The sequence below is a fragment of the Pseudomonas flavocrustae genome, from assembly GCF_029872515.1.
GTDB lineage: Bacteria > Pseudomonadota > Gammaproteobacteria > Pseudomonadales > Pseudomonadaceae > Chryseomonas > Chryseomonas aestiva.
This window is the reverse complement of record NZ_JAPDIQ010000003.1, coordinates 503,389-554,155: the sequence shown is the minus strand read 5'-3', so window position 1 is coordinate 554,155 and position 50,767 is coordinate 503,389. Positions and strand designations below refer to the sequence as shown.

General features: G+C 67.8%; 44 protein-coding genes and 1 pseudogene (1 of these 45 cut by a window edge). 26 read left to right on the top strand and 19 right to left on the bottom strand.

Annotated elements, in window-relative coordinates:
• Positions 1–19: 19 nt before the first annotated feature.
• From OMP44_RS10475 to OMP44_RS10445, 7 genes are all read right to left on the bottom strand, one after another.
• Complete coding sequence (locus tag OMP44_RS10475) at positions 20–706, bottom strand: GntR family transcriptional regulator (protein WP_158896871.1); 687 nt, start codon at positions 704–706, stop codon at positions 20–22.
• Between the two features lie 179 nt (positions 707–885).
• Complete coding sequence (locus OMP44_RS10470; RefSeq protein ID WP_280307702.1) at positions 886–1,713, bottom strand: phosphodiesterase; 828 nt, start codon at positions 1,711–1,713, stop codon at positions 886–888.
• Positions 1,714–1,722: 9 nt separating this feature from the next.
• Entirely contained in the window at positions 1,723–2,754 is a 1,032-nt protein-coding gene (locus OMP44_RS10465; protein ID WP_273862099.1) for an ABC transporter ATP-binding protein, read from the bottom strand.
• Positions 2,751–3,545, bottom strand: coding sequence for an ABC transporter permease (locus tag OMP44_RS10460; RefSeq protein ID WP_280307700.1), 795 nt, complete (start codon positions 3,543–3,545; stop codon positions 2,751–2,753). Before OMP44_RS10460 ends, OMP44_RS10465 begins: the two co-directional genes overlap by 4 nt.
• Positions 3,542–4,399 (bottom strand): ABC transporter permease, encoded by an 858-nt coding sequence (locus OMP44_RS10455; protein WP_273862097.1) that lies wholly within the window; start codon positions 4,397–4,399, stop codon positions 3,542–3,544. The genes OMP44_RS10460 and OMP44_RS10455 overlap by 4 nt, the downstream gene beginning before the upstream one ends.
• Before the next feature lies 1 nt (position 4,400).
• Positions 4,401–5,414, bottom strand: a complete 1,014-nt coding sequence (locus tag OMP44_RS10450) for an ABC transporter substrate-binding protein (RefSeq protein ID WP_252977136.1) — start codon at positions 5,412–5,414, stop codon at positions 4,401–4,403.
• Complete coding sequence (locus tag OMP44_RS10445) at positions 5,411–6,412, bottom strand: substrate-binding domain-containing protein (RefSeq protein WP_187979479.1); 1,002 nt, start codon at positions 6,410–6,412, stop codon at positions 5,411–5,413. Before OMP44_RS10445 ends, OMP44_RS10450 begins: the two co-directional genes overlap by 4 nt.
• Positions 6,413–6,687: 275 nt before the next feature.
• On the opposite strand from OMP44_RS10445, the gene OMP44_RS10440 reads away from it, so the two are divergent.
• The 7 genes and pseudogenes from OMP44_RS10440 (at position 6,688) to OMP44_RS10415 (ending at position 14,665) form a co-directional block, all read left to right on the top strand.
• Positions 6,688–8,442 carry an ABC transporter permease gene (locus OMP44_RS10440; protein WP_187979478.1) on the top strand — a complete coding sequence of 585 codons (1,755 nt, stop codon included), beginning with the start codon at positions 6,688–6,690 and terminating at the stop codon, positions 8,440–8,442.
• A gap of 13 nt (positions 8,443–8,455) precedes the next feature.
• A complete protein-coding gene (locus OMP44_RS10435) occupies positions 8,456–9,763 on the top strand; it encodes an ABC transporter ATP-binding protein (protein ID WP_273862095.1) in 1,308 nt (435 codons plus the stop codon).
• A 26-nt stretch (positions 9,764–9,789) separates the two neighbouring features.
• Positions 9,790–10,848: a sensor histidine kinase gene (locus OMP44_RS10430; RefSeq protein ID WP_273862094.1), complete on the top strand. Its 1,059-nt coding sequence runs from the start codon at positions 9,790–9,792 to the stop codon at positions 10,846–10,848.
• Positions 10,845–11,486, top strand: coding sequence for a response regulator transcription factor (locus tag OMP44_RS10425; RefSeq protein ID WP_280307695.1), 642 nt, complete (start codon positions 10,845–10,847; stop codon positions 11,484–11,486). The genes OMP44_RS10430 and OMP44_RS10425 overlap by 4 nt, the downstream gene beginning before the upstream one ends.
• Positions 11,487–11,626: 140 nt before the next feature.
• A pseudogene (locus OMP44_RS24965) lies at positions 11,627–12,397 on the top strand (MCP four helix bundle domain-containing protein); the annotation flags it as partial.
• Positions 12,371–13,255, top strand: coding sequence for a methyl-accepting chemotaxis protein (locus OMP44_RS24960; protein WP_431312633.1), 885 nt, complete (start codon positions 12,371–12,373; stop codon positions 13,253–13,255). The pseudogene OMP44_RS24965 and the gene OMP44_RS24960, both read left to right, overlap by 27 nt.
• A gap of 183 nt (positions 13,256–13,438) precedes the next feature.
• On the top strand, positions 13,439–14,665 hold the full coding sequence (locus OMP44_RS10415; RefSeq protein WP_280307692.1) for an HD-GYP domain-containing protein: 1,227 nt from the start codon (positions 13,439–13,441) through the stop codon (positions 14,663–14,665).
• Between the two features lie 34 nt (positions 14,666–14,699).
• On the opposite strand, the gene OMP44_RS10410 is transcribed toward OMP44_RS10415, so the two are convergent.
• Complete coding sequence (locus OMP44_RS10410; RefSeq protein ID WP_280307689.1) at positions 14,700–15,323, bottom strand: VOC family protein; 624 nt, start codon at positions 15,321–15,323, stop codon at positions 14,700–14,702.
• A 129-nt stretch (positions 15,324–15,452) separates the two neighbouring features.
• A complete protein-coding gene (locus OMP44_RS10405) occupies positions 15,453–15,920 on the bottom strand; it encodes a winged helix-turn-helix transcriptional regulator (RefSeq protein WP_280307685.1) in 468 nt (155 codons plus the stop codon).
• A gap of 92 nt (positions 15,921–16,012) precedes the next feature.
• Between OMP44_RS10405 and OMP44_RS10400 the strand changes: the two genes are divergently transcribed.
• On the top strand, positions 16,013–16,975 hold the full coding sequence (locus tag OMP44_RS10400) for an aromatic alcohol reductase (protein ID WP_280307683.1): 963 nt from the start codon (positions 16,013–16,015) through the stop codon (positions 16,973–16,975).
• 144 nt (positions 16,976–17,119) lie between these two features.
• On the opposite strand, the gene OMP44_RS10395 is transcribed toward OMP44_RS10400, so the two are convergent.
• Complete coding sequence (locus OMP44_RS10395; RefSeq protein ID WP_280307680.1) at positions 17,120–17,962, bottom strand: IclR family transcriptional regulator; 843 nt, start codon at positions 17,960–17,962, stop codon at positions 17,120–17,122.
• A gap of 82 nt (positions 17,963–18,044) precedes the next feature.
• Between OMP44_RS10395 and OMP44_RS10390 the strand changes: the two genes are divergently transcribed.
• From OMP44_RS10390 to OMP44_RS10355, 8 genes are all read left to right on the top strand, one after another.
• Positions 18,045–18,857: an enoyl-CoA hydratase/isomerase family protein gene (locus tag OMP44_RS10390; RefSeq protein ID WP_280307678.1), complete on the top strand. Its 813-nt coding sequence runs from the start codon at positions 18,045–18,047 to the stop codon at positions 18,855–18,857.
• A complete protein-coding gene (locus tag OMP44_RS10385) occupies positions 18,854–20,941 on the top strand; it encodes an acetate--CoA ligase family protein (protein ID WP_280307675.1) in 2,088 nt (695 codons plus the stop codon). The genes OMP44_RS10390 and OMP44_RS10385 overlap by 4 nt, the downstream gene beginning before the upstream one ends.
• Before the next feature lie 217 nt (positions 20,942–21,158).
• Positions 21,159–21,986, top strand: coding sequence for an ABC transporter ATP-binding protein (locus OMP44_RS10380; protein ID WP_280307673.1), 828 nt, complete (start codon positions 21,159–21,161; stop codon positions 21,984–21,986).
• 26 nt (positions 21,987–22,012) lie between these two features.
• Positions 22,013–22,780 carry an ABC transporter permease gene (locus OMP44_RS10375; RefSeq protein WP_017641233.1) on the top strand — a complete coding sequence of 256 codons (768 nt, stop codon included), beginning with the start codon at positions 22,013–22,015 and terminating at the stop codon, positions 22,778–22,780.
• 42 nt (positions 22,781–22,822) lie between these two features.
• Positions 22,823–23,821 carry an ABC transporter substrate-binding protein gene (locus tag OMP44_RS10370; protein WP_187979467.1) on the top strand — a complete coding sequence of 333 codons (999 nt, stop codon included), beginning with the start codon at positions 22,823–22,825 and terminating at the stop codon, positions 23,819–23,821.
• Between the two features lie 65 nt (positions 23,822–23,886).
• Positions 23,887–25,137, top strand: coding sequence for an OprD family porin (locus OMP44_RS10365; protein WP_280307665.1), 1,251 nt, complete (start codon positions 23,887–23,889; stop codon positions 25,135–25,137).
• Positions 25,138–25,155: 18 nt separating this feature from the next.
• Positions 25,156–27,237 (top strand): 3-hydroxyacyl-CoA dehydrogenase NAD-binding domain-containing protein, encoded by a 2,082-nt coding sequence (locus tag OMP44_RS10360; protein WP_280307662.1) that lies wholly within the window; start codon positions 25,156–25,158, stop codon positions 27,235–27,237.
• Positions 27,238–27,385: 148 nt separating this feature from the next.
• Complete coding sequence (locus tag OMP44_RS10355) at positions 27,386–28,711, top strand: M20/M25/M40 family metallo-hydrolase (RefSeq protein ID WP_280307659.1); 1,326 nt, start codon at positions 27,386–27,388, stop codon at positions 28,709–28,711.
• 47 nt (positions 28,712–28,758) lie between these two features.
• Here OMP44_RS10355 and OMP44_RS10350 read toward each other — a convergent pair whose 3' ends face one another.
• Positions 28,759–29,883: an MFS transporter gene (locus OMP44_RS10350; RefSeq protein WP_280307657.1), complete on the bottom strand. Its 1,125-nt coding sequence runs from the start codon at positions 29,881–29,883 to the stop codon at positions 28,759–28,761.
• Between the two features lie 264 nt (positions 29,884–30,147).
• On the opposite strand from OMP44_RS10350, the gene OMP44_RS10345 reads away from it, so the two are divergent.
• Positions 30,148–30,576: a DUF2231 domain-containing protein gene (locus OMP44_RS10345; RefSeq protein WP_158894380.1), complete on the top strand. Its 429-nt coding sequence runs from the start codon at positions 30,148–30,150 to the stop codon at positions 30,574–30,576.
• Positions 30,573–31,868, top strand: coding sequence for a PQQ-dependent sugar dehydrogenase (locus OMP44_RS10340; RefSeq protein WP_280307653.1), 1,296 nt, complete (start codon positions 30,573–30,575; stop codon positions 31,866–31,868). Before OMP44_RS10345 ends, OMP44_RS10340 begins: the two co-directional genes overlap by 4 nt.
• A gap of 45 nt (positions 31,869–31,913) precedes the next feature.
• On the opposite strand, the gene OMP44_RS10335 is transcribed toward OMP44_RS10340, so the two are convergent.
• The 5 genes from OMP44_RS10335 to OMP44_RS10315 all read right to left on the bottom strand — a co-directional run bounded on the left by OMP44_RS10335 (position 31,914) and on the right by OMP44_RS10315 (position 36,862).
• A complete protein-coding gene (locus OMP44_RS10335; protein ID WP_280307650.1) occupies positions 31,914–32,222 on the bottom strand; it encodes a cytochrome o ubiquinol oxidase subunit IV in 309 nt (102 codons plus the stop codon).
• Complete coding sequence (locus OMP44_RS10330; protein ID WP_187979461.1) at positions 32,219–32,848, bottom strand: cytochrome c oxidase subunit 3; 630 nt, start codon at positions 32,846–32,848, stop codon at positions 32,219–32,221. Before OMP44_RS10330 ends, OMP44_RS10335 begins: the two co-directional genes overlap by 4 nt.
• Positions 32,845–34,908 (bottom strand): cbb3-type cytochrome c oxidase subunit I, encoded by a 2,064-nt coding sequence (locus tag OMP44_RS10325; RefSeq protein ID WP_280307645.1) that lies wholly within the window; start codon positions 34,906–34,908, stop codon positions 32,845–32,847. Before OMP44_RS10325 ends, OMP44_RS10330 begins: the two co-directional genes overlap by 4 nt.
• On the bottom strand, positions 34,901–35,752 hold the full coding sequence (locus OMP44_RS10320; protein WP_252977132.1) for a cytochrome ubiquinol oxidase subunit II: 852 nt from the start codon (positions 35,750–35,752) through the stop codon (positions 34,901–34,903). The genes OMP44_RS10325 and OMP44_RS10320 overlap by 8 nt, the downstream gene beginning before the upstream one ends.
• A 210-nt stretch (positions 35,753–35,962) precedes the next feature.
• Positions 35,963–36,862, bottom strand: a complete 900-nt coding sequence (locus OMP44_RS10315) for a LysR family transcriptional regulator (protein WP_133860758.1) — start codon at positions 36,860–36,862, stop codon at positions 35,963–35,965.
• A 146-nt stretch (positions 36,863–37,008) separates the two neighbouring features.
• On the opposite strand from OMP44_RS10315, the gene OMP44_RS10310 reads away from it, so the two are divergent.
• The 3 genes from OMP44_RS10310 (at position 37,009) to OMP44_RS10300 (ending at position 40,888) form a co-directional block, all read left to right on the top strand.
• Positions 37,009–38,088: a 4-oxalomesaconate tautomerase gene (locus tag OMP44_RS10310; protein ID WP_280307642.1), complete on the top strand. Its 1,080-nt coding sequence runs from the start codon at positions 37,009–37,011 to the stop codon at positions 38,086–38,088.
• A gap of 58 nt (positions 38,089–38,146) precedes the next feature.
• Entirely contained in the window at positions 38,147–39,460 is a 1,314-nt protein-coding gene (gene dctA / locus OMP44_RS10305; protein WP_280307641.1) for a C4-dicarboxylate transporter DctA, read from the top strand.
• A 114-nt stretch (positions 39,461–39,574) separates the two neighbouring features.
• Entirely contained in the window at positions 39,575–40,888 is a 1,314-nt protein-coding gene (locus OMP44_RS10300; RefSeq protein ID WP_133860755.1) for a CitMHS family transporter, read from the top strand.
• A gap of 17 nt (positions 40,889–40,905) precedes the next feature.
• On the opposite strand, the gene OMP44_RS10295 is transcribed toward OMP44_RS10300, so the two are convergent.
• Positions 40,906–41,694 carry a substrate-binding domain-containing protein gene (locus OMP44_RS10295; protein WP_133860754.1) on the bottom strand — a complete coding sequence of 263 codons (789 nt, stop codon included), beginning with the start codon at positions 41,692–41,694 and terminating at the stop codon, positions 40,906–40,908.
• A gap of 151 nt (positions 41,695–41,845) precedes the next feature.
• Here OMP44_RS10295 and OMP44_RS10290 point away from each other — a divergent pair, with 151 nt between their 5' ends.
• From OMP44_RS10290 to OMP44_RS10280, 3 genes are all read left to right on the top strand, one after another.
• Positions 41,846–42,523 carry a response regulator transcription factor gene (locus OMP44_RS10290; RefSeq protein ID WP_187979457.1) on the top strand — a complete coding sequence of 226 codons (678 nt, stop codon included), beginning with the start codon at positions 41,846–41,848 and terminating at the stop codon, positions 42,521–42,523.
• Positions 42,501–43,874, top strand: coding sequence for a sensor histidine kinase (locus tag OMP44_RS10285; protein ID WP_280307639.1), 1,374 nt, complete (start codon positions 42,501–42,503; stop codon positions 43,872–43,874). The genes OMP44_RS10290 and OMP44_RS10285 overlap by 23 nt, the downstream gene beginning before the upstream one ends.
• 112 nt (positions 43,875–43,986) lie before the next feature.
• Positions 43,987–45,156: a D-alanyl-D-alanine carboxypeptidase family protein gene (locus OMP44_RS10280; protein WP_280307746.1), complete on the top strand. Its 1,170-nt coding sequence runs from the start codon at positions 43,987–43,989 to the stop codon at positions 45,154–45,156.
• Between the two features lie 15 nt (positions 45,157–45,171).
• Here the strand turns inward: OMP44_RS10280 and OMP44_RS10275 are convergent, their stop codons facing one another.
• A complete protein-coding gene (locus OMP44_RS10275; RefSeq protein WP_280307637.1) occupies positions 45,172–46,137 on the bottom strand; it encodes an alpha/beta hydrolase in 966 nt (321 codons plus the stop codon).
• Between the two features lie 275 nt (positions 46,138–46,412).
• On the opposite strand from OMP44_RS10275, the gene OMP44_RS10270 reads away from it, so the two are divergent.
• Positions 46,413–47,405, top strand: a complete 993-nt coding sequence (locus OMP44_RS10270; RefSeq protein ID WP_280307636.1) for a helix-turn-helix transcriptional regulator — start codon at positions 46,413–46,415, stop codon at positions 47,403–47,405.
• 107 nt (positions 47,406–47,512) lie between these two features.
• Positions 47,513–48,427, top strand: a complete 915-nt coding sequence (locus tag OMP44_RS10265; protein WP_187981364.1) for a SphA family protein — start codon at positions 47,513–47,515, stop codon at positions 48,425–48,427.
• 9 nt (positions 48,428–48,436) lie between these two features.
• Here OMP44_RS10265 and OMP44_RS10260 read toward each other — a convergent pair whose 3' ends face one another.
• Positions 48,437–50,767: the 3' portion of a PAS domain-containing hybrid sensor histidine kinase/response regulator gene (locus OMP44_RS10260; protein ID WP_280307635.1), read on the bottom strand. Its footprint extends 591 nt past the window's final position; only the last 2,331 of its 2,922 coding nucleotides appear in the window; the start codon falls outside the window, past its right edge; the stop codon is at positions 48,437–48,439.

Below are 50,767 nucleotides of genomic sequence, written 5' to 3'. Positions count from 1 at the left end.
GGTGGGCAGGGCGGATGGCTCAGCGCGGGGGCGTACTTCGGGTCTGGTCGCCCGATCGTTCGATGAAGGTCAGCAGGTCGGGCACCGTGCCCTCGATGTGCTCGCGCAACACCCGCTCGGCTTCGGCGGCATCGCCGGCGCGCAGGGCGGCGAGGATGGGCGCGTGCTCGTCGCGGGCCGACTGGGGGCGATCGACGTGCAGCCAGAGCTGCATGTGCGGCTCGATCAGGGCATAGAGGCCATTGATCTGGCGCAGCAGCCGCGGCCGACCGGCCAGGCTGCACAGGTATTCGTGGAAGGCGCGGTGCTGGGCGACCCAGGCGCCGGGTTCCTGCTCGTCGTCCAGGTCTTCCAGCAGGCGTTCCAGGCGCGTCATCTCGCGGGGGCCGACATGGGGCGTGGCCAGGCGGATGGCCAGGCCTTCGAGGGCGCTGCGCATCTCGAACACCTCGCGCATGTCCTCTAGGTCCAGACCGCTGACCACCGCGCCGCGATGCGGCCGGAGGATCACCAGGCCTTCGGCGGCGAGGCGCTGGAAGGCGCTGCGCACCGGCATGCGACTCATGCCCAGGGTGGTGGCGATGTCCTCGGCGATCAGCCGCTCGCCATTGCGATAGTGCCCGGCGCAGATGGCCTGCAGCAGATGGCGATAGGCCTCTTCTTCGGCGCTCAGGGCAGTGGAGCGGGACAGGGCGGAGAGCGGCATGGACTGGCTTCCTGGATTTTTGTATCCAATCTGCCAAGGCAAGGCTCATGCCAGGGAGTCCAGTGCTTGCCAGCGCTGGGCCGCAGGACAGCGCCGTCAGGCGCCGGCGTTACCTTTTGCACCACCCTGGGTCGCAGCAGCGGCCGCTCTGCTACCTCAGGACCCGAAACGGGGCGGTGTCAGTCCAGCAACTGGCCATCGGCGGCGAAGAAGGGGTAGGGCCCCGGATAGTTGCCCAGCGGCAGATGGTGGGTCACCAGGGCCGCGTCCGCCCAGCGATGCAGCAGCAGGCCCGGCGGCTCCAGGCGGAAGCGCGACGGCGCCGCTTCGCGCAGGTCCAGGTCGACCTGGTGCGACACGCCGGGACAGACGCAGGCCAGGGTGCCGCCGAAGCGGCGCTGGATCAGCCGGTGCAGATGACCGCAAAGCAGCCGCTCCACCTGAGGATGGCGGCGGATCACGGCTTCCAGTTCAGCGCCGCCGTCCAGGCCGATGCGATCCATATGGCCGATGCCGACCGGGAACGGCGGATGGTGCAGGAGCACCAGGGTCGGCTGGTCGGGTGCCTGGCTGAGCTGGTCGTCGAGCCAGGCCAGTTGCGCGGCGTCGAGACGCCCCCCGTGCTCGCCGGGGATATGGGTATCCAGCCCGATCAGCCGTAGCGGGCCGCAGTCCTGCTGCCAGTCCAGGGTGCCCCGGGCCGGCAGATAGGGGTGATCGGCGAAGGCCGTGCGCAAGGCGGCGCGGTCGTCGTGATTGCCGGGGATGACGAAGAAGGGCATGGTCAGTTCGGCCAAGACCTCGCGCAGGGTGGCGTATTCCTCGGGGGTGCCGAAGTCCACCAGGTCGCCGGTGATGACCAGCGCATCCGGGCGCGGTTGCAGGGCGTTGAGGCGGTCCACCGCCAGGCGCAGGGCGCCGAGGGTATCGACCACCCCGTAGGACAGCCGGCCGCCGGCCTTGATGTGCAGGTCGCTGAGCTGGGCCAGCAGGAAGGGCGCGGACATGAGGATCTCCTAGGAAGCGAGGGTGAAGAGCGCGTCGGGACGCACGTTCAGGTGCAGCAGGTCGCCTGGTTGCGCCTGCAGGGGCTGGGCGGTGTCCACCAGCAGCGGCTGGCCGGTGCCCACTTCCACCAGCAGCCGCGAATGGGCGCCCTGGAAGAATTGCCCGACCAGGATGCCGGTGAGGTGCGCGGGCGTCGTGCTCGGCTCCAGGTGTTCCGGGCGACAGAACAGGGTGCTGGCAGCGCCGGTCCAGGGCAGCCGTCCGCCGGCGACCGCCACCTCGGCGCCGCTCTGGCCGCGCACCTCGAAGCGGTTGAGCTGGCCGACGAAACCGGCGACGAAGCGACTGGCCGGGCGCTGGTAGATCTGCGTCGGGGTGCCGATCTGGGCGATGCGGCCTTCGCCCATCACCACGATGCGATCGCCCAGGGCCAGGGCCTCCTGCTGGTCATGGGTGACATAGACCGCGGTGGTGCCGAGTTCGCGCAGCAGGGCGCCGATGTCGGCCCGCAACTGCTCGCGCAGCTGGGCGTCCAGCGCCGCCAGGGGTTCGTCGAACAGGAGCACCCGGGGGCGCGGTGCCAGCGCCCGGGCCAGGGCCACGCGCTGGCGCTGGCCACCGGACAGCTGCTGGATGCGCCGCTCGGCCAGGGCCTCCAGCTGCATCATGGCCAGCAATTCGGCGACCCGGGCATCGCGCTCGGCGCGCGGCAGGCCGCGGATCTTCAGGCCGTAGGCGATGTTGCCGGCCACGTCCAGGTTGGGAAACAGGGCGTAGTTCTGGAACACCATGCCGACGTCGCGCCGCTCGATGGGCAGGTCGGTGACGTCACGCTCGTCGAACAACACCTGGCCGCCGGCATCGGGCTGCTCCAGGCCGGCGATCAGCCGCAGGGTGGTGGTCTTGCCACAGCCGGACGGGCCAAGGAACACCAGGGTCTCGCCCGGGTGGATGTCGAGGTCCAGGGGCTGCAGCACCTGGCGGCCTCCGGCAAAGGTCTTGGCGCAGTGGCGCAGGCGGACGGCGGTACCTTGGGTCATCGCAGGGCTCCACGGGAGAGACGGGCGCTGAGGGCCTGGAGGGCGACCAGCAGCGGCACGATCAGCAAGAGGAAGATCAGGGTGTAGGCGGAGCCCACCTCCAGCCGCGCCGAGGCGTAGCTGTCGGCCAGGCCCACCGGCAGGGTCTTGGTCAGGGGCGTGTGCAGCATCCAGGTGAGGTTGAATTCCCCCAGCGAGAGGGTGATCACCATGAGGCTGCCGGCGAGGATGCCGGCGCGGGCATTGGGCACCACCACGCCGAAGAAGCGCCGCCAGGGACCGGCGCCCAGGCTGGCTGCGGCTTCCTCCAGCTGCGGCAGCTGGCTGCGCCTGAGCACCGCCATCACCGGGCGGATCAGGAAGGGCAGGGTGAACAGCAGATGGCCCACCAGGATGATCGCCGGGCTGCGGCGAAAGCCGCCGAGATGGCCGTAGGTCAGCAGCAGCGCCAGGGCCGAGGCGAAGCCGGGCAGGGCCACGGGCAGCACCAGCAATTCCTCGAAGGCGCGAGCGAAACGGTTGTCCAGCCGGACCAGGGCATAGGCCGCCGGGACGCCGAGCACGACCGCGAGGACCGCCGTCCCCAGCGCCAGTTGCAGCGACAGCCAGACGGTGGGGGCATAGGCCTGCCAGACCTGCAGCACCCAGTCCAGGGTGAGGCCGCTGGCGAGGCCCTGGAAGTAGTTGCGGGTGAGGCCGGCCAGTACCGAGAGCAGCACCGGCACCAGCAGGAAGGCGGCCACCAGCAGGGTGAACAGCAGTTGCAGCCAGAAGCGCAGGGGGCGATTCATCGCAAATCTCCCTGGACACCGCCGAGGCGCCGGGCCAGCAGCAGGACCAGCCAGGTGACGAGGCCAAGCACCACCGAGAGCGCCGCGGCGACGCCGAAGTTGGCGAAGTTGGTGAAGGTGTCGTAGATGGCGATGGGCGTTACCGCCAGGCGCGTGCCGAGGGTGAAGGCGGTGCCGAAGGCGCCCATGGCGGTGGCGAAGCACAGCGCGCCGCTGGACAGCAGCGCCGGGGTCAGGCCGGGGATCAGCACATCGCGCACCACGGCGAAGAGCCCGGCACCCAGGGAGCGGGCGGCTTCTTCCAGACTGGTATCGAGGGTCTCGCAGGCCGCCATCACCGTGAGGATCACCCGCGGAATGGAGAAATAGAGATAGCCGAGAAACAGCCCGAACAGCGAATAGGCGAACACCCAGGGCTCACCGAACAGGCCGCGGCCAAGGCTGGCGAACAGACCCTGGCGACCGCCCAGCAGGATGATCAGGAAGCCCACCACCACGCCGGGAAAGGCCAGCGGAAAGGTCAGCAGCGCCACCAGCAGGCTGCGCCCAGGGAAGGCATGGCGCGCCAGGAAGCAGCCGGCGAGGCCGGCCACCAGCAGGGTGGCCAGGGTGGTGACGGCGGCCAGGGCCACCGTCTGGGCCAGTCCGGACAGATAGCCGGCGCTGGTCAGCACCTGCCAGTAGCCGGAGCTGCCGGCGGCGTCCGGGCGGGCGCCGAGCACCAGCAGGTGGGTCAATGGCAACAGCCAGAAGGCCAGCAGGAAGGCGCTCGCCGGTGCCAGGGCGACCAGCACCGGCCAGGGCAGCCGGCGCGGCACCCGGCGGCGCCCGAAGGAAACGGCGAGGCCCTGCATCTCAGCGCACCTCGGCCTGGTAACGCTTGGCGAAGGCTTCCTGGACCGCGGCCATGTGACCGTAGTCGACGGTGCCGGCGCGGGCATAGTCGGCGGCGGGCAGGAAGCGCGCCTTCACCTCGGCCGGCAGCGGCACGTCCCGCACCGGCCGCAGATAGGCCTGGGCCCAGAGCGCCTGGCCCTTGTCCGACAGCACATAGTCCAGCACCTTCTCGCCATTGGCGCGGTGCGGCGCGCCCTTCACCAGGCTCATGGTGTAGGGCACGGTCAGGCTGCCTTCCTGGGGAATGACGAAGGCCACCGGGGCGTTGTCCTTGTAGCGGGCGCGGTAGGCGTTGAAGTCGTAGTCCACCAGGATCGGGATCTCGCCGGAGAGCAGGCGGGCATAGGCGGTCTGCTTGGGCACGATGGGATCGTTGGCCGCCAGTTTCTTGAAGAAGGCCATGGCCGGACCGAAGTCGTCGAGGTTGCCACCCAGGGCCTGGTTGAGCGCTACCGCGGTGACGTAGCCGACGAAGGCGCTGGACGGATCCAGGTAGCCCACCAGGCCGCGGTACTCGGGCTTGAGCAGGTCGGCCCAGCGCTGTGGCACCGGCTTGCCGCCCAGGGCCTGGGTATTGACCATGAAGCCGAGGGTGCCGGAATGGATGGCGGTCCATTCACCCTGGGGGTCCTTGAGGCCGGTCGGAACCTGGTCCCAGTGCTTGGGCTGGTAGGGCTGCAGCACCCCGGCCTTGTCGGCCTGGATGCCGAAGGTCACCCCGTAGTAGACGACGTCGGCCACCGGGGCTTCGCGTTCGGCCACCAGCTGGGCCAGCGACTGGCCGGAATTCTTGTTGTCCTGGGGGACCTCGATACCGGTGTCGGCGGCGATGGCCTTGAGCTGGGCACCCCAGTCGGCCCACTCCAGCGGGCAGTTGTAGCAGATGGCGGTTTCGGCGGCCTGGGCGCTGGCCAGGCCACAGGCCAGGGCGACGCCGGCCAGGAGACGACGCAAGGGGAAGGGTGATTTCATCGGTAGGGCTCCTTCAAGGGGCCGGCACTGGTGCCGGGACGGACGAGGCAGGGCAGACACTGCTGGTGGGTGGCACTGCCGGCGATCAGCGCCAGCAATTCGGTGACGAGCACGGCGCCCAGGCTCTGCAAGGGCTGCATGACGCTGCACAGGCTGGGTTCGAGACGGGCGCCCATGGCGATGCCATCGAAACCCACTACCGAGAGTTGATCAGGCACGGGCACCCCGTGGCGCTGCAGTTCGGCGATGACGCTGATGGCCAGCAGGTCGTTGGTGCAGAGCAGGGCGGTCGGGGCGTGACGCTCCAGCAGCGGCGCCAGCTCCGCCCAGTCGGCGTCGGTGTGGCTGGCCAGCTCCAGGCGCGGCAGCGTCGGCAGGCCGGCGGCGGCCATCGCCTGGCAATAGCCGGCGAAGCGGCGCTCGCTGCGATCCGACTGCTGGGCCGGCCCCGAGACCAGGGCGATGCGGCGGTGCCCCAGGCCAAGCAGGTGCTCGGTGGCCATGGCCATGCCCTGGCGGTTGTCCACCGCCACCGCCGCATAGGGACGCTGGGGTTCGTGATAGGCCAGGATGAAGGGCGTCCGCTCCTGGCTCAGCTCGGCCAGCACCTCGCTGCGGTCGGCGTCGGCCACCGTCAGTACCAGGCCGGCGACGCGCTGGCGCAGCAGTTCCTCCACCACCGCCGCTTCGCGCTCGGGCTGGTAGTCGGTGGTGGCGATCACCAGCGAATAGCCCTGGCTGCGCGCGGTGCGCTCCATGGCGTGCAGCTGTTCGGCGAACACCGGGTTGAGCAGGCTGGGCACCACCACGCCGATCAGCCGGGTGCTCTGCTGACGCAGCTGGCGGCCCAGCAGATTGGGACGGAAATTGAGACTGCGCGCGGCGTCCAGCACCCGCTGACGGGTGCTCTCGCGCACCTGCTCGGGCGTGGCGAAGGCGCGCGCCGCCGTGGCCCGGGAGACCCCCGCCTGTTGCGCTACCTGTTTCAGATCGGTCATGCCGGCCTCGTTTGAGATCGATCTCATTGGCGGTAGACAATGCCGGCGGCAGATGTCGGGAGGATGACAGCGAGATGAAGCTTCTGCTCTGGCGCCGGGCCCGGGCGCGGATGGCAGCAGGCGAGGGCGGGCCTGGGCGGGATATACCTTGGTATAGCCAGGCGTCCTTCGTTTCGATGGCTGGGACGGGATGGCGAGCCTAGATTAGCCCGGTGTCCGGACCCTGCGCGGCAGGGCCGGACACTCTCCCAAGGCCCCCTGCAAAGAGGTACGCCATGAAGACCCTTCCTGGCCTCTACACCCCCGCCGTGGCGCCGCGCTCGCTGCGGCAACGTCCCGCTTCCCTGTGGGCCGATGCCCTCTGCCTGGCCCTCGGGCTGATCGCCCTGGCGCTGATCTGGCATGGCGTCGCCGAGATGCGCGCGCCCCTGGCCGTGCTCGACGCCGATCCCATGACCCTGGACCTGGCGCGGCTGCCCGAGTACGCCCTGCGCACCACCCTGCGCATGTTCATCGCCCTGGGCGCCTCGCTGCTGTTCACCTTCGTCTTCGCCACCCTGGCGGCCAAGAGTCGCAAGGCGGAGCTGCTGATCCTGCCGGCCATCGACATCCTGCAGTCGGTGCCCATCCTCGGCTTCCTGACCTTTACCGTCAGCTTCTTCCTGGGCCTGTTCCCGGGGCGGCAACTGGGCGCCGAGTGCGCCGCCATCTTCGCCATCTTCACCAGCCAGGCCTGGAACATGGCGTTCGGCTTCTACCAGTCGCTGCGTACCGTGCCCGAGGACCTGCAGCAGGTGAGTCGCCAGTTCGGGCTGTCGCCCTGGCGGCGGTTCTTTCGCCTGGAGCTGCCGTTCGCCATCCCCGGTCTGGTATGGAACACCATGATGTCCATGTCCGGCGGCTGGTTCTTCGTGGTGGCCTCGGAAGCCATCACCGTGGGCGACAACACCATCAACCTGCCGGGCATAGGCTCCTGGCTGGCGCTGGCCATCGCCCGGCAGGACATTGCCGCCATCGGCTGGGCGGTGCTGGCCATGGGACTGGTGATCCTGGTCTACGACCAGCTATTCTTCCGCCCGGTGGTAGCCTGGGCCGATCGCTTCCGCGTCGAGCAGACCGCCAGCCAGCAGGTACCGCGCTCCTGGGTCTACGACCTGGTCCGCCGCGCGCGCCTGGGCCGCATGCTGGGTGGCTTCGGCAGCTTCTGCATCCAGCTCGCCACCCCGCGGATCCGCCGCCCCTGGCCGCACTGGCACCTGGCGCCGCAAAGCCGCGCCTGGCTGCAACGCGGGCTGGACGTGCTCTGGTACGGCGCGCTGCTGCTGGTGCTGCCCTATGGCATCTATGCGCTGTATCGCTTCATCGCCGCCGACGTCTACTGGGTGGAAGCGGTCTCGGTCCTGGGCCTGGGTCTGCTGACCATGGCCCGGGTGCTGTTGCTGATCGCCGTCGCCAGCCTGATCTGGGTGCCCATCGGCGTCTGGATCGGCCTGCGCCCGGGCTGGTCGCAGCGTTTGCAGGCGGTGGCCCAGTTCCTCGCCGCCTTTCCGGCCAACGTGCTGTTCCCGGTGGCGGTGGTGGGCATCGTCAGCTTCCACCTCAATCCGGACATCTGGCTGTCGCCGCTGATGGTGCTGGGCACCCAGTGGTACATCCTGTTCAACGTCATCGCCGGCGCCAGCGTGCTGCCCAACGACCTGCGCGAAGCGGCCCGGCTGTTCGGCCTCAGGCGCTGGCAGTGGTGGCGGCAGCTGGCCCTGCCGGCGATCTTTCCCTACTACGTCACCGGCGCCCTGACCGCCGCGGGCGGTTCCTGGAACGCCAGCATCGTCGCCGAGGTGGTGAGCTGGGGCAACGAGCGCCTGCAGGCCCATGGCCTGGGTGCCTACATCGCGCAGATGACCACCGCCGGCGACTTCCCCCGGGTCGCCTTGGGCATCGTGGTGATGTCGATCTTTGTCCTCGGTTTCAACCGGCTGCTCTGGCGGCCCCTGTATGCCTACGCCGAACGGCGTCTGCGGCTCGATTGAGAGGAGAACCGCCATGAACCTGACCACCCTGAACCCGCGTCCGCTCATCGACGTGCAGAAGGTCCGCCAGCTGTACGGCAACGCCGGTGGCCCGGCCCGGGTCGTGCTGGACGAAGTGTCCCTGACCCTGCACGAAAACGAGATCGTCGGCCTGCTGGGGCGCTCCGGCTCGGGCAAGTCGACCCTGCTCAGATCCATCGCCGGGCTGCTCACCCCCAGCGGCGGCAGCGTCGCTTTCCCGCCCAAGGACGACGGCCAGCGCGCCCGGGTCAGCATGGTGTTCCAGAGCTTCGCGCTGTTTCCCTGGCTCACGGTGCTGCAGAACGTCGAGATCGGCCTGGAAGCCCTGCACGTGCCGCTGGACGAGCGCCGTCGCCGCGCCCTGGCCGCCATCGACCTGATCGGCCTGGACGGCTTCGAGAGCGCCTATCCCAAGGAGCTCTCCGGCGGCATGCGCCAGCGTGTCGGCCTGGCCCGTGCCCTGGTGGTGCACCCGGACGTGCTGCTGATGGACGAACCCTTCTCGGCGCTGGACGTGCTCACCGCCGAGACCCTGCGCACCGACCTGCTCGACCTTTGGGTCGAAGGGCGCATGCCGATCCGCTCGATCCTCATGGTCACCCACAATATCGCCGAGGCGGTGCTGCTCTGCGATCGGGTGCTGATCTTTTCCAGCAATCCCGGCCGCGTCGCCAGCGAGATCCGTATCGACTTGCCGCAGCCGCGCAATCGCCATGATCCGGCTTTCCGCGAACTGGTGGAGGAAATCTATGTGCGCATGACCGGCGAGACCACGCCGGCACCCCACGAAGGGGGCGTTCCCGGCAACGGCCTGGGCATGCGGCTGCCGACCGTGTCCACCAATGCCCTGGCCGGTCTGCTGGAGGCGGTCCAGGCCGCGCCCTACGACGGTCGCGCCGACCTGCCGGAACTGGCCGGCGGGCTGGGCTATGCACTGGACGAGCTCTTTCCCCTGGCCGAGGTGCTGCAACTGCTGCGCCTGGCGGTCCTCGAAGGTGGTGATCTGCGTCTGCTGCCGGCCGGGCGCGCCTATGTCGAGGCGGGGGTGGACGTGCGCAAGCAGCTGTTCGCCCGCCAGTTGCTCAACTTCGTGCCCCTGGTGGCCCATATTCGCCGGGTGCTGGACGATCGCCAGGGTCACACGGCGCCGGCGCGGCGTTTCCGCGACGAGCTGGAGGACTTCATGGACGAAGCCGACGCCGCCCGCACCCTAGGCAGCGCCATCCAGTGGGGGCGCTACGGTGAACTCTTCGCCTATGATCAGGCGGCCGATATGTTCAGCCTGGAAAACCCGGGCTAGGCACGCCTTCGAACGAGAGACTGGCCATGGATCGACGACCCTTCGCCACCACCACCCACTGGCTGCGGCTAGGGGGCCTCTGCGCCCTGGCGCTGGGCATCGCCCTGCTGGACACCTTCACCGACCGGGAGATCGCCATCGGCGTCTTCCAGGTGGTGGTGGTGCTCCTGGCGGCCGGCTTTCTGTCGGCGCGCGGGGTCACGATCACCGCGCTGGGCTGCACGCTGCTGGTGCTCTGCAGTTATATCGCCACCCGGAGCGGGGATCAGGAGGCTGGGCTGGTCAACTGCATCATCAGCCTCCTGGCCATCGTCGCGGTCGCCGCCCTGTCCCTGCGCCTGGAGGCCGCCAAGCGCGCCGCTGACGCGGCCCGGACACGCCTGGCCCAGGCCGGGCGCCTGAGCCAGCTGGGTGAACTGGCCGCATCCATCGCCCATGAGGTGAACCAGCCGCTCACCGCCATCGCCGCCAGTGGCAACGCCTGCCAGCGCTGGCTGAGCAATCAGCCGCCGCAGGTGGAGCGCGCCGTGCAGGCGGCGCAGCGGGTCATCGACGACGCCCACCGCGCCAGCGCGGTGATCGCCCGGGTGCGCAGCCTGGTGCGCCAGGCGCAGGTGGCCAAGGATTGGCTGAACGTCGCCGATACCGTGGAGCAGGTGCTGGATTTCGTCCGCGCCGAATTGAGCCAGCGTCAGGTCGCCGTGGAGGTCCGCCTGCAGGAGGGTCTGCCGCCGCTGCTGGCCGACGAAAGCCAGCTGCAGCAGGTCATCCTCAATCTGCTGCTCAACGCCCTAGACGCCCTCGAAGGGATGCCGCCCGAGCAGCGGCGGGTGGTCATCCAGGTGGGACAGGACACCGCCGGCGCCATCCGCCTGGGCGTGGAAGACAGCGGTCGCGGCTTGACGCCCATGGCGCGCGAGCAGATGTTCGAGGCCTTCTACACCACCAAGGCGCAGGGCATGGGCCTGGGACTGGCGCTCAGTCGCTCCATCGTCGAAGCCCATGGCGGGCGGATCTGGGCCACCTCGCTGCCGGAAGGCGGCACTGGGGTCTACTGCAGCCTGCCCAAGGATCCACAACCATGACCTCTCAAAGCCTGACCGACCAGACCCAGTCCGCGCGGGTCCACCTGGTGGACGACGACGCCTCGGTGCGCGCCGCCGTGGAAGACCTGCTGGCGTCCGTGGGGCTCAGCACCCGCAGCTATGTCTCGGCCGCCGATTTTCTCCACCGGGCGCGGCTGGACGAACCGGGCTGCCTGGTGCTGGACGTGCGCATGCCCGGCATGAACGGCCTGGACCTGCAGCAGGAATTGCAGCGGCGTGGCCTGGCCCTGCCGATTATCTTCATCACCGGCCATGGCGACATCCCCATGTCGGTCCGGGCGATGAAGCAGGGCGCCCTGGAGTTCCTCACCAAGCCGTTTCGTGACCAGGACCTGCTCGATGCCATCGACCAGGCGCTGCGCAAGGCGCAGGACGCCCATGCCCAGCGCCGGCAGTTGCAGGCCCTGCAGACCCGCCTCGACACGCTTAACGAGGGCGAACGGGCGGTGCTGGCGCGGGTGGTGACCGGCCTGCTCAACAAGCAGATCGCCGCCCAGCTGGGGGTCAGCGAGATCACCGTGAAGGTGCGCCGCGCGGCCCTCATGCGCAAGCTGCAGGCCGGCTCCCTGGCGGAACTGGTCAAGATGGTGGAGCGGCTGGAGGCGTCACGCGGCTAGGTCATTGCGACGCGCCATGCAGCCGCTGGACAGCCTCCGCAGCTTTCTTGTCGCGCCAATCGCTGACGCGCTAAAGAAAGGCATTAGTCAGTCGATACGGGCTTTAGAGGATCGCCTTCCGCCGATCCAAGGAGCCCGTCTTGAATCTTCGTCAGCTACGCATCGCCCCCCGCGCCACCCTCTGCTTCGGTGCGGTCACCCTGTTCGTGATGCTGCTCGGCGCCTTCGCCCTGGTCCAGCTCAAGGCCCTGCGCGCCACCGAGCAGGCGATGGAAGCCGAATGGCTGGCGAGCGTCCAGACCACCGATGACATTCAGGTCGCGCTGCTGCACACCCGCCTCGAAAGCATCCGGCTGCTGGCCAGCGAGGACAGCGCGGCCATGGCCCTCGCCACCCGGCAGATCCAGGTGAATCGCGATCTGATGAACGCCCGGACGGCCTATTACCGCGACCACCTGATTTCCACCGCCGAGGAACGCAGCAACTTCGACCAGGCCGCCCTGCAGATGAAAGGCTATCTGGACGGACTGGATCGGGTGGTGACCCTGGCCGCCAGCGATCGCGCTGAAGCCCTCAAACTGGCCAATGGCGAGCAGCGCCAGCGCGCCGAAGGCTATCAGGAGCAATTGACCCGGCTGCGCGAATTCAACGGCGAAGGCGCCCGCCATGCCGGGGAAGCGGCGACGGGCATCTATGACCAGAGTGTCAGGATCGTGGTCGGCATCATGCTGCTGGCGGTGCTGGTCACCCTGCTGCTGGCCTGGCGGCTGACCCGTAGCCTGGCCCAGCCGATCGGCGCTTCCCTGGCCGTGGCCAATGCCATCGCCCAGGGCGAGCTGACCGGCAAGATCGATCCCACCGGCAAGGACGAAGCCGCCGGGCTGATGCGCGCCCTGGCGCAGATGCAGGACAACCTCAAGGACACCCTGCACGGCATATCCAGTTCTTCCAGCCGCCTGAGCGACACCGCGCGCACCATGCACGCTGTCACCGACCAGGCCAGTCGCGCTCTGGCGAGTCAGAACGCCGAGATCGACCAGGCCGCTACCGCGGTCACCGAGATGAGCGCCGCGGTGGAAGAGGTGGCCCGCAACGCCTCGTCCACCTCCCAGGCCGCGCGGGACTCCAGCGCCGCCGCGGAAAGCGGTAATGCCAAGGTTGGCCAGGCCCTCGATGCCATGCAGCGCCTCACCCAGCAGGTGCAGTCCACCTCGGTGCAGGTCGAAGGCCTGGCCGGACAGGCCCAGGACATCAGCCAGGTGCTCAGCGTGATCGGCGCCATCGCCGAGCAGACCAATCTGCTGGCGCTCAACGCGGCCATCGAGGCCGCCCGGGCGGGCGAACAGGGTCGCGGTTTCGCCGTGGTCGCCGACGAGGTCCGCGCCCTGGCGCATCGTACCCAGACCTCGACCCGCGAGATCGAGCAGATGATCCAGGCGATCCAGAAGGGCTCGGCCGAAGCCGTGGATTCCATGCAGCTCAGCTCCACCCAGGCCCAGGCCACCTATGCGGTGGCCCAGGAAGCCGGGGCGGCGCTGAGCGACATCCTCCAGGCCGTGCGCCTGATCGACGAGCGCAACCTGCAGATCGCCACCGCCTCCGAAGAGCAGGCCCACGTCTCTCGCGAGGTGGACCGCAACCTCATCAGCATTCGCGATCTGTCGGTGCAGACCAGCGACGGCAACCGCGAAACCGTGGGTGCCAGCGAGCAACTGTCGGAACTGGCCGGCGAACTGCAGACGCTGGTGCGACGCTTCAAGCTGGCGTGAGGGGAGGGCGCGCCGTCTGGTATCGCGCGCCCCGAAGTTACAGACAGTTACCTCTGACCACTGTTTTTTGCCAGCTCATCGGCGCGGGCAGGCTGGATGCTTCCCTGGATGATGGCATTTTGGTATCAATGGTTATTGTAATACCTATTAAATCCCGCCCACCGACGTGCTTGCCGAGAAGCCATGGCGCTGCCCCAATACAGCATCAGAGTGCCCGTGTCCCAGTTGCAGCTGGGCATGTACGTCTGCGAACTGGATCGGCCCTGGGAAGGCACGCCCTTCCTGTTCCAGGGATTCCCCATCCAGAGCGTGCAGGATCTCCGCACCCTGCAGGACACCTGCGAGTTCGTCTGGGTGGACCGGCGCCAGAGTCCTGCCGTGACGCCGCTATCGGCTAACCTGTCCGCCAACCTGGCGGCCAGCGCTCAGGCCAAGACCTATGCCATCGACTACCGGGGTGAGGTCAAGACCACCGAACCGGTGTGGCGCGAGGCCCGCGCCGTATCGATGCGGATGCTCGACGCCGTCAAATTCGGCAAGGAACTCAACGTCAGCGAAGTCCGGCGGGCGGTCGGCGAGTGCGTCGAGAGCGTGCTCAAGCACCCCGCGGCCAGCCTCTGGCTGGCGCGCATCAAGCAGCGTGACCACTACACCGCGGAACACTGCCTGCGCGTCTCGCTCTATGCCATCGCCCTGGGCAAGGCGCTGGGCATGCTGCCCCTCGAACTGGAAGAACTCGGGGTGTGCGGCATGCTGCACGACGTCGGCAAGATCAAGGTGCCCGACGAGATCCTCAACAAGCCAGGCCGCCTGACCGAGGAAGAATTCCGCATCATGCAGGCCCATACCACCTACGGCTATCAGTTGCTGATGGCCAACAGCGAGGTGCCGCCCGCCGCCGTCGACGTCGCCCATACCCACCACGAACGCATGGATGGCAAGGGCTACCCCCGCCAGTTGCCAGCGCAGCGCATCCCCTTCAAGGCCAAGATCATCGCCGTGGTGGATGCCTACGACGCCATCACCAGCGATCGCCCCTACAGCGAGGGCCGTTCCAGCCTGGAAGCCTTGCGCGTCCTCTTCGAAGCGCGGGGCACGCAATTCGACGAAGTCGTCGTCCTGGCCTTCATCCAGCTGATCGGCGTCTATCCGCCGGGCGAGATCGTCGAGCTGAGCACCGGCGAGGTGGGCATCATCATCGGCTTCGACGCCGGCAGCAAATTGAAGCCGCGGGTGCTGATCGTGCTGGACACCAGCAAGCAGCCGCGACCGGAGCAGGTACTCGACCTGGCGCGCAATCCGCTCGATGAGCAGGGGCGCCTCATCAGCGTCCGCGCGGTAAAACCCTCGGGTGCCTATGGCATCGATATCGACGCCTACCGCGCCAAGGGGTTGGTGGTGCCGGGCTGAGTGGGCGTGCGGGTCGGCCGCCAGCGGTTGGCCATCAGAGGGTCTTCAGACCCGTTGGCGTCTCCAGATAGGCCAGCAGGTCGGGTCTCTCGCCAGGCATCACCGCGACGGGCCCGGAAAAACCGATCGCCTCCAGCTGCTGCCCGAGCACTGCGGCAGCGGGATGCATGAGTTCCAGACGCTGCAAGCAGCAGCCCTGGTCGATCAGCCCTGACGCGGGGTGCCGGGCATCGCCCCAGTCGATCAGGCTGGGCAGGACACCACCCAGCCGCAGCTGTCCATCGGCGTGGATCGATATCTGCCAGGCCAGCGTGCCGCGGCTCATCGACTCGATGCGGCCGAAGGTCTGCGTGAGGCGCGCATCCGCCTCAGCCAATCCCCGGGTCCTGGCCACCCAGTGCGCCAGGCGGGGCTCGGCATCGGGGCCCAGCTCATCCAGCCCGAACCAGCGCGGTCTGGTCGGCGGTGGAGCGTCGGGGTCCGGGGCTATGACTTCCAGGTAGCAGTCACCCAGGCGCAGCAGGAGGTTGTGGGTGCCCATGCGCGCGTGTTTGCCGCCGGGCTGCAGCGCCACGCCCAGGCGCTGCTCGACATGCAGAGCGCCCGCGGCGAGGGTCGGGGCCACGATGACCAGATGATCCAGGCTGGAACGTCTCATGGGTGCGACTCCTGAGTGGGTGAGGTGCGAGCACGAAAGGGGCGGCAGGGTCCGTTTGGCGTTCACCAGCCAGGCCTGGGTCACGATGGCAGCCACCGCGGAACGCAGTGGCTGCCCTGGCGGTTCCATTCAGGGCCGTGGGTCTTCGTCAATTGGCTCGTCCGGCATGGGCCTTGGCGATTGCCACGCCGGCTTCTCGTGAACTCGCTCATCGAAGGCACGGCGCGCGGCGCGGAAGTCTTCGACATTCTCGATGACCCAGGTCCAGATGGGCGTCATCCGGATCAGCAGACTCAGGCCCAGCGGCGTCAATTCGTATTCGACCCGGGGCGGGACTTCGTCGAAGTCGTGGCGCAGCAGCAGGCCGTCACGTTCGAGGGCGCGCAGGGTCTTGGTCAGCATCCGCTGGGTGATGCCCGAGAGTTGCCGCGCCAGCTCGGCATGCCGCATGACGCCATAGACCCCAAGCGCATGCAGGACCCCCAGGGACCAGCGACTGCCCGCATGGGTCAGCACCTCCCGGCGTACGCCGTCTTCGTCCCGCCTGAGCGTCTGGCAGATGGCTTCGGACTTTCGGAGGATCTCCAGATCGGTCATCTCGTCCCCTGGTATCACGCGTGTGCCTTCTTCTGAGCGCCGCTGGCGTCTGCCAGCATTCGCTCATCTTACACCTGACGTCTGGAGGCATGATGACTGCCCAATTCCCTACCGCTACCCAATCCATTCTCGTACTCGGCGCCGGCGAACTCGGTCTGCCGGTGCTGCGCAATCTCGCCCGGCTCTCCGGGCAAAAGCCGGGCTCGCGGATCAGCGTGCTGCTGCGCCAGGCCACGCTCGACAGCCAGGAGCCTGGCAAGAAAAGGGAGATAGACGAGCTGCGCGCGCTCGGCGTCGAGCTGGTTGCTGCCGACCTGGTCAGGGATTCCATCGAGCAGCTGGCGGCGGTCTTCGCCCAATTCGATACCGTCGTCGGTTGTGCCGGCATGGTGGCAGGACGGGAAACCCCCATGAAACTGGCGCGTGCAGCACTCGCCTCCGGCGTGAAACGCTACTTTCCCTGGCAATTCGGGGTGGACTACGACGTCATCGGTCGGGGCAGTCCCCAGGACCTGTTCGATGCGCAACTCGATGTGCGTGAACTCCTGCGGGCCCAGCACCAGACCGAGTGGGTGATCATCTCCACCGGGATGTTCACCAGCTTCCTGTTCGAACCCGTGTTCGGGGTGGTCGACCTCGTAACGGCTACCGTGAATGCACTGGGCAGCCTGGATAACTGCGTGACCCTGACCACCCCTGACGACATCGGCAGGCTGACCGCCGAGATCGTCTTCCTCGAGCCACGTTTCTGCAATGAAATCGTCTATCTCGCGGGTGATACCCTGGCCTATGGCGAGCTGGCCGAGCTGCTGGAGCGGGTATTGAAGCGTCCCTTCAAAACCAATGTCTGGTCGGTTCCCTACCTGGTGGACGCCATGGAGCAGGAGTCCGACGAGGATGCCAAGCACATCAAGAAGTACCGTGCCGTCTTCGCCCAGGGCCGCGGCGTCGCCTGGCCGATGGAAACCACCTTCAATGCCCGGCACGGTTTCGCGGTGACCAGCGCAGAGCAGTGGGCGCTGGAGCACCTGGGCGAGGCCGGGCGTGCCGAGTGAGCCTGGCCGGGCCGGGACGTAGCCCGGTCAGGTAGGGCGGTGCCCCCGCTGTACTACCGGGCTCAACCAGTCTTCAGTAATAGGCAGGAGTGACACCACGGAGCGGAAGGATGGCCTCTCGGGCGGAGATGTTGCCCCGAGACATCACGTCAGTCCGCCAGGATCACTCCCACACGCCGCCCTGATCTCCCTGGCCAATTCCAGCAGCACCTCGGCATAGCGCTCCTCGATCTCCGCCTCCGACAGCGGGGTGGCCAGGCTGATGTTGAGGGCATGGGTGCGATAGCCGGGGAGGCCGAGGGGGGTGGCGATGGCGACCACTTCGGGTTGCCAGGCAGCCAGGCAGTAGCCCTTGCTGCGGACGCTGGCGAGGGCGGCGCGGATCTCCTGTTCCAGTGGCGCCCGGCGTGCCTCGCAGCGGCGGGCGCAGAAGGTGGCGATCAGCGTTTCGCGCTGGGCTTCGCCCAGGCCGGCGAGGCAGGCGCGGCCCAGGGAGGTGATGTCCATCGGCAGGCGCTGGCCGACCAGGACGTTGCGCGGGGTCTTGCGTTGACTCAGGCGAATCGACTCCAGGTAGATCATCTCGTCGCGGTCCGCCGCCGCCAGACTGACGTTGACCTGGTGCTCCCGCGCCACCTTGATCATCAGCGGCGAGGCGGCCTGCAGGAGGCTGCTGCCCTGGTGCATGGCATGGGCCAGGCCGAGAAAGGTCGGCGCCAGGCGATAGGCGCTGCGGCCGCTGTCGTAGTCCAGAAAGCCGGTACGCACCAGGGTCTGGGTCAGGCGGCTGACGGTGGACTTGGCCAGGCCGAGGAGGTCGCTGAGGTCGCCATTGGTGAGGTATTCGGTGCCCGGACGAAAGGCGCGCAGGACATCCAGGCCACGCTCCAGCGAGCGGTTGGCCGGTGCCTTGCCCTGGCCAGGCATGTCGGCGGCGTGCGGCTCGGCGACGGCGTGTTCCACCTGGTGGAATGGCTGCGTTGTCATGACAGGTCTCCTCGCGCAGATTGATTTCAAGCCTGGCGCAGATCCGGGCAGCCAATCAACCCAAGAATAAGAGAGGCCTCCCATGACGACAGCTCCCGAATCCTCGACCCCCATCGAGCTGACGGTGACCCAGGGCATCGCCACCCTGACACTCAACCGCCCCGAAGCGCGCAATGCCATCAGTGACGACATGCGCACCCTGCTGATCGAGCACCTGGAGCGCATCGCCGCCGACAGCGCGATCAAGGCGCTGATCCTGACCGGTACCGGCAAGGGCTTTTGCGCCGGCGGCGACATCAAGGGCATGCAGGCGCGCATGAGTGCGCCGGCCGGTTCGGTGGCCTTCAACGGCTGGAAGCGCCAGCAACGGGTTCACCATGCCGTTTCGCTGCTGCACAACCTGCCCAAACCGACCATCGCCGCGGTCAACGGCGCCGCCACCGGGCTGGGCTGCGACATGGCGCTGAGCTGCGACTTCATCATCGCGTCCGAGCAGGCGTCCTTCGCCATGAGCTACATCGCCCGCGGCCTCATCCCCGACGGTGGTGGCCTCTACTTCCTGCCACGGCGGGTCGGCCTGAGCCGGGCCAAGGAGCTGATCTTCACCGGTCGCACCGTCGCGCCGGGCGAAGCCGAGCGCATCAACATGATCGACCGGGTGGTGCCCCACGATGCTCTGCTGCCAGCGGCCCAGGACTGGGCGCTGCAACTGTCCGCCGGTTCCGCCACGGCGCTGGGGCTGAGCAAGTCGATCCTCAACAATACCTTCGAACTGACCCAGGGCCAGATCTCGGCCATGGGCAGCCAGGCCCAGGGCATCTGCTACACCTCCAGCGAACACCAGGAGTCGGTCGCCGCCTTCCTGGAGCGCAAGAGCAATGGTGGCCAACGATGAGCGCCCTCGACCGTCTGCTCAGTCCGGCCAGCGTCGCCGTCATCGGCGCCTCGGGCGACGCCCGCAAGACCTCCGGCCGGCCCATCGCCTTCCTGCGCAAGCATGGCTTCCAGGGACGCCTCTATCCGGTCAATCCGCGCTACGAGGAGATCGACGGCCAGCGCTGCTATCCCTCTATCGCCGAGTTGCCCGAGGTGCCGGACGTGGCGGTCATCCTGCTGGGTGCCGAACGTGCCAATCAGGCGGTGGCCGAACTGGCGGCGCTGGGCTGTGCGGCGGCCATCGTGCTGGCCGGCGGCTATGGCGAAACCGGGGAGAGCGGCATCCGCCGCCAGGCGGAACTCCAGGCCGCGCGCGGCGGCATGCGTATCCTCGGCCCCAATACCATCGGCCTGGTCAACGTCAGCGAGCGCATCACCCTGTCCGCCAGTGGCGCCCTGGACATGGACGCCCTGCTGCCGGGCAGGGTGGCCCTGGTCTCCCAGAGCGGCGGCATCCTCGGTGCCTTGCTCTCTCGCGGCGTGGCGGCCGGCATCGGCTTTTCCAAGCTGATCTCCACCAGCAACGAGGTGGATCTGGACGTCGCCGACTTCGTCGACCATCTGGCCGGCGATCCGGCCACCGCGGTGATCGCCCTCTACCTCGAAGGGCTGCGCGACACCGCCAGGTTCACCCGCGCCGTGGGCCGGGCCCGCGCCGCCGGCAAGCCGGTGGTAGTGTTCAAGGTCGGCCGTTCGGAAGCCGGCGCCAGCGCCGCGGCCTCCCATACCGGCGCCCTGGCTGGCTCCGACGATCTCTATTCGGCCTATTTCCGCCAGCTCGGGGTGATCCGCGCCGAGACCTTCGCCGACCTGCTGGACATTCCCTTCGCCCTGGCCAGTGGCCGGGTCATGCAGGGCACCCGGGTAGCCATCCTGACCTCCACCGGTGGCGCCGGTACCCTGATCGCCGACAACCTGGGCGTCAACGGCTTCCAGACCCCGCCGCCCGGCGCGGAGACAGCGGCGCGACTGCGCGCCCTGGACGTCGGCGACCAGGCGGTGCTCGACCGCAATCCCATCGACCTGACCCTGGCGGGTCTGCAACCGGAGGTGATGCGTGGCGCCATCAGCATCCTGCTGGACAGCCCCGACTATGACGCGGTGATCAGCGTGGTGGGTTCCTCCGGGGTGGCCCAGCCGCACCTGATGGCCGATGCCATCCGCGACAGCCTGGCCCATTCGACTAAGCCGGTGCTGGCCTATATCAGCCCCCATGCGCCGGCGGCGGCGCAGCGCATCAACGGTTCGGGCGGGGTGGCCTTCAGCGCCCCCGAAAGTTGTGCCGGAGCGCTCAAGGCGCTGGCCTTGCAAGGCAGCTATGCAAGGCAGCGGCCGGGGCAGCTCGGCGCCGCTCCCTTGGCCGAGTCGGTGGCTCTGGCGGACCTGCAACCCGGCCCGCTGGACGAGGCGCGCAGCAAGCAGCTCTACGAAACCTTCGGCATTCCGGTGACCCGCGAGCGGGTAGTGGGCGATGCGCGTCAGGCCGAGGCGGCGGCCCGCGAACTGGGCGGCGAGGTGGTACTCAAGGTGCTCTCGGCGCGCATCCCGCACAAGAGCGAGGTGGGCGGCGTGGCCCTGCGGCAGCGACCCGAGGGGATCGGTGCACGTCTGGAGCGGATGCGCGACGAGGTGACCACCCAGGTCGGCTTCGATCCCGAGGCCTTCCTGGTGCAGGAAATGGTCAGCGGCGGCGAGGAGCTGATCCTCGGCTTCACCCGTGATCCGCAACTGGGCCCGGCGCTGCTGCTAGGCATGGGTGGCGTGACCGCCGAACTGTTCCAGGACACCACGCTGCGCCTGCTGCCGGTGACCCTGGAGGATGCCCGGGAAATGCTCGCTGAATTGCGTACCTATCCCTTGCTGGACGGCTATCGCGGCCGACCCAGGGCCGACGTCGAGGCGGCGGCGCACTGCATCGTGGCGTTCTCCGACATGGCCCTGCGCCTGGGCGAGCGCCTGCAGGAAGCCGAGATCAATCCGCTGCTGGTCAGGCCACACGGGCAGGGCGTGGTCGCCCTCGATGGGCTCACCGTGCTGAGCTGAAGCGGTGCTGTTCCACAGGGTGGAATAGCACCATTGCCGCTCAGGTTCACCCTTGCATAATCCAAGAACGCTTCATTTCTGACTCATAACAATAAGTAGGTCACTATGAACAGCTTCCAGATCAATCGCCCATGGTGTGCATCCCTACCGTCAGACGCCGTCGCGTCGTTCATGAGTCCTGAACCCGACGCCACGTCCTCGAACCGGGAGTAACGCCATGTCCGCCGTACTGAAGAACGCCAGCCCTCGCGAGCCGATCGGCAGCATCGCCCCGGCGCCCACCGTGATTTCCTTTCGCAACGTCGCCAAGGCCTTTACCGTCAAGGGCGTGGCGAAACAGGCTTCCCACAGCATCAACGTCGACATCCAGCAGGGCCAGGTGGTGACCATCGTCGGTCCTTCCGGTTGCGGCAAGTCGACCCTGCTCAACATGGTGGCCGGCCTGTTCGCCCCCACCGAAGGCCAGGTGCTCTACAGCGGCCAGCCAGTCAAGGGCATCAACGGCCGCACCGGCTACATGACCCAGAGCGATCACCTGCTGCCCTGGCGCGACGTAGTCGGCAACATCGCCGTGCCCTTGGAGATCCGCGGCGTGGGCAAGGCCGAACGCCAGGCACGCATCCGCGAGCTGGTGGCCCTGGTCGGCCTGGAAGGCCACGAAAAGGCCTACCCGAGCCAGCTTTCCGGGGGCATGCGCAAGCGCGCCGCGCTGGCCCGGCTGCTGGCCTACGATCCCGAGACCCTGCTGATGGACGAGCCCTTCGCGGCGCTCGATGCCCAGCTGCGCATGCGCATGCAGACCGAGCTGTTCAAGCTCAGTCGCCAACTCAAGAAGACCGTGCTGTTCGTTACCCATGACCTGGACGAGGCGGTGGCCCTGGGCGATCGCTGCCTGATCTTCTCCGGCCGTCCCGGCACCATCGTGCGCGACGTGACCATCCCCCTGGGCGACGAGCGCAACATCCTGCAGCTGCGCAAGGACCCGCGTTACCACCAGCTCTGCGGTGACCTCTGGGAATTCATCACCCCGAGCCAAGACGCCTGAGCGGCCCACCCCTGGAGAATCCTGCTATGAACATCTTTCTCGGCCGCGTCGCCATCTTTGCCGTCATCCTGCTGTCCTGGCAGTTCGCCTCGGGACCGCTGGTGGATCCCTTCTTCGTCAGCTCGCCCAGCGAGATCGGCGGCCGCTTCGTCGAGCTGGTCGCCAGCGGTCGGCTGTTCGCCCATGGCTGGATCACCGTCGTCGAGACCCTGGCCGGCTTCTTCTGCGGCGCCTGCGCCGGGATCAGCGTCGGCCTGCTGCTGGGTCGCAACGAGACCCTGGCCAAGCTGCTCGATCCCATCCTGATCTCCATCTACAGCCTGCCCAAGGTGGCCCTGGCGCCGCTGTTCATCATGTGGTTCGGCATCGGCATCGAGATGAAGATCATCCTGACCGCCACCATCGTGTTCTTCCTGGTGTTCCTCAACACCTACAGCGGCGTGCGTGCGGTGGAGCGCGAGCAGTTGGAGATCCTGCGGCTGATGGGCGCCAAGGAACATCACCTGATCGGCAAGGTGGTGCTGCCCTCGGCCATCCAGTGGGTGTTCACCGGGCTCAAGCTGTCGGTGCCCTATGCGCTGATCGGCGCCATCGTCGGCGAGATCATGGCGGCCAACCGCGGCCTGGGCTACCTGCTGCAGGACGCCGCCGGCCAGCTGGACACCGCCGGGGTCTTCGCCGCGCTGCTGGCGATCATCTTCCTGGCGCTGCTGCTGCAGGCAGCGGTGCGCAAGCTGGAAACCGCGCTGATGCCCTGGAAGAAGGAACAGGACGCCCGCGAACTCTCGATCTGATCGCCCCCACTACCCATTACAAGAAGAAGAGAGGTCTTTGCCATGTCGTTCAAGCGTCTGTTTTCCGCCCTCGGCCTGAGCGCCGCGCTGCTTACCGCCACCCCCGCCGTGCAGGCCGATGAAGCGGTCAAGGTGGCCATAGGTACCGAAGGTTTCGTGCACATGCCGCTGTTCGTGGCGCTGGATGCCGGGCTGTTCAAGAAGCACGGGCTGGACGTCAGCCTGGTCAAGTTCAAGGGTGGCGGCGCCGCCGCCTCCGGGCTGGTCAGCCGCTCGGTGGAGTTCTGTTCCTGCGCCATCCAGAACGCCATCAACGCCAAGGTGAAGGGCGCCGACGTGACCCTGCTGGGGCGCATGGTCGGCCAGTATGCGAGCAACGTGGTGATCCGCCAGGAGGTGGCCGACCGCCTGGGGCTGAACGCCAACTCCACCGTCGAGCAGCGCCTGGCCGCCTTCAAGGGGCTGCGCCTGGCGGTCAGCGGTACTGGCGGCAGCGCCGACTTCCTGGTGCGCTTCCTCGGCCAGGAAGCCAAGCTGCAGTCGGAGAAGGATTTCACCCTGCTGTACCTGAACAATGGCGGCGCCATGCTGGCCGCCTTCGCCCAGGGCCGCATCGACGGCTTCGCGCTGTCGTCGCCAGCGTCGGACAGCGCGGTGATCGAGCAGAAGGGCTTCACCCTGCTGGACATGTCCGAGGGCCAGGTAAAGGCCCTGGACGGCTATCCTTCCATCGCCCTGAGCGCTCGCCGCGAGTGGTCGCAGGAGCATCCGGACACGGTCAAGGCCTTTCTTGCCGCGCTCAACGACGCCACCCAGCTGATCAGCCAGCATCCGGACGAGGCCGCCAAGGCCGTACGTACCCGCTTCGAGGGCGTCAACGACCAGGTCTATGCCGCCGCCTGGAAGAACAACCGCAAGTCCTTCCCCGCGACGCCCTATCTCACCGATGAGGACGTCCAGCGCGCCATTACCTTCCTGGGTCAGATCCAGAACACCCAGATCCCCGGTACCGCCGCCGACTACCTGACGCAGGTGCGCTGAACCGCACGCTTCCTTCCATCCCCCCTGGTACGCCGCGGGCGGCTAGGGTTCGGTAGAGACCTCCTATGCACAGGCATCATGACAAGCCGATCCTGGCGGCAGGGCTGGGTATTGCCCTGCTGTCGCCCCTCACCTATGCCGACGGCTTCCTCGAAGACAGCAAGGCCACCCTGGAGCTGCGCAACTTCTACATGAATCGCGACTTTCGCGACGGCAGCGGCCAGTCCAAGCGCGAGGAGTGGGGCCAGGGCTTCATCCTCAAGTACGAATCCGGCTTTACCCAGGGCACCCTTGGCTTCGGCCTGGACGCCCTGGGCCTGTTGGGGTTGAAGCTCGATTCGGGCCGTGGCCGCACTGGCACCGGTCTGCTGCCGGTAGACGACGAGGGCCGCGCGCCCGGCGAGTACGCCAAGGCCGGGGCGACCTTCAAGGCGCGTCTCTCCAAGAGTGAGTTGCGGATCGGCACCCTGCTACCGCGCTGGCCGACCCTGGTCACCAACAATGGCCGCCTGCTGCCCCAGACCTTCGAGGGCAGCCAGTTCGAATTCAGGGAGATCAAGGGACTGACCCTGACCGGCGCCAACATTCAGCGCACGGTCTATCGCGACAGCTCCGGGGCCGACGGCCTTTCGCTGAACAACAAGAATCGCCGTTTCAGCGGCTCCCTCGAGGGGAGCGATTTCAATGTCGTCGGCGCCCTCTACCGCTTCGGCACCACCACCGATGTGAGCGCCCAGTACGCCGTGCTGGAAGATGTCTATCGCCAGCGCTTTCTTGGTCTGACCGACCGCCGCAAGGGCGACTGGGGCGCCTTCCTCACCGAGGTGCGGCTGTTCGACAGCGACGACGAGGGTAGCGCCCGCGGCGGACGCATCGACAACCGCGCCTTCAGCGCCCTGGGTACCTACAAGCGCGCCGGCCACTCCCTGGGCCTGGGCTATCAGAAGATGTCGGGCTCGACGGCCTTTCCCTACGTCAATGGCACCGACCCCTATCTGGTCAACTTCGTCCAGGTGGGCGATTTCGCCGAGACCAATGAGCGCTCCTGGCAGGCGCGCTACGACTACGACCTCGGCCAGCTGGGTATCCCCGGCCTGAACTTCATGACGCGCTTCGTACGCGGCAGCCAGGCCGAACTGCGCGGCGGCGCGTCCGGCGCCGAACGGGAACTGGATGTGGAGCTGCAATACGTGCTGCAGGGCGGCTCGCTCAAGGGCCTGAACCTGCGTCTGCGCAGCGCCACCTACCGTTCCGATTTCTCGCGGGACGCCAATGACGTCCGCGTCATCGCCAGCTATCCGCTGTCGCTGCTCTGACCCTTCGGGAGACCCTACATGACCACCGTGACTCTGCAACGGATCGACGCCCTGGGCGTCATCACCCTGGACCATCCACCGGTCAATGCCCTGTCCCGCGCGGTGCGTGCGGGGCTCCTGGCACGGCTGCAGGAGGCCCTGGCCGATGATGGGATCCAGACGCTGGTGATCACCTGCGCCGGGCGGACCTTCGTCGCCGGCGCCGACATCCGCGAATTCGACCTGCCGCTGCAGGAGCCCCATCTGCCGGAGGTACTGGCGGCCCTCGAAGCCTCGCCGAAGCCGGTGATCGCCGCGCTGCATGGCACGGTATTGGGCGGTGGGCTGGAGTTGGCATTGGCCTGTCATTACCGGGTCGCGGCGACCGCTGCCACCTTCGCCTTGCCGGAAGTCAGCCTGGGCTTGATCCCGGGCGCGGGCGGCACCCAGCGCCTGCCGCGCCTGGTTGGCGCGCCCCTGGCGCTGGACATGATCGTGGGCGGCACGCGCCTGGATGCCAGCGCGGCGCTTGGCGCGGGGCTGATCGATGGTCTGGGCGAGGGTGAACCTCTGGCCCTGGCCCAGGGCTTTCTGCGTGATCATCCTCCCTTGTCGCCACGGCCGACGGCGGTCCAGACGGTACCCCCGTTCGACCCCGACGCCTTCGAGGCCCAGGCCCGCGGGCTGCTGCGCAAGTTGCCGGGACAGGAGGCACCGGTGCTGGCGCTGGACGCCTTGCGCGGTGCCTGGCAGCTGCCGCTGTCCGCCGCCCTGCAGCGCGAGCGTGAGCTGTTCGTTGCCCGGCGCGAGTCCGCCCAGGCCCGGGCCCTGCGCCAGGTGTTCTTCGCCGAGCGCGCCCTGGCGGGTCGTAATCGCGCCCTGGCCAAGGCGGCGCCTCCCGTAGCGTTGCGGCAGGTGGCGGTGATCGGCGCGGGGCTGATGGGCAGCGGTATCGCCCTCTGCCTGGCCAACGCCGGCCTGGCCACCGTCCTGATCGATACCCAGCCGCAGGCCTTGGAACGGGGCCGCGCCACTATCGACAGCTATTTCTCCGGGGCCCTGGCCAAGGGCCGCCTGACGGCGGATCAGGCCAACGCGCGCGCCGCCCTGATCCGCTGTGAAACGACGCTGGACGCGGTAGCCGACGCCGATCTGATCATCGAGGCGGTGTTCGAGGATCTGGCGGTCAAGCAGGAAGTCTTTCGTCAGCTCGATCGCCTGGCCAAGCCCGGCGCCATCCTGGCCACCAACACCTCCTATCTCGATATCGATGCCATCGCCGGGGTGACCGGCCGACGGGAGGCGGTGATCGGCATGCACTTCTTCAGCCCGGCCCAGGTGATGAAGCTCCTGGAGGTGGTTCGGACCCGCGCGGTCGCGCCCGCCGTACTGGCCACTGCCCTGCAACTGGGCGAGCGCCTGGGCAAGACCACGGTGGCGGTGGGCAACTGCCATGGCTTCGTCGGCAATCGCCTGCTGGCGGTACGCGAACGCGAGGCGACCCTGCTGGTGGAAGAGGGCGCCGCCCCCGAACAGGTCGACCGGGTGCTGCGTGAATTCGGCTTTCCCATGGGTCCCTTCGAGCTGCGTGACCTGGCCGGGATCGACATCGCCTGGCGCAATCGCCAGGGGCGGGGTGAATCCCTCAGCCCTGCCGAGCGGGCCTGCGACCTGATCGAGCAGCTGCACGCCCGCGGCCGTCTTGGCCAGAAGTCCGGCGCCGGCTACTACCGCTATGAGCCGGGTCAGCGCCAGGGCCAGGCGGATCCCCTGGTCGCCGGGTTGCTCGCCGCCCACCGTCAGCGCCGGGGTCTCACCCCGCGCAGCCACAGTGATACGGAGATCCTCGAACGCTGCCTGTTCGTGATGATCAACGAGGCAGCCTGGCTGCTGGAGGAGGGCATCGTCGAACAGCCGGTCGACATCGATCTGGTCTGGCTGCACGGCTACGGCTTTCCGCGCTATCGCGGCGGGCTGCTGTACCACGCCGACCAGTGCGGGCTGGAGCGAATCGTCAGCACCCTGGAAGGCTGGTCCGCCGCCCTGGCCGAGCGCGGGACGCGAATCTCTCCGCGGCTCAGGCAGCTGGCGGCCGAGGGGCGGAGGTTTCTGGACTCCTGAGTCGCGAGGAGCACCCTGAACGACGCTGCATATCCGAGAGCGCCCGGTTCTTTGACCTTTCGTTCGCGGGCACCTAGGGTCAGGCGGGGCGCATTCGTCTGACGATTGCGCTTCTTCGGAATACCAATTCAGGCAATGGGAGTGTCAGATGTCTTTTGCTCGTTCGGCCTTGGCCAACCGCTTTTCCGCTCTAGTGCTTACCGCAGCGACCGCCACCCTGGCGTTGCCCCTGGCCGCCGCGCCGGGCGTCGAGGGTTCCCTGTCTGCCGTCCAGGGCGATGCCCGGGTCACCAAGGCGCTGGACGCGCTGCGCGCCGATGACGGCCGCACCTTCACGGAACAGAAGCATATCGCCCAGATTCCCGCGCCGCCGTTCAAGGAAAAGGTGCGCGCCGATTATTACCTCAAGCGATTCCAGGAGCTGGGTCTCAAGGACGCCAGCATCGCCCCGGAAGGCTATGTGATCGCCACCCGCAAGGGCAGCGGCCAGGGTCCGCAGCTGGTGGTCTCGGCGCACCTGGATACGGTGTTTCCCGAGGGCACCGACCTGACCCTGAAGGAAAAGGACGGCAAGACCTACGGCCCTGGCATCGGCGATGACGCCCGGGGCCTGGCGGCGCTGCTGTCGGTGATCGACGCCCTGAACAAGAGTGGCATCGAGACCGTGGGCGACCTGATCTTCGTCGGTACCGTGGGCGAGGAGGAGCTCGGCAACCTGCGCGGGGTGAAGGCCCTGTTCAAGGATCGCCAGGGCATCGACGGCTTCATATCGGTGGACGGCATCGACGTGCGGCGGATCGTCAATCGCGGCACCGGCAGCCACCGCTACGAGATGACCTTCAAGGGCCCGGGTGGCCACAGCTTCGCCGAATTCGGGCGACCCAGCGCCATCCACGCCATGGGTCGCGCCATCGCCAAGATCGCCGAGGTGCGGCCGCCCAAGGAGCCCAAGACCACCTTTACCGTGGGCACGGTGCAGGGCGGCACCTCGGTCAACGCCATCGCCGGCGAAGCGCGCCTGACCCTGGACATGAGATCCAACGAGGAGGCCGCGCTGCTGGCGGAAGAGAAGGAGATCCTGGCCCTGGTGCAGGACGCGGTGAAGGAGGAGAACAAGCGCTGGGACACCGATCAGATCTCGGTCGACATCAAGCTGATCGGTGACCGTCCGGCCGGTGGCACCGCGGAGGATTCGCCCATGGTACAGACGGCGCAGCGCTCCATCGCCGCCGTGACCAACGGCGCCAAGGTCACCTTGAGCGGTGGCAGCACCGACTCCAACACCGCCATGTCCCTGGGCGTGCCGGCCATGACCATCAGCGGCGGCGGGGAGGGCGGCAGTGCCCACTCGCTGGCGGAGTGGTACAAGCCGGTGGATGCCTACCAGGGGCCGCAGAACGTGCTGCTGACCAGCCTGACCCTGGTCGGCGTCAAGGGCGTCAGCGAGCCGGTGCTGCAGGCCCACGGCAAGTAGCGGCAGGCAGACCCTGGCGTCCGCAACGGACGCCAGGGTACGGATAGCTACGCGGCAGCCGGTTTCAATTTCAGGCAGGCCAGGGAGCTGATCAGGATGGCCAGGCCGGACAGCGGATACAGCAGGGTCGAAGGCACCAGGGGGATGAGCACGCCCGCCAGCAGCGGCCCCACGCTGGCACCCACGTCGCGCCACATGGCGTTGGAGGCCAGCGCCGGCAGCCGGGCCTGGCCGGGATGGCGGGTGGCGACCAGGGTCACCGCCAGGGGGATCTGCAGGGCGCGCAGGATCAGTACTCCGCCGGCGCCGAGGATCAGCCAGTGGAAGCCGAAGGCGATCAGGAACAGCGCGGTCAGCGTCGAGCAGACCACCAGCATGGGCGCCGCGCCATAGCGATCCGCCGCTCGACCGCCGAGCGGGCTGAGCAGCATGTCGGACACATAGCGCAGCGCCATCAGCAGCCCGGCCACCAGCACGGCATCGCCGCCCAGTACCGCCTGGGAAAAGGCCGACAGGCCAAAGATGAACAGGCCGTCCAGGGTCACGCCCTCGATGAAGGACCAGGTGACGATGCGATCCGGCCAGCGCAGGCGCCGCCCGGGCGCCGGCAATTCGTGACCGGCGCGCGGCAGCCCCAGGGCCAGCAGCAGGCCGATCAGGCAGAGACCGCTGCTCAGCAGCAGCACCGCCCGCGGCCCGTATTGCAGGGTGAGCCAGGCACCCGCGGACAGAGCGAGCATGGGGCCGATGGCGATCAGCGCCCGGGAGGTGCCGGTGCGCCGGGCGGCGCCGGCCGGGTCGGCGGTGGCCAGCACCTGGGTGGACAGGTTGAAGGTGGCGAAACTCAGGCCCCAGGCCAGGCGTAGCCCCAGCAACGCCCAGAAGCCCGAGAGGTTGGCGTTGCCCAGGGCGCAGAGCGCGGCCACCACGGCGGCCACCACCAGGCTGCGCCGATCCCCGCAGCGGGCATAGAGCTGCACCACATAGCGATAGCCGACGATGCGGATCACCCGGTTGGCGGCCAGCAGGATGCCGGCTTCGATCAGGGTGATGCCGAAGACCGGGGCGTACATGGGCAGGACGAGGTAGAGCAGCACGTCGCTGGGCAGGCAGCAGGCGAGGACGATGGCCGCGCGCCGGGAGGCCTGGTCGACGGACCGGGAAGAGGTCATGCGCGAAAGATTCCTGTGGACGAGGTGACGTCCAGCCCTTCGGTCGGCAGCTGGACAGCGGGTTGCACGGGCGGCATTGCCGGACAGGCGCCTGGCAGAGGCCGTGGCTGCAACGAGACTGTCATTATCTCTTCTTTTGCAAGAGGTGTCCGCCAGGCGAAGCGGCTGAACTAACCCCGGGCGCGCGCAATCCTTTTCAGTGCGTCTTGCGTTGCGCAGTGGCCGCCCGGCCCTGCCACGTCCCGTCTAGAAAAGGAGTCGTCAGTGACCGTAGCTGCCCACCATTACCACCCTGTCCGGCCCGGCCCGCTGCACGCGCTGCTGCTGGCCGGCTCCGTCCCGCTGTTCATCGGCGGCCTGCTCAGTGATATCGCCTACTACCAGACGATGCAGATCCAGTGGGCCAACTTCGCCGCCTGGCTGATCGCCGGGGCGCTGTTGCTGTCCGGGCTGGCCCTGCTGTTCGCCCTCGGTAATCTGTTCGGTGCGCGCTTCCGCGGCCGCCGGCCGGCGGCCTATTTCCTCCTGCTGCTGCTGGCCTGGGTGCTGGGGCTGGTCAATGCCTTCGAACACGCCAAGGACGCCTGGGCGGTGATGCCCGCCGGACTGATCCTCTCGGTGGTGGTCTCGGTGCTGAGCCTGGTGGCCGCCTGGATCGCACTCTCCAATCTGCGTTCGGAGGTGGTTCGATGAGCACTCCAAGAGCCTTGAGCGTCCTTGGTCTGGCCGTGCTGCTGGCCGCCTGCGGCAACGAAGGCGGTGCCGACACCCAGGCGCGCGGACCCGATCCCAAGCTGCCCGAACCCCAGCGCGGCCTCCTGCCGAGCATGAAGATCGCCGAGCCGGCCCCCTGGGGCGATCGCACGCCCACCGTGCCCCAGGGCTACACCATCACCGCCATCGCCACTGACCTGCGCATTCCGCGGCAGATGCTGGTGCTGCCCAATGGCGACATCCTGGTGGCCGAGGGCCGTGGCGGCAACGCGCCCAAGCTGAAGCCCAAGGACGTCATCGCCGGCTACATCAAGGCCCAGGGCAACACCCAGGTGAAGGGTGGCAATCGCCTGACCCTGCTGCGCGATGCCGACGGCGATGGCAAGTACGAACTCAAGACCGTGTTCGCCGAGAACCTCAATGCGCCCTATGGCCTGGCCTTCGCCAATGGACGGATCTATGTGGCCAACCAGGACGCCCTGGTCAGCTTTCCCTACCAGGACGGCCAGACCCAGGCCAGCGGCGCGCCGGACAAGCTGGTCGATCTGCCGGCGGCGATCAATCACCACTGGACCAAGTCCCTCGCCGCGAGCGCCGATGGTCGCTATCTCTATGTGGGGATCGGCTCCAACAGCAACGTCGGCGAGCGCGGCATGGATGTCGAGGTGGATCGCGCGGTGATCTGGCAGATCGATGCCCAGAGCGGAGCGCACAAGAGCTATGCCACCGGGGTGCGCAATCCCACCGCCCTGGCCATCCAGCCCGACAGCGGCCAGCTGTGGGCGGTGGCCAACGAGCGCGACGAAATCGGCCCGGACCTGGTGCCGGACTACCTGACCTCCATCCGCGAAGGCGGCTTCTATGGCTGGCCCTACAGCTACTGGGGGCAGAACGTCGACACCCGCGCCCAGCCGCAGAATCCGGCCAAGGTGGCCGCGGCCATCAAGCCTGACTACAGCCTCGGCTCGCACGTCGCCGCCCTGGGCGTGACCTTTGCCACCGCGGCGGTGGGCGGTCAGTTCACCGATGGCGTCTTCGTCGGCGAACACGGCAGCTGGAACCGCGACAAGCCGGTGGGCTACCGCGTGGTCTTCGTGCCCTTCCAGCAGGGGCGTCCGGCCGGCGAGCCCATCGACTTCGCCACCGGGTTCTTTGGCGACGATGGCAAGACCCGCGGCCGACCGGTCGGGGTGGCGGTGGACCAACGTGGCGGCGTGATCATCGCCGACGACCTGGCCAATACCGTCTGGCGGGTGACGCGCACCCAGTAAGGTGGGTGACGATCCGGTTGCCGTCTTTCGGGACGGCGACCGTTATCAACCCATGCGGTGATGAAGATTGCCCAGCACGATCAAACTACCCACCACCATCAGCACCAGGATCAGGCTGGTGAACAGCAGCAGATAGAGGTCGTGGCGGTGCGAACGCCCCAGGCTGATATGCAGAAAGCAGCGCAGGTGCACCAGGATCTGCAGCAGCCCCAGGCCGAAGATGACGCCCAGGGTGGTCCCGCGCGGCCAGGTCGGGAAGAGCACCAGGCCGATGGGAATCAGGCTCAGCGTCACCGCCAGCACCAGGCCGATCACATAGCTCGCCAGTTCGCGGCGATAGTCGTCACGCTTCATGGCAACAGCCCCTGCAGGTAGACCACCGACAGGATGGCGACCCAGACGATATCGAGAAAATGCCAGAACAGCCCCAGGCGCATCAGCCGGGTCTTCACCGGCGTATCCAGGCCGAACACCCTGAGCTGCACCAGCATCACCACCAGCCACAGGCAACCACTGGCGACGTGCACCCCGTGCATGCCCACCAGGGCGAAGAAGGCCGAGAGAAAGGCGCTGCGCTGGGGCAGGGCGCCCTTGTCCGCCATGCCGAGGAAGTCGTGCACCTCCAGGCCGAGGAACACCAGCCCCAGGGCCAGCGTCACCAGCAGCCAGGTCACCAGGGGCCGCAGGCGACCCTCGTGGTACTTCATCGCCAGCGACGCCAGGCCGTAGGTGAAGCTGCTGGCCAGCAGCACCAGGGTCTGGACGGTGACACTGCCGATCTCGAAGACGTCCCGGGCCACCGGTCCCCCGGCGGTGGCGTGCTGCAGCGTCGCATAGATGGCGAACAGCAGCGCGAACACCAGGGCGTCGCTCATCAGGAAGATCCAGAAGCCGAATAGCGAGTATTCGGCCTCGGCGTGGGTTGCGTGGTCGGTGTGACCGACGTTTAGGCCGGCGTGGTTCATATCACGCGAACTCATGGCGCCATCTCCGCCAGGCCACGATTGCCCGGCCCGGTTTCCTCGTCGCGCGTGACGGGGCGGGTCGCGGCGACCTCATCCAGCCAGGCCTCATGCTCGCGCCGAACGTCCGCCGCCGAGATCAGTCGCTCGGTATCGCGCTGGAAGCTGCGGGCGATCACCGCGCCCCAGGCCACCAGCAGCCCCAGTACGGCCATCCAGCCGATGTGCCAGACCAGGCCGAAGGCGCAGGCGAAGCCCGCCGCGCCGACGATGGCCGGTACGGCGCTGTTCCTGGGAAGCACCAGATCGGCATAGGTCCGCGGCCGGTCGTAGGCCAGGCCCTGTTCCTTGAGCCACGTGAAGGGGTCGCGGTCGTTGATCGGCAGCGGCACGGCGAAGTTGTACTCCGGCGGCGGCGCGGCGACCGCCCATTCCAGGGTCCGGCCGTTCCAGGGATCACCCGCCGGCACCCGCGCACTGTCGCGGCGCCGGATGCTCACCACCAGCTGAATCACCAGGCTGCCCAGGGCGGCCAGCAGCACCACCGCGCCGAGTTCGGCGACCCACAGCAGCGGGGCGAAATCGGGGTTGTGGATCGCCTGGCTGCGCCGCGGCAGACCGGAGACGCCCAGCACATACAGGGGCATGAAGGCGAGGATGAAGCCCAGGCCGAAATTCAGCGCGGCGATGCGGCCCCAGCGCTCGTCGAGGCGAAAGCCAAAGGCCTTGGGAAACCAGAAGTGGTAGCCCGCCAGCATGCCGAACAGCATTCCCGGGATCAGCATGTTGTGGAAGTGGGCGACCAGGTAGACGGTGTTGTGCACCTGGTAGTCCACTGGCGGCGTGGCCAGGGTGATGCCGGTGAGGCCGCCGATCACGAACAGCATGATGAACATCACCGCGTAGATCAGCGGCGTGGTCAGGCGGATGCGACCGCGGAACATGGTCGCCATCCAGTCGTAGATCTTCACCCCGGTGGGAATGCCGATGAGCATGGTGGCGATGCCGAAGGCGGCGTTGATCCTGGGGCTCTGGCCCATGGTGAAGAAGTGGTGCAGCCACACGGTAAAGGACAGCACGGCGATCACCAGGGTGGCCCAGACCAGCGAGTGGTAGCCATAGAGCCGCTTGGTGGAAAAGGTGGCGAAGACCTCGGAAAACACCCCGAAGGCCGGCAGGATCAGGATGTACACCTCCGGGTGGCCGAACAGCCAGAACAGGTTGATGTAGTTCATCAGGTTGCCGCCCTGGGTATTGGTGAAGAAGTGGAAGCCCAGGTAGCGGTCCAGGGCCAGCAGCAGGGTAGCCACGGTCAGCGGCGGCATGGCGAAGATCATCAGGATGCTGGTGCATAGTGCCGTCCAGCTGAACAGCGACATATGGAACAGGCGCATGCCCGGCGCACGTTCCTTGTAGAGGGTGACCGCGAAGTTGAGGCCGGTGAGGGTGCTGCCGAGGGAGCTCAGGGTCAGCGCCCAGATCCAGTAGTCGGGGCCGACGCCGGGCTGGTAGTCGATGCCGGTATAGGGCGGGTAGCCGCTCCAGCCACCGGTGGAAAAGCGCCCCAGCACCAGGGACACCATCACCAGGGCGGCACCGGCCACGGTCAGCCAGAGGCTGATGGCGTTGAGCAGGGGAAAGCGCACGTCGCGGGCGCCGATCTGCAGCGGCATGACGAAGTTGATCAGCCCGGTGAGAAAGGGCATGGCGACGAAGAACACCATGATGGTGCCGTGGGTGCTGAACAGCTGGCCGAAGTGTTCCGGCGGCAGGTAGCCCGGCGCATCGATGGCCAGCGCCTGCTGGGTACGCATCATCACGCCTTCCACTACGCCGCGGCTGAACATCACCAGCGCCAGCACCACATACATGATGCCGATGCGCTTGTGGTCCAGGCTGGTGAACCACTCCTGCCAGAGATAGCGCCATTTGCCGAACCAGGTGATCACCCCGGCCGTAGCGAGGGCGCCGAGGATCACCACGCTGGCGCCGCAGGTGGCGATCAGGCTGTAGAAGGGCAGGGCGTCGTAACCCAGGCGGCCGAACAGCAGGTGCCAGAGGGCCGAGGAATCAGTCATGGGCGGCTCCGGTAAAGGTGGCACAGGTGGGTACCGGGTCCTGGCGATAGCGCGCCAGCACCCAGGCGAACAGGGCAGGTTGGGTCAGGCGCCACTCGGCGGCCTGCTCCAGGGTGCCGGGGCGGGCCAGCACCTGGTAATGGGCGCAGTCCAGGGCTTCGCGGGCCTGACCGACCTGTCGGGTCCAGGCCTGGAAATCCGCCTCCGCCAGCACCCGGATCGGGAAGTGCTGGTCCTGGAAACCTTCGCCGCTGTACTGGGCATTGCGGCCCTCGAACTGACCGGGCGCCGGAACCTGCAGATAGCGCTGGGTCTGCATGCCGGCCATGGCGTAGATCTGGCCGCCCAGGCGCGGCAGCAGCAGGGATTGCATCACCGTATCGCTGGTGAGCCTGAGCTGTACCGGCCGCCCCGCCGGCAAGACCAGCTCATTGACCGTGGCGATGCCCTGTTCGGGATAGAGAAACAGCCACTTCCAGTCCAGGCCGATCACCTGGACCTCCAGCGGCGCCTCGCCGGGCGTCGGCGAGCGATAGGGGTCCAGACTGTGGGTGCGGGTCCAGACCAAGAAGGCCAGCACCGCGACGATCAGCGCCGGTACGCCCCAGGCGAAGACGTCCAGCAGCCAGGAAAACTCCCAGCGTGGCCGGTAGGCGGCGCGCGTGTTGCCGTGGCGATAGCGCCAGACGATCAGCGGGGTGAGCAGGATCACCGGCAGCACCACCACCAGCGCCAGGCCGACGATCCACAGCAGCAGGTCGCGTTCGCCGCTGGCGGCGAGGCCGGCCGGGGCGAGAAAGCCGTGTTGCAGCGGCGAACAGCCCGTGAGCGAAGCGGCGAGCACCAGGCCGGCCAGCGCCCGGACGCCTGAGCAGTGCCGCGAGGTGCTCCCCGGGCGAGGAGTAGAAGGACGCGATATTCGCGCTAGGGACATGAGCGGACCTGACCGTAACCAGTTGTTGCAGCCAACAGACCGCCCAAGGGGACGCGACGTTCACTGGATACTGGCGCTTGGCCGCTTCTGTTCAGGAAAGGGGCGCGTGCATGGCGCGGACTAGGGCTGTTCGGTCTTCCACTGGCCGAGCAGGATGGCAACGAATTTTTCTGCGGCGGGCGACAGCGAGGCACCGCGGCGCGAGACCAGGCCGAGGGTACGGGTCACTTCCGGATCGGTGAGGGGCACGCTGACCAGGGTCGGGTGGTCGGCGTCCGGCATGGCCAGGCTGGGCATGGCCGAGACGCCGAGGCCGGCTTCCACCATGCCCAGGGAGGTGGACAGGTGCTGCACCTCGTAGAACCACTTGGGGCGGATGCCGCGCGCGGAGAGGGCATGGTCGAGCAGCACCCGGTTGCCGCTGAGGCGGCCCACGCCGATCAGCCGGTGCTCGACCAGCTCGGCCCAGCTGATCGACGGGCGTCCGGCCAGTTCGTGGTCACGCCGGCAGGCCAGCACGAACTGCTCCTGCACCAGGGGTACGAATTCGATGTCCGGGTGCTGGCCGCTGAGCATGTTGATGCCGAAGTCGGCCTCGCCGCGCAGCACGGCCTCCAGGCCGTCGTTGGCGCTGAGGTCCAGCAGCCGGATGCGGATCTTGGGGTATTGCTCGTTGTACTGGCGGATCACCGAGGGCAGGAAGTAGAAGGCCGCGGTGGGGATGCAGGCCAGGGTGACCTGGCCGGTCTGGCGCTCGGCCAGTTCGCGGATGCTGAGGATGGAATCCTCGAAGTCGTCCAGCAGCCGCCGCGCCTTGGGCAGGAAATCGCGGCCGACGCTGGTGAGTCCGACGCGACGAGTGGTGCGTTCGAGCAAGGGCGTGCCCAGGCCGTCTTCCAGCTTCTTGATGCGTCGGCTCAGGGCCGGCTGCGACAGGTGCAGGGCGTCGGCGGCCTCATGGAAGCTGCCCAGTTCGGCGATTTTCACGAAAGATCGAATGTCTTGCAGCTCGTAGTCCATGATTGCCCTGCTTCGGAACCTCGACGTAATTGATTATCCAAGTGGAATAATAGCGCTGATATTTGCATTGGATAGATTTATATCCGGCTGCCAATCTTGCCTGCAGAACATCAATAACCGCTATTGATCAACAAGAGTCAGCAGTCATGCAACGTATTCCCTGCGTTCTCATGCGAGGCGGCACCTCCAAGGGTCCCTTCTTCCTTGCCAGCGACCTGCCCAGCGATCCCGTCCAGCGCGACGAGATGCTGATCGACCTCATGGGTGCCGGTCACGAACTGGAAATTGACGGCATTGGTGGCGGCAGCCCCCAGACCAGCAAGGTCGCCATCATCAGCCCGTCCAGCCATCCCGATGCCGACGTGGACTATCTCTTCGTCCAGGTGATGGTCGCCGAGCGCCGCGTCGATACCGCGCCCAACTGCGGCAACATGCTCTGTGCCGTGGGTCCCTTCGCCGTGGAGCAGGGGCTGGTCGCCGCTGAAGACGGCAAGACCCTGGTGCGCATCCGCAACCTCAACACCAACAGCTTCGTCGATTCGCTGGTGCACACGCCGGGCGGCCTGGTGCGCTATGAAGGCGACACCGCCATCGACGGCGTGCCCGGTACCGCCGCGCCGGTGCAGCTGACCTTTCTTGACGCCGTGGGCAGCAAGACCGGCAAGCTGTTTCCCACCGGCCAGGCTACCGATGTCTTCGACGGCGTGCCGGTGACCTGCATCGACATGGCCATGCCGATGATGATCGTCGACGCCCGCCACCTGGGCGTGACCGGCAGCGAGCGGCCGGCCGAGCTGGACGCCAACACGGCGCTGCTGGCGCGGCTGGAAGCCCTGCGTCTGCAGGTGGGTCGGGCCATGGGCCTGGGCGATGTCAGCGGCAAGGTGATCCCCAAGCCGGTACTGGTGTCTGCACCCCAGCACGGCGGCACCCTGCAGGTGCGCTATTTCATGCCGCACAGCTGCCACCGCGCCCTGGCCATCACCGGTTCCATCGGCCTGGCCACCGCCTGCGTCACCGCGGAAACAGTGGTGATGGCGCTGCTCGGCGAGTCGACGCGTGACCTGACCCACGTCCGCCTGGAGCATCCCAGCGGCGGGATCGACGTCGTGCTGTCGCGCGGCGGCGCGGACGGCACTACCATCCAGGCCTCGGTCGTCCGGACCGCGCGCCGCCTGTTCGCCGGCCACGTGTACGCGCCCACCGCGCGGAGGCTCGCCAGCTAAAGCGATATCCCCCCAACCACCAGCGCATCCGCACAACTTCAATAAACGGTGATGCCCCATGAAACTTGCCAAATCGCTGTACTTCCAGATCCTCTGCGCCGTGGTCCTCGGGGTGCTGGTCGGTCACTTCTGGGCGCAACAGGCCGTCGCGCTCAAGCCCCTGGGTGATGCTTTCATCAAGCTGATCAAGATGATGATCGCCCCGGTGGTGTTCTGCACCATCGTCACCGGCATCGCCGGCATGACCGACAAGAGCACCCTGGGTCGGCTGATGGGCAAGACGCTGCTGCTGTTCCTGGTGCTCACCGTCATCAGCCTGTTCATCGGCCTCGGCGCGGTCTATCTGTTCCAGCCCGGCGTGGGCATGAACATCGATCCCGCGACCCTGAGCACCGCCAGCATCGCCCAATACACGGCGTCGGCGGCCAAGCTCAGCGTGGTGGACTTCTTCATGCACATCATCCCGGACACCTTCATGGGGGCGTTCAACAAGGGTGAGGTGCTGCCGGTGCTGTTCATCGCCGTGCTCTGCGGCTTCGCGCTGTCCGCCATGGGCGAGCGCGGCCGGCCGGTGCTGGAGGTGCTGGAGTCGGCGTCGCAGATGGTCTTCCGCATCTTCGGCTACCTGATGCGCTTCGCGCCGGTGGGTGCCTTTGGCGCCCTGGCCTTTACCGTCGGCCAGTACGGCATCACCTCACTGGGTTCCCTGGCCAAGCTGATCGCCACCCTCTACATCGCCTGCGCCTTCTTCGTCTTCGTGGTGCTGGGCGCGCTGTGCCGCTCGCGCGGCTTCAGCCTGTGGAAGCTGCTGCGCTACTTCCGCGAGGAATTCCTGGTGGTGCTCGGCACCTCGTCCACCGAGCCGGTGCTGCCGCGCATGCTGCAGAAGCTCGAAGGCCTGGGCTGCAAGAAGGGCGTGGTCGGCCTGGTGCTGCCCACCGGCTACTCCTTCAACCTGGATGGCACCGCCATCTACCTGTCGCTGGCCGCGGTCTTCATCGCCCAGGCCTGCAACATCGACCTCACCATCGGCCAGACCCTGACCATGCTGGCGATCATGCTGCTGTCCTCCAAGGGTGCGGCAGGGGTGACCGGCAGCGGCTTCGTCGCCCTGGCCTCGACCCTCACCGTGATCCATGACATCCCCCTGGCCGGTCTGGCCCTGCTCATCGGCATCGACCGCTTCATGTCCGAGGCCCGCGCCCTGACCAGCCTGGCCAGCAACGCCGTGGCCACGGTGGTGATCGCGCTGGGCGAGGACGCCTGCGATCGCGACAAGCTGATGCGTGCCCTGGCCAGTGGCAAGGCCGAACCCCTGGCGCTGCCCGAGGCCGCCGAGTGGACGGCATCGGACGCCCGTCCCCACGCCTGATCGTTCCAACCCCGCTTCCGCTGCACTCCCACCTCCGCGCCGTCAGCTGGCCGGAGGCGGGGATCGGCTGGCCCGCGTCTGGCCAGACCCACAACAAGAACAAGGGATATGCCTATGCTCGCGCTTCTCGGTCTGATCATGGTGGTGACCTTCACCTACCTGATCATGAGCAAACGTCTGTCGCCCATCGTGGCGCTCACCGTGGTGCCCATCGTCTTCGCCCTCATCGGTGGCTTCGCCCCGACCACCGGCAAGATGATGCTCGACGGCCTGAAGATGGTGGCGCCCTCGGCGGCGCTGCTGCTGTTCGCCATCCTCTTTTTCGGCCTGATGATCGATGCCGGACTGTTCGATCCGCTGATCCGCAAGATCCTCAAGCGCGTCAACGGTGACCCGGTGAAGATCGCCATCGGCACCGCGCTGCTCTCGCTGCTGGTGGCCCTGGACGGCGACGGCACCACCACCTACATGATCACCTGCGCCGCCATGCTGCCGCTGTACAAGCGCATCGGCATGAATCCCATGGTGCTGGCGACCGTCTCCATGCTTTCGCTGAGCATCATGAGCGGCATGAGTCCCTGGGGCGGCCCGGCCACCCGCGCCATCGCCGCGCTGGGGCTGGACGCCACCGCCTACTTCATTCCCATGCTGCCCACGGTGATCGGCGGGGCGGCCTGGGTGGTCTTCACCGCCTTCCTGCTCGGTCGCCGCGAGCGCGCGCGGATCGGCAACGTCGCCCTGGAAAGCGGCGGGGCGGCGGGCGGCAAGTGCTATATCGAGGAGATACTCGGTGACTCGCCGAACAAGCGCCCCCGCCTGGCCTACGTCAATCTGGTGCTGGTGATCGCGGTGATGACCGCCCTGGTCATGGGCGTGATGCACGCGGCCATCCTGTTCATGATCGGCTTCGTGCTGGCGCTGATGATCAACTACCCGCAGCTGGAGTTGCAGAAGGAGCGCATCCTGGCGCATTCCGGCAACGCCATGACCGTGGTGCTGCTGGTGTTCGCCGCGGGCATCTTCGCCGGCATCTTTTCCGGCACCAAGATGGTCGATGCCCTGGCACAGACCCTGGTCGACTGGATTCCGCCGGCCTGGGGCCACTGGTTCCCGCTGGTGGTGGCCATCACCAGCATGCCGCTGACCTTCGTGCTGTCCAACGATGCCTACTACTTCGGCGTGGTGCCCATCCTGGCCAATGCCGCCGCGGCCTATGGGATCGACCCGGTGGAGATCGCCCGCGCCTCGGTGCTGGGCCAGCCGGTGCACCTGATGAGTCCGCTGGTGGCCTCGACGCTGCTGCTGGTGGGCATGGTCGACCGCGACATCGGCGATTTCCAGAAGGCCACGGTCAAATGGGCGGTACTGACCTCCCTGGTCATCACCGTACTCGCGCTGGCCACCGGCGCCATTTCCTTCTTCGTCTGACGCCGGCGGCCTGGCCCTTATTGCTGGGCGGGGATGGGCTTGAGACCGCTGTCTTGGATGGCCTTGGCGGCGTCCTTCGAGGCCAGGTACTGCAGCAGGGCGCGGGCCGCATCCGGGTGCGTGCTCTTGCTGACCACGGCGCCGGAATAGAGGGTCATCTTCTGCGCCTGGTCGGGGATCAGGCCGACAATGTCGATGCCCTGCACCGGCTTCAACTCGCTCAGTTGCTGGAAGCCCAGCTGTGCGTCACCGCGGGCGACGACTTCGCCCACCGGCTCGGCGGGGATCATGCGCGCCTTGGCCTTGAAGGCATCGCTCAGCTGCATGCGTGGGAACAGGATGTGCGACAGGTAGACGCCGCTGGCGCTGTCGGAATAGGCCACCGACTGGGCGTTCTCCAGGCTCTGCTTGAAGGCGTCCATGGTGGAGATGTCCGGCTTGGGCGCGCCCTTGCGCACCGCCAGGGCGATGAACGACTGGCCCAGGTCGACGCGGCTGTCCTTGAGCGCCTGGCCGTTGGCGACCAGCTTGTCCAGCGCCGAACCCACCATCAGCACCACGTCGGCCGGCTCGTTGCGGGCCAGGCGCTGGGGGATGGCCTGGGGCGTGTCGCCCATGGACGGCGCGGCGGCGATGTCCAGTTTCACGCCGGTGGCCTTTTCATAGGCCGGGGCGACTTCGCGGATGGCGCCCATGATGCCGCCCGAGCTCAGCACCGTGAGGGTGGTGACGGGTTGCGCGGCCAGCAGCGGCGTGGACGCCAGCAGCAGGGCGCCAAGGGCGAGGGTGGGCAGACGTCGAAACATGGTGAGGCCTCCAGGGTGAAAAGACCGACGATAGACCGCGGGCAGGGCGGAAGCGCGTTAGTCCGAATGAAGAAAAATTTAATTTACCGGCCTGGGCGTTTTCCCTAGGGTGTCCGGTCCGCCAGACCGGGCGCCAGATCCAGAGGCCATCATGACCCAGGCTTTGGTCATCGAAGACGACGAGGTGACCGCCCACGCCATCGCCAGCGAATTGCAGGCGCAAGACTATCAGGTACGCTGGGAACGCACCGGCCGCGACGGCCTGGCCGCGGCCATCGCCGGCGGCCACGACATCATCACCCTCGACCGCATGCTGCCGGACTTCGATGGCCTGACCATCGTCAGCACCCTGCGCGGCCTCGGCATCGCCACCCCGGTGCTGATGCTCAGCGCCCTGTCCGATGTCGACGAGCGCGTTCGCGGCCTGAGATGCGGCGGAGACGACTACCTGACCAAGCCCTTTTCCCTGGTGGAGATGATGGCCCGCCTGGAGGCGCTGCTCAGGCGGCCGGCCGCCCAGTCCGCCAGCCACCAGTTGCGGGTGGGGGAGCTGACCCTGGACCTGATCGACAACACCCTGACCCGTGCCGGCGAGGCCATCGCCCTGCTGCCCACCGAATTCAAGATCCTCACCTACCTGATGCGCAACACCGGGCAACTGGTGACCCGCACCATGCTCTTCGAGCAGGTCTGGGGCTATCACTTCGATCCGGGCACCAACATCATCGACGTGCACATGGGGCGGCTCAGACGCAAGATCGAGCGAGCGGGGCGGCCGCTGGTGCATACCGTCCGTGGAGCCGGCTATGTCCTCGTCGTCCCGGACTAGGCGCTGGCGCTCGGGCAGCAGCCGTCTGCTGGCGCTCTATGCGCTGCTCTTCGTGGCCTGGGGTGCGGTCTTCACCGGGGTGCTCTACTGGCAGATCTCAGGCTACCTGGGCGCCGTGGCGGAGCGCACCCTGCTGCAGCGGGCGCACTACTACGGCAAGGTGGCCGACGCCGACCTGCTGGGGGAGTTGCAGGCCAGCGAGGTCTATTCCATGCCCGGCATCGACGCCTACGGCCTGTTCGAGGCCGATGGCCGCTATGTCGCCGGCAACCTGGTCAAACTGCTGCGCAACCTGCCGGACGACGGTCGGGTGCACTACCTGCAGCGCGGCCTCAGGACCACCGACGCCCTGGACGAGACCCGCAGCAGCCACGCCTTTCTGCAGCGCCGCGCGGACGGCCGCATCCTGGTGCTGGCCCGCGATGGCGGTTCCATTTCGGCGGTGGGCGGCATCATCGGCCAGGCGCTGTTCTGGGGACTGTCGCTGACCCTGATTCCCGGGCTGGTCGGCTGGCACCTGCTGCGGCGACGACCGCTGCGACGGGTGGAACGGCTGCAGCGCAGCCTGGAGCGGATCGTCGCCGGTCACCTGGAAGAACGGCTGCCGCTGTCGCCGCGGCACGACGAGCTGGACATGCTGGCCGACGCGGTCAACACCACCCTGGCGCAGCTGGAGCGCTCGATGCACGAGGTGAAGGGGGTCTGCGACGGCATCGCCCATGACCTGCGCACCCCGCTGACGCGGCTGCGGGCGCGCCTGCATCAGCTGCAGCAGCTGCCGCTGGCCGAACCCCAGGCCGATAGCCTTGGCGAGGCGCTCGCCGAGACCGAGGCCATCATGTCGCGCTTCCAGGGCCTGCTGCGCATCTCCGAGCTGGAGGACACCCGACGGCGCATGGCCTTCGCGCCCCTGGACCTGGCCGCGCTGCTGCGCCAGGCCCATGACTTCTACGAGCCCCTGGCCCAGGAAAAGGCCCAGACCCTGAGCCTGGAACTGGGTGAGGCGTTGCCGGAGGTGCAGGGCGACGCCGAGTTGCTGTTCGAGGCGCTGGTCAATCTGCTCGACAACGCCCTCAAGTTCGCCCCCGCGGGGGGACGGGTGCGGCTGGTGGCGCGCGGCGTCGGCCTGGCGGTGCGCATCGAGGTGATCGACGACGGCCCCGGCATTCCCGAAGCCGAGCGCGAGAGTGTGCTGCGGCGGCTCTATCGCGGCGATGCCAGTCGCCAGCAGCCCGGCTACGGTCTGGGCCTGTCCCTGGTGGCGGCCATCGTCCGCCTGCATGGTTTCAGCCTGAACATCGAGACGGCCGAGCCGCTGGGCGCCCGGGTGGTCATCACCAGCGCCGGCTGAGGCGCGGCTTCCTAAATTTTTCTTCACTTTCCTTCATTTGAGACCGGGGCAGGGCTCTCCCAGGATGGCGGGCCCCACTGCCATACCGGATCTGCCGCTCGTGAAACACCCCTTGCTCTGCCTCGGTCTCGCCGCCCTGGGTCTCGCCTGGCTCGGCCAGGTCGAGGCTGCACCCGCCGCTGCGCCCGCCGCCAATGTGCTCATTCCCTCGCCGCCCCAGCTCTCGGCCAAGGCCTGGGTGCTGATGGATGCCACCACCGGCCAGGTGATCGCCGAGGAGGGTTCCCACGAGCACCTGCCGCCGGCCAGCCTGACCAAGCTGATGACCGTCTATGTGGCGACCCGTGACATCCAGGCCGGCCAGCTCAAGGCCGACGACAAGGTCACCGTCAGCGAGCACGCCTGGCGCACCGAGGGCTCGCGGATGTTTCTCGATCCGCGCACCCCGGTGGCGGTGCACGATCTGCTGCAGGGCATCGTCATCGATTCGGGCAACGACGCCAGCGTGGCCCTGGCCGAGCACATCGCCGGCAGCAACGAGAGCTTCGCCAGCCTGATGAACGCCACGGCCCAGCGCCTCGGGCTGCACGACAGCCACTTCATGAATCCCACCGGACTGCCCGATCCCGAGCACTTCTCCTCGCCCTACGACATGGCGCTGCTGGCTCGCGCCATCATCCAGGACGAGTCGGCCTACTATGAGCTCTATGCCAGGAAGTACTTCACCTGGAACGGTATCCGCCAACCCAATCGCAATCTGCTGCTCTGGCGCGATCACACCGTGGACGGCCTCAAGACCGGGCATACCGAGGCGGCCGGCTACTGCATGGTGACCTCGGCGTTGCGCGACGGACGCCGGCTGATCACCGCGGTGTTCGGTTCCAACTCCATCAACAACCGCGCGGCGGACACCCAGAAGCTGCTGACCTATGGCTACCGCTTCTTCGACAACCTGACCTTCGACAAGGCCGGCGTTGCCCTGGGCACCCCGGCGGTCTGGGAAGGTGCGCAGTCGACGTTGCCGGTGGGCGTGACCCAGGACGTAGTGCTGACCCGCCCCAAGGGTCAGCAACCGCCCGAGCGCCGTCTGGTGCTGGACGAGCCACTGGTGGCGCCCATCGCCCAGGGCGCCGTGGTCGGCCGCCTGGAGCTGCTGGAGGGTGACCGCATTCTGCAGACCCGCCCGCTGGTGGCCCTGGAGGCGGTGGAGCAGGGCGGCTGGTGGTCGCGCTGGCCGCAGCACCTCTACCGCCTGGTGCTGCACTGGTTCGGCCGGATCTGACCCGCGGCGGCGGACTCAGGCCTCCTGCTGCAGCTGCTCGCGCAGGAAGGCGTTCATCCGCTCCAGCGTCCAGCGCACACCTGGCAGCACCCCGAGCATCTCGATGAAGCCGTGGATCATGCCCGGCAGCTCGTGGTACTCCACGGCGTTGCCGGCACCGATCAGCGCCTGGGCATAGAGGCGCGCATCGTCGCGCAGGGCGTCGCATTCGGCGCCGAAGATCAGCGCCGGCGGCAGGTCGGCGTGGGAAGGGGCATAGAGCGGCGACACGCGGGGGTCGCGTGTGTCCACGTCGCGCAGATACATCCCGGAGAAGTAATCCATCATCGGTCGGGTCAGCGGCGGGACCTCGGCATTCTCGATACGCGAGGGGTGATTCCAGGCTTCGGGGGTGTTGTCGACGCCGGGATAGATCAGCACCTGGGCCTTGAGCCTGAGCGGTCCCTCGCGCAGGTGCAGCGCGGCCATGGCCGCCAGGCCGCCGCCAGCGCTGTCGCCGGCTACGGCGACGCGGTCGAGATCGAGGTGCAAGGCGCTGCCGGCCTCGGCCAGCCAGTGCAGGGCGGCCAGCACATCGTCGGGGCTCGCCGGGGCCGGATGCTCGGGGGCGAGGGCATAGTGCACCGCCAGCACCGCATGGCCGGTACCCAGGGCGATCTGGCGACAGAGCGAGTCATGGCTGTCCAGGTCGCCGATCACCCAGCCACCGCCGTGCAGATAGACCACCAGCGGGCGGGGTCGATCGTCTTCCGCATAGGGGCGGTACAGGCGCAGCGGGATGGGACCGAGCGGACCGGGCGCGTTGAACTCGTCCACCCGCGTCACCGCTGCCGGCGGCAGGCCGAGGGCGTGATTCAGCTGCACATAGGCGGCGCGCGCCTGCTCCGGGGTGAGGCTGTCCAGCGGCGGCTGCGGGTGGGCGGCCAGCTGCGCCAGCAGGCCGGCAACCTCGGGAGTGAGGCGCGCGAAGACGTCGGGCATGGGGCTTCTCCTGTGGTCCCGGGCGCCAGGATGGACGCCGGGTCGCCGCCAGCCTCGCCGGAGCGCTCGGGTGGGTCTATCGATCAGATGAACGATGGCGGCGGGCATTGGACCCCGGTTCGCGCGCGGCCGTTGCGCGGACGCGCGGGTGAGGGCGGCCTATCCTGCATCTGAACGATAGGCGCGCCGCAGCGGTACGGTAGACTCGGACCCAAGCCAGGCCCCGTCAGGGGGCCGGCATCCTACCCAAAGACAATCAAAACAATGGGGGTAGCATGGATCAGTCAGCCGTCGTTTCCTGCAGCGTGCCCAGCGCGGTGGTCGCTCGCTTCAGCCAGGTCGTCCTGGCGCTGCAAGCCCGCCTGCGTGGCGGGGCCATCACCGAATTCCATGCCCAGGCCCTGGAGCAGCTGCAGTGCCTGGTCGCCTTCGACAAGGCCTGGTGGGGAAATTCCGCCTGGCGCGACGGCGCCCCCGTGGCGCACAGCACCTTCCTGCTGGGGCTGCCGCGCAGCTATACCCGGGAATGGGATGCCCTCAAGGCCGACGACCGCGCCCTGGGCGACCTGCATCAGGAGCAGGGCCGCTGTCAGCTGTTCGATTGCCGGGACCAGACGGCCGCGCCGGCCCTGGCCGCCCTGGGGCAGCGGTATGGCCTGGCCCATGGCCTGCGCATCGTGCTCACCGACGACCAGACCCGCCTGGGCGTGCACCTCACGCTGTTCCGCGAAGATCCCGCCACGCCTTTCACCGCGCTGGAATGCCAGCTGGTGGAATGGCTGATGCCCCACCTGCTGCATGCCGAGCGCGAGAGTTGCCTGCGCACCCTGGCGACCCTGAGAGACAGCCAGGGCAGCTTCGACGAAACGGCCCTGGCGGTGTGCGATCGCTATGGCGTGCTGCTGTCCATGGAGCCCGGCTTCGCCGCCCTGCTGGCGGGGGAATGGGAGGGCTGGCACGGCAATCGCCTGCCGCCCGCCTGTGATCCCCAGGGCACCTACCAGGGCCGCACCCTGCAGCTCGATGCCCAGCCGCTGGGCGATCTGCTGCTGCTCAAGGCGCGCCGGCGCAGTTCGGCGGAGCGCCTCAGCGCCCGTGAACTGGAAGTGGCCCAGTGCTTCGCCCTCGGCCAGACCTACAAGGAAGTCGCCCGCAACCTGGGCATGGCGCCGGCCACGGTCCGCCATCACCTGAGGCGCATCTACGAGAAGCTCGGCGTCAACCGCAAGGCGCAGATCGCGCAACAGGTCGCCGCCGCGCCGGACTGATCCTCCCCTGATCCCTATGCCAAGACCGGGCGCTCACGCACCCGGTGAGGCCTCGCTCGCCCGCTCGAATGCCCCGGAGGAATCCCGCCATGCCGTCTTTGCCCGGAATGCTGACCCGCGCCGCCGTCCTGTCGCTCGCCGCACTGGCCGCCACCACCCATGCCACCGAAAAGGGCATGCCGACCACCGCGGCCGGGGTGCAGGACTTCGGCGCCGGCTTCATGCCGCCGTCGACGCCCGTCGGCACCTTCGGCATGCGCTTCAGCGACTACCAGGCACGGGTGATCAAGGACAGCCATGGCAAGGACGATGGCAACGATTTCAACATCAATGTCCTGGCCATCGGCCTGGCCTACCTGCGCATGACCGACCAGCAGCTGTTCGGTGCGCGCTACGGTTTCGGTGCGGTCTCGGTGTTCTTTCGCATGGACGCCGATCTCGGCATCAACGCCGGTGGGCAGCGGGTGTTCAGCGACAGCGCCGAGCTATTCCGTCCCGCCGACCTGCAGCTGATTCCGCTGATCCTCGCCTGGGAGCCGGCGCCCGGCGTCGGCATCAACACCCAGCTGTCGATCCAGGCGCCGACCGGCGACTACGACAAGAATCGGCTGGTCAGCCCCGGGACCAACCACTGGACGGTCTCGCCGATCCTCAACGCCAGCTACATCAGCCCGAGCGGACTGGAGCTGTCGTCCAGCTTCCAGGTCGACATCAATGCGCGCAACGCGGCCACCGACTATCGCAGCGGGGTGGAGTATCGCCACGAATTCGCCGTCGGCCAGCATTTCGGCCCCTGGACCGCGGGGCTGGGCGGCTACTACTACCGCCAGCTCAGCGACGACGACGCTCCCGGCCTGACCCGCGGCAACCGTGCCCGGACGCTGGCGCTGGGGCCGGCGCTCAGCTTCTTCGATCCCTCCTCGGGATTGCCGGCCATCTGGCTGCACGCCTACAAGGAATTCGAGACGCGCAACCGGGCCGAGGGCTATACCGTGGCGCTGAAAATCGGCGCCAGCTTCTAGGGCGGCATGCTAGACGCCTAGCATCTCGCGTACCCGGGCCGCCAGGGTGTCCATGGCAAAGGGCTTGGTGAGGATTTCCATGCCCGGGTCCAGATGCCCGTTGCCGATGGCGGCATTCTCGGCATAGCCGGTGATGAACAGCGTCTTCAGGCCCGGACGCGACTGGCGCCCCGCTTCAGCCATCTGCCGACCGTTCATGCCGCCGGGCAGGCCGACGTCGGTGATCAGCAGGTCGAGCGACACGTCCGATTGCAGGATCTTCAGGCCGGTGAGGCTGTCGGCCGCTTCGATCACCGCATAACCGAGGTCTTCGAGGATATCCACGACCAGCATCCGCACCGTCGGTTCGTCGTCGACGATGAGCACCGTTTCGCCCTGGGTGCTGCCGGCCACCTCCCGGCGCGCGGTCAGGCCTTCGTCGGTCGGCGCCTCGCCCAGGTAGCGCGGCAGATAGATGCACAGCGTGGTGCCCTGGTTGATCTCGGAGTAGAGCCGTACCTGGCCGCCGGACTGGCGCGCGAAGCCATAGATCATCGACAGGCCCAGACCGGTGCCCTGGCCGATGGGCTTGGTGGTGAAGAAGGGCTCGAACACCCGGGCCGCGACCTCCGGCGCGATGCCCACCCCGGTATCCGTCACGCACAGCGACAGGTACTGACCTTCCGGTAGATCCTGGGCGCGGGCGCTCTCGCGATCCATCCAGCGGTTGGCGGTCTCGATGGTGATGCGACCGCCCTCGGGCATGGCGTCGCGGGCATTGATGCACAGATTGAGCAGTGAATTCTCCAGCTGGCTGGGGTCCACCAGGGCCGGCCAGAGGCCCGCGGCGCCGACGGTCTCCACCTGGATGCCAGGACCCACGGTGCGCTGGATGAGTTCGGTGAGGCCATCGATCAGCTGGTTGACGTCCACCGGCCGCGGCGCCAGGGTCTGGCGCCGGGAAAAGGCCAGCAGCCGGTGGGTGAGGGCGGCGGCGCGCTTGGCCGCGCCCTGGGCGGCGATCAGATAGCGATCGAGTTCGCGCAACCGCCCCTGGGCGATGCGCGTCTCCATCAGTTCCAGGGCACCGGAGATACCCGCCAGCAGGTTGTTGAAATCGTGGGCGAGACCGCCGGTGAGCTGGCCGACCGCTTCCATCTTCTGCGACTGACGCAGCTTTTCCTCGGCCTGCATCAGTTCGGCCGAGCGTTCGGCCACCCGGATTTCCAGGGTCTCGTTGAGGGTACGCAAGGCGGCCAGCGCCTTGTCCCGTTCGGCTTCGATCGCCCGCCGCTCCTCGACGTCGATGAGCACCCCGGGAAAACGCAGCGGGGTGCCGTCGGCAGCGTGATCGACCCGGCCATTGGCCTCGATCCAGTAGTAGTTGCCGTCGGCGCGCCGTACCCGGTACTGGTGGGCGAAGGGACCGCTCTGGGCGATTACCCCGTCGATGGCGTGGGCGAGACCGCCCTTGTCGTCGGGATGGACGTTGGTCACCACCTGGGCCAGGCTCAGACCTTCGCGACCCAGGCGCGGATCGAGACCGAAGACCGTGGCGAAGGCTTCGTCCACGGTAAAGCGGTCGGTGGGCAGGTCCCAGTGCCAGGTGCCGATGATGGCGCCGGCGGACAACGCCAGCTGTACCCGCTCGATGTTTTCCCGCGCCAGGGCCTCGCTGATGCGCAGCCGTTCCTCGGCGTTGCGCCGCTCGGTCACGTCGCTGAAGAGGATGGCGATCTGGCGCTCGTCGGGATCGCCCACCCGTACGGCGCGGACATCGAACCAGCGTTCGAAGGTGTTGGCGTAGTTCTCGAAGGTCGCCGGCTCGCCGGTCTTGGCCACGTGGCCATAGGTATCGAACCAGAACTGCTCCAGGTTGGGGGCGAATTCGGTCACCCACTTGCCACGCAGGTTGACCCCGGCCTGGCGTTCGAAGGCCGGGTTGGCTTCCAGGAAGCGATAGTCGATGGGCTTGTCGTCGGCGTCGAACTTGACCTGGACGATGGCGAAGGCCGAACCGATGGTCTCGATGATGGCGCGAAAGCGTTCCTCGCTCTTGCGCAGGGCGGTCTCGGCCGTCTGCAGCTGGCTCATGTCCAGCAGGGCGCCGATCATCCGCAGCGGGCGACCGTAGCTGTCGCGGATCACCCGACCGCGGTCGAACACCAGCGCATAGGAGCCATCAGCGCGCTGGAAGCGGTATTCATCGGTCCAGACCAGGCCGTCGCCGTCGATCACCGCGTGGATGGAGGCCGCGATACGGGTGCGATCGTCCGGGTGGATCCGGTCCAGCCACCAGTCGCTGGTCGATTCGACCGCGGTGGGGGTGTGACCATAGGCCGTGTGCAGCGCCTCGTTCCA

What these genes read in the sequence shown, in the direction of transcription:
- OMP44_RS10475 (WP_158896871.1), bottom strand. Translation starts at nt 706, where the DNA reads ATGCCGCTCTCCGCCCTGTCCCGCTCCACTGCCCTGAGCGCCGAAGAA.
- OMP44_RS10470 (WP_280307702.1), bottom strand. Translation starts at nt 1,713, where the DNA reads ATGTCCGCGCCCTTCCTGCTGGCCCAGCTCAGCGACCTGCACATCAAG.
- OMP44_RS10465 (WP_273862099.1), bottom strand. Translation starts at nt 2,754, where the DNA reads ATGACCCAAGGTACCGCCGTCCGCCTGCGCCACTGCGCCAAGACCTTT.
- OMP44_RS10460 (WP_280307700.1), bottom strand. Translation starts at nt 3,545, where the DNA reads ATGAATCGCCCCCTGCGCTTCTGGCTGCAACTGCTGTTCACCCTGCTG.
- OMP44_RS10455 (WP_273862097.1), bottom strand. Translation starts at nt 4,399, where the DNA reads ATGCAGGGCCTCGCCGTTTCCTTCGGGCGCCGCCGGGTGCCGCGCCGG.
- OMP44_RS10450 (WP_252977136.1), bottom strand. Translation starts at nt 5,414, where the DNA reads ATGAAATCACCCTTCCCCTTGCGTCGTCTCCTGGCCGGCGTCGCCCTG.
- OMP44_RS10445 (WP_187979479.1), bottom strand. Translation starts at nt 6,412, where the DNA reads ATGACCGATCTGAAACAGGTAGCGCAACAGGCGGGGGTCTCCCGGGCC.
- OMP44_RS10440 (WP_187979478.1), top strand. Translation starts at nt 6,688, where the DNA reads ATGAAGACCCTTCCTGGCCTCTACACCCCCGCCGTGGCGCCGCGCTCG.
- OMP44_RS10435 (WP_273862095.1), top strand. Translation starts at nt 8,456, where the DNA reads ATGAACCTGACCACCCTGAACCCGCGTCCGCTCATCGACGTGCAGAAG.
- OMP44_RS10430 (WP_273862094.1), top strand. Translation starts at nt 9,790, where the DNA reads ATGGATCGACGACCCTTCGCCACCACCACCCACTGGCTGCGGCTAGGG.
- OMP44_RS10425 (WP_280307695.1), top strand. Translation starts at nt 10,845, where the DNA reads ATGACCTCTCAAAGCCTGACCGACCAGACCCAGTCCGCGCGGGTCCAC.
- OMP44_RS24960 (WP_431312633.1), top strand. Translation starts at nt 12,371, where the DNA reads ATGCGCGCCCTGGCGCAGATGCAGGACAACCTCAAGGACACCCTGCAC.
- OMP44_RS10415 (WP_280307692.1), top strand. Translation starts at nt 13,439, where the DNA reads ATGGCGCTGCCCCAATACAGCATCAGAGTGCCCGTGTCCCAGTTGCAG.
- OMP44_RS10410 (WP_280307689.1), bottom strand. Translation starts at nt 15,323, where the DNA reads ATGAGACGTTCCAGCCTGGATCATCTGGTCATCGTGGCCCCGACCCTC.
- OMP44_RS10405 (WP_280307685.1), bottom strand. Translation starts at nt 15,920, where the DNA reads ATGACCGATCTGGAGATCCTCCGAAAGTCCGAAGCCATCTGCCAGACG.
- OMP44_RS10400 (WP_280307683.1), top strand. Translation starts at nt 16,013, where the DNA reads ATGACTGCCCAATTCCCTACCGCTACCCAATCCATTCTCGTACTCGGC.
- OMP44_RS10395 (WP_280307680.1), bottom strand. Translation starts at nt 17,962, where the DNA reads ATGACAACGCAGCCATTCCACCAGGTGGAACACGCCGTCGCCGAGCCG.
- OMP44_RS10390 (WP_280307678.1), top strand. Translation starts at nt 18,045, where the DNA reads ATGACGACAGCTCCCGAATCCTCGACCCCCATCGAGCTGACGGTGACC.
- OMP44_RS10385 (WP_280307675.1), top strand. Translation starts at nt 18,854, where the DNA reads ATGAGCGCCCTCGACCGTCTGCTCAGTCCGGCCAGCGTCGCCGTCATC.
- OMP44_RS10380 (WP_280307673.1), top strand. Translation starts at nt 21,159, where the DNA reads ATGTCCGCCGTACTGAAGAACGCCAGCCCTCGCGAGCCGATCGGCAGC.
- OMP44_RS10375 (WP_017641233.1), top strand. Translation starts at nt 22,013, where the DNA reads ATGAACATCTTTCTCGGCCGCGTCGCCATCTTTGCCGTCATCCTGCTG.
- OMP44_RS10370 (WP_187979467.1), top strand. Translation starts at nt 22,823, where the DNA reads ATGTCGTTCAAGCGTCTGTTTTCCGCCCTCGGCCTGAGCGCCGCGCTG.
- OMP44_RS10365 (WP_280307665.1), top strand. Translation starts at nt 23,887, where the DNA reads ATGCACAGGCATCATGACAAGCCGATCCTGGCGGCAGGGCTGGGTATT.
- OMP44_RS10360 (WP_280307662.1), top strand. Translation starts at nt 25,156, where the DNA reads ATGACCACCGTGACTCTGCAACGGATCGACGCCCTGGGCGTCATCACC.
- OMP44_RS10355 (WP_280307659.1), top strand. Translation starts at nt 27,386, where the DNA reads ATGTCTTTTGCTCGTTCGGCCTTGGCCAACCGCTTTTCCGCTCTAGTG.
- OMP44_RS10350 (WP_280307657.1), bottom strand. Translation starts at nt 29,883, where the DNA reads ATGACCTCTTCCCGGTCCGTCGACCAGGCCTCCCGGCGCGCGGCCATC.
- OMP44_RS10340 (WP_280307653.1), top strand. Translation starts at nt 30,573, where the DNA reads ATGAGCACTCCAAGAGCCTTGAGCGTCCTTGGTCTGGCCGTGCTGCTG.
- OMP44_RS10335 (WP_280307650.1), bottom strand. Translation starts at nt 32,222, where the DNA reads ATGAAGCGTGACGACTATCGCCGCGAACTGGCGAGCTATGTGATCGGC.
- OMP44_RS10330 (WP_187979461.1), bottom strand. Translation starts at nt 32,848, where the DNA reads ATGAGTTCGCGTGATATGAACCACGCCGGCCTAAACGTCGGTCACACC.
- OMP44_RS10325 (WP_280307645.1), bottom strand. Translation starts at nt 34,908, where the DNA reads ATGACTGATTCCTCGGCCCTCTGGCACCTGCTGTTCGGCCGCCTGGGT.
- OMP44_RS10315 (WP_133860758.1), bottom strand. Translation starts at nt 36,862, where the DNA reads ATGGACTACGAGCTGCAAGACATTCGATCTTTCGTGAAAATCGCCGAA.
- OMP44_RS10310 (WP_280307642.1), top strand. Translation starts at nt 37,009, where the DNA reads ATGCAACGTATTCCCTGCGTTCTCATGCGAGGCGGCACCTCCAAGGGT.
- dctA (WP_280307641.1), top strand. Translation starts at nt 38,147, where the DNA reads ATGAAACTTGCCAAATCGCTGTACTTCCAGATCCTCTGCGCCGTGGTC.
- OMP44_RS10300 (WP_133860755.1), top strand. Translation starts at nt 39,575, where the DNA reads ATGCTCGCGCTTCTCGGTCTGATCATGGTGGTGACCTTCACCTACCTG.
- OMP44_RS10295 (WP_133860754.1), bottom strand. Translation starts at nt 41,694, where the DNA reads ATGTTTCGACGTCTGCCCACCCTCGCCCTTGGCGCCCTGCTGCTGGCG.
- OMP44_RS10290 (WP_187979457.1), top strand. Translation starts at nt 41,846, where the DNA reads ATGACCCAGGCTTTGGTCATCGAAGACGACGAGGTGACCGCCCACGCC.
- OMP44_RS10285 (WP_280307639.1), top strand. Translation starts at nt 42,501, where the DNA reads ATGTCCTCGTCGTCCCGGACTAGGCGCTGGCGCTCGGGCAGCAGCCGT.
- OMP44_RS10275 (WP_280307637.1), bottom strand. Translation starts at nt 46,137, where the DNA reads ATGCCCGACGTCTTCGCGCGCCTCACTCCCGAGGTTGCCGGCCTGCTG.
- OMP44_RS10270 (WP_280307636.1), top strand. Translation starts at nt 46,413, where the DNA reads ATGGATCAGTCAGCCGTCGTTTCCTGCAGCGTGCCCAGCGCGGTGGTC.
- OMP44_RS10265 (WP_187981364.1), top strand. Translation starts at nt 47,513, where the DNA reads ATGCTGACCCGCGCCGCCGTCCTGTCGCTCGCCGCACTGGCCGCCACC.